The sequence below is a fragment of the Nitritalea sp. genome (assembly GCF_054166705.1).
The window spans coordinates 1-57,671 of record NZ_JBSZCV010000020.1 but is presented as its reverse complement, the minus strand read 5'-3'; the positions used below and the strand labels follow the sequence as shown (position 1 = coordinate 57,671).

General features: G+C 48.8%; 45 protein-coding genes, 2 tRNA genes and 1 pseudogene. 26 read left to right on the top strand and 22 right to left on the bottom strand.

From position 1 onward, the window contains the following. Window positions 1–342 precede the first annotated feature (342 nt). Window positions 343–2,361, bottom strand: coding sequence for an alpha-amylase family glycosyl hydrolase (locus ACXIT9_RS13750; protein WP_458056817.1), 2,019 nt, complete (start codon window positions 2,359–2,361; stop codon window positions 343–345). A gap of 433 nt (window positions 2,362–2,794) precedes the next feature. Then, window positions 2,795–3,862, bottom strand: a complete 1,068-nt coding sequence (locus ACXIT9_RS13745; RefSeq protein ID WP_458056816.1) for a LacI family DNA-binding transcriptional regulator — start codon at window positions 3,860–3,862, stop codon at window positions 2,795–2,797. 288 nt (window positions 3,863–4,150) lie between these two features. Between ACXIT9_RS13745 and ACXIT9_RS13740 the strand changes: the two genes are divergently transcribed. The 7 genes from ACXIT9_RS13740 to ACXIT9_RS13710 all read left to right on the top strand — a co-directional run bounded on the left by ACXIT9_RS13740 (window position 4,151) and on the right by ACXIT9_RS13710 (window position 11,755). After that, window positions 4,151–5,740: a sodium:solute symporter gene (locus tag ACXIT9_RS13740; protein ID WP_458056815.1), complete on the top strand. Its 1,590-nt coding sequence runs from the start codon at window positions 4,151–4,153 to the stop codon at window positions 5,738–5,740. Further along, the gene (locus ACXIT9_RS13735; protein ID WP_458056814.1) at window positions 5,725–6,894 is read left to right on the top strand and encodes an amylo-alpha-1,6-glucosidase; all 1,170 of its coding nucleotides are present in this window, start codon (window positions 5,725–5,727) and stop codon (window positions 6,892–6,894) included. Before ACXIT9_RS13740 ends, ACXIT9_RS13735 begins: the two co-directional genes overlap by 16 nt. 2 nt (window positions 6,895–6,896) lie before the next feature. After that, complete coding sequence (locus tag ACXIT9_RS13730; RefSeq protein WP_458056813.1) at window positions 6,897–7,805, top strand: carbohydrate kinase family protein; 909 nt, start codon at window positions 6,897–6,899, stop codon at window positions 7,803–7,805. Window positions 7,806–7,885: 80 nt separating this feature from the next. Continuing rightward, window positions 7,886–8,605 (top strand): LamB/YcsF family protein, encoded by a 720-nt coding sequence (locus ACXIT9_RS13725; RefSeq protein WP_458056812.1) that lies wholly within the window; start codon window positions 7,886–7,888, stop codon window positions 8,603–8,605. Continuing rightward, window positions 8,598–9,320: a 5-oxoprolinase subunit B family protein gene (locus ACXIT9_RS13720; protein WP_458056811.1), complete on the top strand. Its 723-nt coding sequence runs from the start codon at window positions 8,598–8,600 to the stop codon at window positions 9,318–9,320. Before ACXIT9_RS13725 ends, ACXIT9_RS13720 begins: the two co-directional genes overlap by 8 nt. Continuing rightward, complete coding sequence (locus ACXIT9_RS13715) at window positions 9,313–10,164, top strand: hypothetical protein (protein WP_458056810.1); 852 nt, start codon at window positions 9,313–9,315, stop codon at window positions 10,162–10,164. The genes ACXIT9_RS13720 and ACXIT9_RS13715 overlap by 8 nt, the downstream gene beginning before the upstream one ends. A 79-nt stretch (window positions 10,165–10,243) precedes the next feature. Beyond that, window positions 10,244–11,755 carry a DUF4301 family protein gene (locus tag ACXIT9_RS13710; RefSeq protein WP_458056809.1) on the top strand — a complete coding sequence of 504 codons (1,512 nt, stop codon included), beginning with the start codon at window positions 10,244–10,246 and terminating at the stop codon, window positions 11,753–11,755. Between the two features lie 58 nt (window positions 11,756–11,813). Here ACXIT9_RS13710 and ACXIT9_RS13705 read toward each other — a convergent pair whose 3' ends face one another. The 7 genes from ACXIT9_RS13705 to ACXIT9_RS13675 all read right to left on the bottom strand — a co-directional run bounded on the left by ACXIT9_RS13705 (window position 11,814) and on the right by ACXIT9_RS13675 (window position 17,823). Beyond that, the gene (locus ACXIT9_RS13705) at window positions 11,814–12,797 is read right to left on the bottom strand and encodes a helix-turn-helix transcriptional regulator (protein WP_458056808.1); all 984 of its coding nucleotides are present in this window, start codon (window positions 12,795–12,797) and stop codon (window positions 11,814–11,816) included. A gap of 12 nt (window positions 12,798–12,809) precedes the next feature. After that, a complete protein-coding gene (locus tag ACXIT9_RS13700) occupies window positions 12,810–13,439 on the bottom strand; it encodes a hypothetical protein (protein WP_458056807.1) in 630 nt (209 codons plus the stop codon). Window positions 13,440–13,494: 55 nt separating this feature from the next. Next, on the bottom strand, window positions 13,495–14,364 hold the full coding sequence (locus tag ACXIT9_RS13695; protein WP_458056806.1) for a DUF5777 family beta-barrel protein: 870 nt from the start codon (window positions 14,362–14,364) through the stop codon (window positions 13,495–13,497). Continuing rightward, window positions 14,361–14,912: a YceI family protein gene (locus ACXIT9_RS13690; RefSeq protein WP_458056805.1), complete on the bottom strand. Its 552-nt coding sequence runs from the start codon at window positions 14,910–14,912 to the stop codon at window positions 14,361–14,363. Before ACXIT9_RS13690 ends, ACXIT9_RS13695 begins: the two co-directional genes overlap by 4 nt. Further along, complete coding sequence (locus tag ACXIT9_RS13685; RefSeq protein ID WP_458056804.1) at window positions 14,909–15,409, bottom strand: QcrA and Rieske domain-containing protein; 501 nt, start codon at window positions 15,407–15,409, stop codon at window positions 14,909–14,911. Before ACXIT9_RS13685 ends, ACXIT9_RS13690 begins: the two co-directional genes overlap by 4 nt. Window positions 15,410–15,809: 400 nt before the next feature. After that, window positions 15,810–16,439, bottom strand: a complete 630-nt coding sequence (locus tag ACXIT9_RS13680) for a hypothetical protein (protein WP_458056803.1) — start codon at window positions 16,437–16,439, stop codon at window positions 15,810–15,812. Between the two features lie 190 nt (window positions 16,440–16,629). Further along, the gene (locus tag ACXIT9_RS13675; protein WP_458056802.1) at window positions 16,630–17,823 is read right to left on the bottom strand and encodes a DUF4221 family protein; all 1,194 of its coding nucleotides are present in this window, start codon (window positions 17,821–17,823) and stop codon (window positions 16,630–16,632) included. Between the two features lie 217 nt (window positions 17,824–18,040). Between ACXIT9_RS13675 and smc the strand changes: the two genes are divergently transcribed. From smc to ACXIT9_RS13655, 4 genes are all read left to right on the top strand, one after another. Continuing rightward, a complete protein-coding gene (gene smc, locus ACXIT9_RS13670; protein WP_458056801.1) occupies window positions 18,041–21,580 on the top strand; it encodes a chromosome segregation protein SMC in 3,540 nt (1,179 codons plus the stop codon). Window positions 21,581–21,583: 3 nt separating this feature from the next. Next, entirely contained in the window at window positions 21,584–22,504 is a 921-nt protein-coding gene (locus ACXIT9_RS13665) for a bile acid:sodium symporter family protein (RefSeq protein ID WP_458056800.1), read from the top strand. A gap of 2 nt (window positions 22,505–22,506) precedes the next feature. Continuing rightward, window positions 22,507–23,523, top strand: a complete 1,017-nt coding sequence (locus tag ACXIT9_RS13660; protein WP_458056799.1) for a 1-acyl-sn-glycerol-3-phosphate acyltransferase — start codon at window positions 22,507–22,509, stop codon at window positions 23,521–23,523. 141 nt (window positions 23,524–23,664) lie between these two features. Then, window positions 23,665–24,123: a hypothetical protein gene (locus tag ACXIT9_RS13655; RefSeq protein WP_009054920.1), complete on the top strand. Its 459-nt coding sequence runs from the start codon at window positions 23,665–23,667 to the stop codon at window positions 24,121–24,123. An 82-nt stretch (window positions 24,124–24,205) separates the two neighbouring features. Here the strand turns inward: ACXIT9_RS13655 and ACXIT9_RS13650 are convergent, their stop codons facing one another. After that, complete coding sequence (locus ACXIT9_RS13650) at window positions 24,206–24,934, bottom strand: SDR family oxidoreductase (protein WP_458056798.1); 729 nt, start codon at window positions 24,932–24,934, stop codon at window positions 24,206–24,208. A 171-nt stretch (window positions 24,935–25,105) separates the two neighbouring features. Here ACXIT9_RS13650 and ACXIT9_RS13645 point away from each other — a divergent pair, with 171 nt between their 5' ends. Beyond that, window positions 25,106–25,726, top strand: coding sequence for a DUF4230 domain-containing protein (locus tag ACXIT9_RS13645; RefSeq protein WP_458056797.1), 621 nt, complete (start codon window positions 25,106–25,108; stop codon window positions 25,724–25,726). A gap of 139 nt (window positions 25,727–25,865) precedes the next feature. On the opposite strand, the gene ACXIT9_RS13640 is transcribed toward ACXIT9_RS13645, so the two are convergent. Continuing rightward, window positions 25,866–25,937 (bottom strand) — tRNA-Glu (locus tag ACXIT9_RS13640). A 23-nt stretch (window positions 25,938–25,960) separates the two neighbouring features. Next, a tRNA-Glu gene (locus ACXIT9_RS13635) sits at window positions 25,961–26,032 on the bottom strand. 296 nt (window positions 26,033–26,328) lie between these two features. Here ACXIT9_RS13635 and gap point away from each other — a divergent pair. Next, window positions 26,329–27,336: a type I glyceraldehyde-3-phosphate dehydrogenase gene (gene gap, locus ACXIT9_RS13630; RefSeq protein ID WP_458056796.1), complete on the top strand. Its 1,008-nt coding sequence runs from the start codon at window positions 26,329–26,331 to the stop codon at window positions 27,334–27,336. A 22-nt stretch (window positions 27,337–27,358) separates the two neighbouring features. On the opposite strand, the gene ACXIT9_RS13625 is transcribed toward gap, so the two are convergent. Together ACXIT9_RS13625 and ACXIT9_RS13620 are read right to left on the bottom strand one after the other, a co-directional pair. Continuing rightward, on the bottom strand, window positions 27,359–27,712 hold the full coding sequence (locus ACXIT9_RS13625; protein ID WP_458056795.1) for a hypothetical protein: 354 nt from the start codon (window positions 27,710–27,712) through the stop codon (window positions 27,359–27,361). Between the two features lie 3 nt (window positions 27,713–27,715). Then, entirely contained in the window at window positions 27,716–28,957 is a 1,242-nt protein-coding gene (locus ACXIT9_RS13620) for an NAD(P)/FAD-dependent oxidoreductase (protein ID WP_458056794.1), read from the bottom strand. Between the two features lie 158 nt (window positions 28,958–29,115). Here ACXIT9_RS13620 and ACXIT9_RS13615 point away from each other — a divergent pair, with 158 nt between their 5' ends. Then, on the top strand, window positions 29,116–29,925 hold the full coding sequence (locus tag ACXIT9_RS13615) for a molecular chaperone DnaJ (protein ID WP_458056793.1): 810 nt from the start codon (window positions 29,116–29,118) through the stop codon (window positions 29,923–29,925). 250 nt (window positions 29,926–30,175) lie between these two features. Here ACXIT9_RS13615 and ACXIT9_RS13610 read toward each other — a convergent pair whose 3' ends face one another. Together ACXIT9_RS13610 and ACXIT9_RS13605 are read right to left on the bottom strand one after the other, a co-directional pair. Next, window positions 30,176–30,772, bottom strand: a complete 597-nt coding sequence (locus ACXIT9_RS13610) for a tetratricopeptide repeat protein (RefSeq protein ID WP_458056792.1) — start codon at window positions 30,770–30,772, stop codon at window positions 30,176–30,178. A 36-nt stretch (window positions 30,773–30,808) separates the two neighbouring features. Beyond that, on the bottom strand, window positions 30,809–31,624 hold the full coding sequence (locus ACXIT9_RS13605) for a 2,3,4,5-tetrahydropyridine-2,6-dicarboxylate N-succinyltransferase (protein ID WP_458056791.1): 816 nt from the start codon (window positions 31,622–31,624) through the stop codon (window positions 30,809–30,811). Between the two features lie 1,406 nt (window positions 31,625–33,030). Between ACXIT9_RS13605 and ACXIT9_RS13600 the strand changes: the two genes are divergently transcribed. From ACXIT9_RS13600 to ACXIT9_RS13565, 8 genes are all read left to right on the top strand, one after another. Beyond that, window positions 33,031–33,690, top strand: coding sequence for a metal-dependent transcriptional regulator (locus ACXIT9_RS13600; protein ID WP_458056790.1), 660 nt, complete (start codon window positions 33,031–33,033; stop codon window positions 33,688–33,690). 148 nt (window positions 33,691–33,838) lie between these two features. Continuing rightward, the gene (locus tag ACXIT9_RS13595) at window positions 33,839–34,306 is read left to right on the top strand and encodes a thioredoxin family protein (protein WP_458056789.1); all 468 of its coding nucleotides are present in this window, start codon (window positions 33,839–33,841) and stop codon (window positions 34,304–34,306) included. Beyond that, on the top strand, window positions 34,306–35,673 hold the full coding sequence (gene mnmE / locus ACXIT9_RS13590; protein WP_458056788.1) for a tRNA uridine-5-carboxymethylaminomethyl(34) synthesis GTPase MnmE: 1,368 nt from the start codon (window positions 34,306–34,308) through the stop codon (window positions 35,671–35,673). The genes ACXIT9_RS13595 and mnmE overlap by 1 nt, the downstream gene beginning before the upstream one ends. 170 nt (window positions 35,674–35,843) lie before the next feature. Then, window positions 35,844–36,236 carry a hypothetical protein gene (locus tag ACXIT9_RS13585; protein ID WP_458056787.1) on the top strand — a complete coding sequence of 131 codons (393 nt, stop codon included), beginning with the start codon at window positions 35,844–35,846 and terminating at the stop codon, window positions 36,234–36,236. 129 nt (window positions 36,237–36,365) lie between these two features. After that, window positions 36,366–37,523 carry an efflux RND transporter periplasmic adaptor subunit gene (locus ACXIT9_RS13580; protein ID WP_458056786.1) on the top strand — a complete coding sequence of 386 codons (1,158 nt, stop codon included), beginning with the start codon at window positions 36,366–36,368 and terminating at the stop codon, window positions 37,521–37,523. Between the two features lie 12 nt (window positions 37,524–37,535). Beyond that, complete coding sequence (locus tag ACXIT9_RS13575) at window positions 37,536–40,676, top strand: efflux RND transporter permease subunit (RefSeq protein ID WP_458056785.1); 3,141 nt, start codon at window positions 37,536–37,538, stop codon at window positions 40,674–40,676. Continuing rightward, window positions 40,657–42,105 (top strand): TolC family protein, encoded by a 1,449-nt coding sequence (locus ACXIT9_RS13570; protein ID WP_458056784.1) that lies wholly within the window; start codon window positions 40,657–40,659, stop codon window positions 42,103–42,105. The genes ACXIT9_RS13575 and ACXIT9_RS13570 overlap by 20 nt, the downstream gene beginning before the upstream one ends. A 12-nt stretch (window positions 42,106–42,117) precedes the next feature. After that, window positions 42,118–42,351, top strand: a complete 234-nt coding sequence (locus ACXIT9_RS13565; RefSeq protein WP_458056783.1) for an acyl carrier protein — start codon at window positions 42,118–42,120, stop codon at window positions 42,349–42,351. A 93-nt stretch (window positions 42,352–42,444) separates the two neighbouring features. Here ACXIT9_RS13565 and ACXIT9_RS13560 read toward each other — a convergent pair whose 3' ends face one another. Continuing rightward, window positions 42,445–43,095, bottom strand: coding sequence for a CPBP family glutamic-type intramembrane protease (locus ACXIT9_RS13560; RefSeq protein ID WP_458056782.1), 651 nt, complete (start codon window positions 43,093–43,095; stop codon window positions 42,445–42,447). Window positions 43,096–43,327: 232 nt separating this feature from the next. Here ACXIT9_RS13560 and ACXIT9_RS13555 point away from each other — a divergent pair, with 232 nt between their 5' ends. Beyond that, window positions 43,328–46,369, top strand: a complete 3,042-nt coding sequence (locus tag ACXIT9_RS13555) for a sensor histidine kinase (protein ID WP_458056781.1) — start codon at window positions 43,328–43,330, stop codon at window positions 46,367–46,369. Window positions 46,370–46,458: 89 nt separating this feature from the next. After that, the gene (locus ACXIT9_RS13550) at window positions 46,459–46,905 is read left to right on the top strand and encodes a hypothetical protein (RefSeq protein ID WP_458056780.1); all 447 of its coding nucleotides are present in this window, start codon (window positions 46,459–46,461) and stop codon (window positions 46,903–46,905) included. A gap of 33 nt (window positions 46,906–46,938) precedes the next feature. Here ACXIT9_RS13550 and ACXIT9_RS13545 read toward each other — a convergent pair whose 3' ends face one another. From ACXIT9_RS13545 to ACXIT9_RS13535, 3 genes are read right to left on the bottom strand one after another with little or no spacing between them, the layout of a single operon-like run. Beyond that, window positions 46,939–47,556 (bottom strand): HD domain-containing protein, encoded by a 618-nt coding sequence (locus ACXIT9_RS13545; RefSeq protein ID WP_458056779.1) that lies wholly within the window; start codon window positions 47,554–47,556, stop codon window positions 46,939–46,941. A gap of 21 nt (window positions 47,557–47,577) precedes the next feature. After that, the gene (locus ACXIT9_RS13540) at window positions 47,578–48,675 is read right to left on the bottom strand and encodes an alpha/beta fold hydrolase (protein WP_458056778.1); all 1,098 of its coding nucleotides are present in this window, start codon (window positions 48,673–48,675) and stop codon (window positions 47,578–47,580) included. Window positions 48,676–48,695: 20 nt separating this feature from the next. Beyond that, the gene (locus ACXIT9_RS13535; protein ID WP_458056777.1) at window positions 48,696–50,177 is read right to left on the bottom strand and encodes a protein adenylyltransferase SelO; all 1,482 of its coding nucleotides are present in this window, start codon (window positions 50,175–50,177) and stop codon (window positions 48,696–48,698) included. Window positions 50,178–50,407: 230 nt separating this feature from the next. Here ACXIT9_RS13535 and ACXIT9_RS13530 point away from each other — a divergent pair, with 230 nt between their 5' ends. Continuing rightward, complete coding sequence (locus ACXIT9_RS13530) at window positions 50,408–52,114, top strand: hypothetical protein (protein ID WP_458056776.1); 1,707 nt, start codon at window positions 50,408–50,410, stop codon at window positions 52,112–52,114. A 96-nt stretch (window positions 52,115–52,210) separates the two neighbouring features. Here ACXIT9_RS13530 and ACXIT9_RS13525 read toward each other — a convergent pair whose 3' ends face one another. Together ACXIT9_RS13525 and ACXIT9_RS13520 are read right to left on the bottom strand one after the other, a co-directional pair. Next, entirely contained in the window at window positions 52,211–55,072 is a 2,862-nt protein-coding gene (locus ACXIT9_RS13525; RefSeq protein WP_458056775.1) for a M16 family metallopeptidase, read from the bottom strand. A gap of 314 nt (window positions 55,073–55,386) precedes the next feature. Then, entirely contained in the window at window positions 55,387–56,646 is a 1,260-nt protein-coding gene (locus ACXIT9_RS13520; protein ID WP_458056774.1) for a S8 family peptidase, read from the bottom strand. Between the two features lie 746 nt (window positions 56,647–57,392). Here ACXIT9_RS13520 and ACXIT9_RS13515 point away from each other — a divergent pair. Beyond that, window positions 57,393–57,671: pseudogene (locus ACXIT9_RS13515) on the top strand (transposase); the annotation flags it as partial.

Below are 57,671 nucleotides of genomic sequence, written 5' to 3'. Positions count from 1 at the left end.
AAGTTAACTCAAAAATACGCTTTTTGCAACGTTGATGCGATTACAAGAATTAGGGTCCTTCGTTTCATCCACTACGTTACAAGGTCAATTTCTCATTTACACCCTAAAATAAGAACAATTCTAAGCGTTATACTGCCTAATACGTGTAACATCGTCGCTCTGCCTGCGTTAAAAGGAATAGCCAATCCTGAAAAGACCAACACTACTCATACGGAGAGTGAGCTTTTCTTGTAGTTTAGTTTAGTTGAAAATAATTATTGGCAAGGGAGGGGGTTTCGATCCCCTCCTTTTTTTATGCCCCCCATTTTTCATGTTAAGGCCTCAGCCTATCTCAAGTACCCGTCAAGACACTAAACGCTTAAATACTTGCAACTTACGCGGCGCCAGCAGGTGTGTACCTTCTTTTCCAACCGCCCAAACCTGCCCGAATAAGTCCTCATCACGGCCAAAACCTCCGAAGCGCTTTTCATCCGAACTCAGGCAGAGCTGTAGTGGCCCTTCGGGCAAAAGTGCACAAGGGATCTCCCACACTTTACTTGGATGAAGATTGACAAGCACTAGATACCCTCCTTTCTCGTAAATGAGACCCTTTTGATCTGCGTCTAGGTGATGCTGAATTATCCTTTGACCGAAGGTCAAAAAACCAGCTTCTTTCGCTAGTGCCAGCATCGCCTTATCCCAGGCAAAAAGATCTTTAAAGCGAAGGGCTTCATTATCGACCAGCGACCACTGCCGGCGGGCGTACTGATAAGACCACTGATTACCTTCTCGGGGAAAATCTACCCACTCCGGGTGGCCAAATTCATTTCCGATAAAATTCATGTACGCTTCTCCACCTAAAGATAGTGTCAGCATACGAATTAGCTTATGCAATGCTATGCCACGATCGATGACCAAACTTTCACTTCCTACGTGCATTTGATGGTACATTTCCTTATCCATGAGCCAAAAGGCAATGGATTTATCGCCTACCAAGGCTTGATCATGGCTTTCGGCATAGGCTACTGTGGCCTCATGAGTAGGACGGTCAGTAAGTGCATGCCAGAGGCCGAACATATCCCAGTGCTCATCCGGAGCATGCTTGAGTGTTTTGATCCAAAAATCCGGTATCCCCATAGCTAGTCGAAAATCAAACCCTAAGCCACCCTCTTCCAGCGCGCGCGCCAGTCCAGGCATGCCTGTAACTTCCTCTGCTATGCTTATGGCATCGGGGTGTATACGATGAATTAGATGATTGGCCAACTGGAAATACAGGACAGCATCTTGATCTACGCCTTCATCGAAATAACGAGCGGCATCGCTAAAGTCAGTATGTCCATGGTGCGTGTACAGCATAGAGGTAACGCCATCAAAGCGAAAACCGTCGAAACGGTATTCTTCCATCCAGAAGCGGAGGTTGCTGAGCAAAAACTGTAGCACTTCCCACTTACCGTACTGAAATAATTTAGAATCCCAGCCTTCATGATAGCCCCTTTCGCCGGGATGGAAATACTGATCTGGCGTGCCGTCAAATTCATTAAGACCTTCATAGACATTTTTTACCGCATGGCTATGCACGACATCCAGAATCACAGCGATACCGCGCGCATGCGCCTCATCGATCAGGGCTTTAAGCTCCTCCGGCGTGCCGAAGCGCGAGGAGGCTGCGAAGAAATTACTCACATGATAACCGAATGATCCATAGTAGGGATGCTCCATGATGGCCATGAGTTGAATGGCCGTATATCCTGCCGCATGGATGCGTGGAAGAATTTGTTGTGTAAATTCTACATAGCTCCCCACTTTTTCTTCTTCTAAAGCCATGCCCACGTGACACTCGTAAATGAATAAGCCTTCGGATTTATGGCGTGCCTGAAAAGATTCTTTTTTCCACTGGTAGCCTCGCTCCGGAAACCAGAGTTGGCCCGAGAAATTATGCGTTTCGGGATCTTGGATTACCCTGCGCATATAAGCGGGAATTCGATCAAGCTCGGTATCATTAGCGCCGATGACCACTACTTTTATCGCACTTCCATGAACGAAGGTCTCTCGATAGGACGCGAAAGGAAGAAAAATTTCCCAATCGCCTCGATGATTGCGCTTTAGTGGATGGCTACGACGATCCCACCAGTTGAAGTCCCCGGTGAGGTACAGGGCCTTTGCCGCAGGCGCCCATTCTCGATAGTACCAACCGCGGCGAATCGGGTCCCAGTGAATCCCGTATAGCTGATGGGCGGAGGCAAATTCGCGCACATCACCGTATTGGTCTTCTAAACTCTGAAGGGCAAGTAGATAGCGCTGATGGCGGTCTTGAATGAGCGAAGCATAAGGCTTCAACCAGGGCTCCTGGCATAAGGCTAAGGTGTCGGTAGATTCCTTCATAATCTCAAGCGTATAGGCTCAAGGTACGGAAACATTTTTCTATTCACAAAGCTACCTTCTGAAAAGAAAAGCGCTGAGTGCGCCTAAAACACCATTTGTTGTAGGAATAAAGCTCTTGGAAGAAAAGAAAAATCGATTGCGTGAAAGAATATACTTTTTGCTTACATGTAAAAATAAACCATGATGGCAGCGATGAAATAGCCGAGAACAAAGGAGAAAAATACCGGTCCTACAAGTGATTTCTTTGGTGTAGCATAGGGGGAAAAATAGAACCCGGGTGCGTGGCTAAATTTTTTTGCCCAAGATCTAGGGAGGAGTGCCAGGATGGCCAAACCATAGACGAGACTAAGGAAAACGAAAGCGAAAATTGTATCAAACTCCATAATATGCCGCAAAGTTACGGGAATGTTATGCGAGCACCAAGAAAAATGAATTAATTGTTACCTACTAAAGCCTTTGGTGTCTGGTGGGAAGCATATTTTTTTTGGGAAGACTCACGGATGACAAGATTGGTTTTGATCTCTGTAATTGCATCAGAGGAGATGCTGGCCCCGGCTAAGGAGTCCAATAAAATTTGGGTGGCGCGTACGCCGATTTCATATCCGTGCTGGTCCACTGTACTCAGCGATGGGGAGGAGATTTCCGCCAGCTTCCAATTGCTGAATCCCATCAGCCCCACCTCACCGGGTACTTGAATTTTATGTTCTTTCAGGTAGCGGAGCACCCCAAGGGCTACCAAGTCGGTGATACAAAAAAAAGCATCTGGGGGATTAGGGCCCTCTAATAGCTCCTTAGCAAAAAGGTAGCCCTCGGTCTCATTGATGTGAACGCAGTGTTTTACCCAGTCTTTCTCTGGGTTAATGCCGGCATCCTTTAACGCTTGCAGGTAACCGAAATAACGCTGATTGGCATTTTTCACTATAGGACGACCGCGAAAATGTGCGATTTTACGATAGCCATTTTGAATCAAGTGCTGCACCGCTTGATAGGCGCCATCGAAATCATCCACGATCACTTGAGGCGTTTTCAGATGATCCGTCACCTTATCCATCTGCACCACGGGCTTGCCTGCATGCATGAGCTCCTGGATATGTTCTCCTAATACCGTTTCGTTAGAAATACTTATGAGCAAGCCATCTACTCCGCTGTGGAGCATGGCGTTTACAGCAGCCTTCTCGTCCTGTAGCACATCGTTCGACTGGGAAACCATCACATTGTACCCCGACTGATTCGCTGTGGCGATGGCCCCGCTGATAATGTTGGAAAAAAAATGATGCACAATTTCGGGCACCACCAAGCCGATATTAAACGTCTTCTTTTTCCGAAAACTGATCGCAAGGGAGTTAGGCACATACTGATATTTTTCCGCCAGCTCCTTCACCGCGCGCACGGTTTCCTTGGCGATATCCGGGTGCGCCTTTAATGCCCGGGAGGCCGTAGACACTGAAATTCCAAGCTCTTTCGCAATGTCCTTAAGTGTCACTTTACTCTTGTCGCTCATGGTCTGTCAGTTCAGAATCAATGGATGATAAAGGTGAAATAATGAATCTTTTTCTTAAAATTAGGAAAAAATCTTGAAGCACCTAAAGCTTCCAATTAGTTTTTTTTAGCTTTATTTATTTAGAGTTTGTCTAAATAATAAAATATCAACCGATCCCGCAATCGATTGCAGTATTTTATTTCTTGCCTATCTGTAAAACTTTCCGCATTCTTGTAGGGCGCGAAAAAAAACAGTATCAAAGCCGTTTAGTTCGTAAATCCCCAAATAAACTCCTGAAATTTAACCTAAATGGATACCACTTTACTGCATCGTATCGACCTCATCATCATGTTCGTCTACCTGGTGGGCATGATTTTTTATGGGCTCTACCACTCTAAACGTAACAGTTCCGAAGATTATTTCCTGGCCGGTCGCAGCATGACCTGGCCTGTCGTCGGGATATCGCTCTTTGCGGCGAACATTTCCAGCACCACCCTCATCGGACTGGCTGGCGACGCCTACAGCACGGGAATTTCGGTCTATAACTATGAATGGATGGCTGCAGTCATCTTGGTGTTCTTCTCCATTTTCTTCTTACCCTTTTACCTGCGCTCAGGGGTATACACCATGCCCGAATTTCTGGAACGCCGTTACGATAGCCGCAGTCGCTATTATTTCTCTTTTATCACACTCATCGGGAATGTGCTCATCGAAACAGCTGCTGGACTCTACGCCGGTTCCCTAATCTTAAAACTCGTCTTTCCAGAAGTGAGCATGTCGCTCATTATCCTTTTACTGGCCTTTGCGGCAGCAGCATACACCATCCCTGGTGGACTAAATGCCGTCGTTCACACAGAGGTCATTCAAGCCATCTTACTCCTGGCAGGTTCCTTGGTGCTGACCTATATCACCTATACCGAAGTAGGCGGCTGGGAGAATGTACGCGCTGTCACCCCTCCAGACATGATTTCCCTCATCCGCCCCATCGACGATCCCTCCGTCCCCTGGACAGGCCTGCTCTTCGGGGTTCCCCTGCTTGGTTTTTATTTCTGGGCTAATAATCAATTTATGGTGCAGCGGGTCCTGACCGCAAAGGACCTGAACCATGGCCGATGGGGAGCCCTCTTCGCTGGCTTACTGAAGCTTCCCGTGCTCTTCTTTATGGTGCTTCCCGGAACCATGGCCCGCGTTCTGTTCCCAGACCTCGAAAATGCTGATACCGTATTTCCTACGCTGGTATTCAACTTGCTCCCCGCAGGACTCATCGGTCTACTCATGGCCGGACTGCTTGCCGCCATGTCCTCTAGTATCAGTGCCACGCTAAACTCCGCTTCTACGCTCATCACCATGGACTTCGTAAAAAAGGCGAAGCCAGGCCTCAGCAGCACGCAGCTAGTTCGTGTGGGACAGATTTCCACTGTGATCTTGGTGCTGTTAGCCGCGGCTTGGACGCCGCAAATCGAAAAGTTCGATTCTTTATTTAAGTATCTCCAGATCGTGGTCGGCATGATCGCGCCACCTGTTGTAGTGGTCTTCATTTGGGGCATGTTCTGGAAAAAAGGCAATGCCAATGGGGCCTTTTACAGCCTGATCTCAGGCTTTGGCATCGCCGCTACCCTAATTACCTTAAAGGTAGTGGCTCCTGAGCTGGCCATTAGTCAGTGGCATTTCCTGCACACAGCACCACTGCTTTTCGTCTGCTGCTCTATTATCTATGTCGCTGTAAGCTTGGTCTCCCCAGCGCCGCGCCCGGATCAAATCGAAGAGTATACCTGGAAAAACAGCATCTACACGGATGAAACTGCCGCCCTACGCGCACTCCCCTGGTATAAAAACTACCGTGTCTTATCTATCCTCCTCCTGATTCTAACCGCTATTATCGTATGGAACTTCCGTTAGGTTATCTCGAAGCGCTTTCCTGCATGCGGAAAGCCAGCCATCCTAATGGCTTCTTGGCCTCCGCCGCCGCTGGAGAAAACTATCCGCGTATCTGGGCCCGCGACGGGGTGATCACCGGCCTGGCAGCTTTAGCGAGCCGTGAGGAAACACTTATCGAAACATTTCGACGCACCCTGCAGCGCCTAGGAGAATTTCAAAGCCCAGAGGGCCATATTCCCTCTAACGTGGCCACCGATCGTGCAGACGTAAGCCTCGGCGGACTCGCCGGCAGGGCGGACACAGGAAGTTGGTGGATCATCGGGCTTTGCCTTTATGCCCACTGGACAGGTGACCGTGCCTTTTTGCTGGCGCAAAGGGAACGCATCGCGCGGATTTTTAACCTGTACCAAGCCTGGGAATACAATAACCGTAACCTGCTCTATGTACCACTAGCAGGAGACTGGGCCGACGAATACCTCCTGCACGGCTATACCCTCTACGACCAGGTTTTGCGCTGCGCCGCACTGAAACTGGCCGGAAAGGCGCTGCAAGACGAGGGCTACTCCGAAAAAGGATCCCGCATTCAACAGGCCATCGAGAAAAATTATTGGTTGGCCAGCAACCCCGACGCGAGCTGCATTCACCCGACTGCACGGGAGCGCCTGCTGGCTGAAAAGGGGCCCCTGCCCTACCTCTTGGCAGGCTTTCATCCTGCAGGCTATCAGCCCTATTTGGATCTGTTTGGAAATGCGCTTGCCATGCTGTTCGATATACATCCCAGTCCGGCACATACCTTGGAAGCGGTAACAAAATTGGCTCCCATGCTCCCTGTTTTTTCACCCGTAGTGGATGAAAATGCAGCAGACTTTGCGCTACTGCGCCAAAATTATCGCTACACCTTCCGAAACAAGCCCCACGAATTTCATAATGGTGGTATCTGGCCCATGGTACTTGGCTTTTATGGCCTAGCCACCCAAAAACACCTTTCCCAAGAGGCGGCCAAAGAGGTGTATGCCCGCCTCGACAGGCTAAATGCACAAGAAAACTATTCCTTTAACGAATGTTTTCACGGCTTGAGCGAACTCCCATGTGGTGTACCAGCTTGCACCTGGAGTGCGGCAGGTCAAGTTCTCCTCTATCAAGGCATTACCAATGGATTTTCTCTAAGCGCTTAATCATGAAAAAAACCTTATGGATCGCCGGTGAGCTCCTGGTCGACCTGATCGGACAAGAAATACGGGATTCGCTCTTTCGAACGCATACCTTCCGGCGGTATGCGGGTGGATCCCCCGCGAATTTAGCCGCTAACCTGAGTCGCCTCGGACATTCCGTGCAGCTGGTGGCCGCCGTGGGTCAAGATGGCCTCGGTGATTATCTCGTGCATGAAGCAGAGCGACTACGTGTGGGAACGAAGCATGTGCAGCGTATCAAACAGGCGCCGACAAGTATGGTCCTCCTTTCCCGCAGCCATGAGACTCCCGATTTTATCGCCTACCGCGGTGCCGATGCTGCACTCGAAGCGAAGGATTTTCCTTACGATGCACTACAGGGAGCTGGTCTTTTTCATACCACATGCTTTGCGCTAAGCTTAGCGCCGGCGAGAGCCACCTTAAAACGGGCTGCTGAAGTCGCGCATGCACATAAGGTGCCGATCAGTTTAGACATGAATTACGCCCCCAGCATCTGGCCGGACCGACAAGAAGCCCAGCAACTCGTGGAGCACTGGTGCCACTTAGGCGCCTGGGTGAAGGTAAGCCTAGACGACTGCCGACGTCTTTTCGGAGAGGCGATCCAAGAGGAAGAGGCGATCGCTCAACTGCTTCACTGGGGAGCAGGTCTGGTATGCTTTACCAAAGGAAGTGCTGGCAGCCGCCTTGTAAATGCGCAGGAAGATGTGCAGGTGCCCGCCGAGCCTGTCCAAATTTTAGGGGAAGCCACTGGGGCAGGCGATGCCTTCTGGTCAGGCTTCCTAAGCGCTTATCTACAAGGTGCTACAGCAGCGGAAGCCTTGCGCAGTGGCGGAAAAATGGCGGCGCTCAAGCTTTCTATTGACGGTCCTATGCCCGAAAAAGTTTCCTTAGCCTAAGCGCAGTGCGCCAAAGAAAAGTGCTTGGATCCTTTCTGCCGGGCAGGGAATTTTTTAGGCTATATTCTACTTATATAGGTATGAAGCAGGGAGCGATAAAATTGAATTGTGACATGGGGGAAGGGCTGGCAAATGATGCCCAACTGATGCCCTTCCTGGATTTTGCAAACATTTCCTGTGGGGCGCATGCAGGTGATGAGACTGCCGCCCGATTCGCGATACGTGAAGCCCTCACGCACGGGGTGAGCATCGGAGCACATCCGGGCTATCCAGACCGCGCGCATTTCGGAAGGCGCTCGCAAAGTATCGATTCTCGGGCATTAGTAGCACTTTTAGACGAGCAGATGGGGCATTTTATGACTTGGCTGGCAGCAGAAAGGGCTCCCTTACACCATATCAAGCTGCATGGTGCTCTGTATCATGACGTGGCCTTTAGCCCGCTTCTTGCCGAAACTTTTGTCCACTGGCTGCAAGAAAATCATCCTGGGATTTTAATTTTTGGGCCACCACAGGGAGACCTATTCCGCCTGGCCCAAGCGCACCATGTGGATTACCTGCGCGAAGGTTTTTTGGATCGCCACTATGCCGCAGACGGCAAGCTGTTGCCGCGTTGCCACCCGCAGGCCTTGTTACAAGATGTGCAGGGAATCGAACAACGGCTGAACGGATTGCGCTCGGGGAAAATTCGGACCCTTTCGGGAATGGTCCTGGCCGTACAGTTCGACACACTATGCCTACACGGAGACCATCCCTTGGTCTTACATTTTGCGCGAACCGCAGCCCAGTTTCGCGATGCCTAAGCCGGCCCAAAGATACTTTCGCTATCGCCCCGGCCATGTAGAGCTGCACTGGCCTGCGAAAATATGTTCCGAGCAACTAGAGACCTTACGCGGTCTGCGGCAGTACCTCCAAGTGGCCTATCCCAAGGCTATAATTCGTCATACTTATCACATTCTTAGTATTTTACACCCTCCTGACGCCGCGCTAGAGCAGGCCCTCGAAAGCGTTATGGATGCTGAATCTCCTCTATGGCAGCGTATCAATCCCCTGGCCTACAGTCAAAGGACCTGGGTGGTTCCACTTTGTTATGCGCCCACTTTCGCACCTGATTTACCTGAAGTTTGTGCTACCCTTAACTTGGAGCCAGAGGCCTTTATTACGCTACACAGCCAAACCCTCTACACTGTTTATTTTCAAGGATTTATGCCGGGTTTTTATTATTTGGGCGGGCTGGATAGCCGCTTGCATTTGCCCCGAAAAGACCGACCTACTCGGCGCCTCCCCGCTGGTACCTGTGGCATCGGCGGAGAGCAGACGGGTATTTATCCCAGCGAAAGTCCGGGAGGCTGGTGGCAAATCGCCCACTGCCCAATCGCCCTGCTGCCCCCATACGGTAAAGAACCCCTTATGCAGGCAGGTGATCACCTGCGCTTCCATCCAATCAACCAAACAGAGCATCAGAACATACAGCAAGAAAAGGCTACCTTGACCCTAATTCAAAATCGCTATGGATAGGCTAAAACTCCTTCACGCAGGCCCATTTACAAGCCTGCAGTGGCTTCCTAATTGGGAACATCTCGGTGTGGGCTGGCCCCTAGGAGGACCCATGGAGCCTAACATCGCTGCCTCGATGCGAAGGTTACTCGGACTCCCTGAGGATGCAGCTGTGCTGGAATTCTTTCTAGGCGGCTTGCAGCTGGAAGCCCCCTGCGCATTACAAGGACTACTTTGGACCCCTGATACAAACTTCCAGTTTCAAGTGGGCGAAGGAAGCGCGTCAGCAGGTCAATTTTTTTCCTTAGCAGCCGGCGAAAGACTGAAAGTCCCAACCCTCAAAGCGAGTTATTTCGGTTATTTGGTTTTTGACCGAAGTTTAAGTCCAGAAGAATCTCCCACCGCCACACGTCGTTTGGGCCAGAAGACAACATTGGCTCTCGGGCCAAAATACCAAGCTCCCTGCTTACATGCCCGGGTAAAGCTACCCTTTTTTCCTATTCGCAAAACGCCCTATGTACTTCCCGTAGTGGAGGGCCCTGATTTTCATTTATTAGACGCTGGCAGTGTGAACCGCCTTTTGGGGAAGCCTTTTCAGCTAGCTGCACAAGCCTTCCATCGGATGGGGCAAGGTTTTGTGGGCAACCTAAGGCCGCATGCACACTCCTTATTAAGCAGTCCCACAGAACCCGGTACGCTACAGTGGACGCCTTCAGGCGACTTGATTTTACTCGGACCCGATGCGCAAGTGACGGGAGGCTATCCGCGGATTTTATACGTCCCGGAACAGAGCCGGCATGCCCTCTACCGTCTAGCAGCAGCGCAAACGTTTATTTTTTCACTTAATCCAAAAAAAAGCTTTTGAGCGGCAGGAGATTTTTGTAATTTAAATTTTCATAATAGACAGCTCTTTTTTCACACCTATTCAACAAATTTCACGCATCATGACAGAGAATTTGAAGGAAAAAATCGCCGCTCAGGGGATGGATCCACAACTTGCCGAGAAACAAATACAGCATTTCGAAGAGGGCTTTCCGTTTTTACCGATCGTAAAGGCTGCCACCTTGGGTGCCGGCATCACCAAATTAGACGAAGAGCAGTTGCAAGCGACCGTGGCGTATTATGAAAAACGCGCGGCGCAGTTAGATTTAGTGAAGTTTGTGCCGGCTTCCGGTGCCGCTAGCCGGATGTTTAAGGACTTGTTTGCTTTTTTAGAGGGGGATGGTCTACTCGAAAAGGATGCTTTTACCCAAAAGTTTATCCAGCACTTGGATAAATTCGCCTTTTATGAGGCATTAAAGAAGGCTTTGGCTGCTTTAGGCAAGCCACTAGAAGAAGTTTTAGCGAAAAAGGACTATAAAACGATCGTTTCCGCCCTACTGGAAGAACATGGACTTGGTTATGGGGCTTTGCCCAAAGGGCTACTCCAGTTCCACCGCTATACAGATGAAATTCGTACGGCAGCCCAAGAGCATTTTATCGAAGGCATCCAATATGCCCGAGGTAAAGATGGACGTGTGCGGCTGCATTTTACCGTCTCTCCAGAACATCAAGAACGTTTCGAGCTCTTGACAGAACAGGTCCGACCGGCGCTCGAAGCGCACTATGGAGTAGAAATCCATGTAAGCTTCTCCACCCAGAAAAAAGCTACGGATACCATAGCGGTCACGGCCGATAATGAACCCTTCCTAGAAGAAGATGGCAGCATTTTATTTCGCCCTGCAGGACATGGAGCACTCCTGGAGAATTTGAACGATATTCAAGCAGATATTATCTTTATCAAAAATATCGATAATGTGGTACCGGACCACTTAAAGCCCACCACGAAAACGTACAAGCAAGCGCTGGCAGGAGTCTTATTACAAGCACAGGAGCAGGTTTTTGAGCTCTTGCATCAACTGGAAAAGGGCTGCGATCAAGCACTTTTGCTTCGTGCCGAAGCACTCCTAGAGGATAAGTTGGGCTGTAAGTTGAGCCCCCGCTATTACGAGTGGAGCTTCGAAGAGCGCGTGGCGTATGTGCAGCGAAAGCTCAACCGGCCACTTCGCGCCTGTGGGATGGTAAAAAATACAGGAGAGCCCGGTGGGGGCCCATTCTGGGTAGAAGATGCCGACGGCACACTGTCCCTTCAGATCGCCGAGACTGCCCAAATTGATTTAAGTGACCCCGCGCAGCAAGAGATCGTTCAGACGGCCTCCCACTTTAACCCGGTAGACTTAGTTTGCGCTACGAAAGATTATACCGGCAAGCCCTTTGATTTATTGGCTTTTCGGGATGAACAGACGGGATTCATCACAGAAAAATCTAAGTCGGGCAAAGTGCTAAAAGCTCAGGAATTGCCAGGCCTTTGGAACGGAGCGATGGCAGGCTGGAACACCCTATTCGTGGAGGTACCCATCCTTACGTTTAATCCCGTGAAGACGGTCAACGATCTGCTTCGTGAAGAGCATCAGTAGGGTGTAAGCGAAGAAACAGCAGGCTGTAGACACTTTTTAGGTGTATGCAGCCTGCTGTTTATTTTTTTGGCTTAGTAGCGCTTTTTTTCCTGCGTGCCGGCTTGTCCCCTTTTTGGCTGAGCCCATCCCCTTGCACGAAGTGCCAACTACCAACTTTTTCAGCTAAATAGGCGATCAGCTCTTCTCCACCTAGAACGGTGATTTCTCCTGGCAAGCCTAAAATAAAGCGTCCAATACCGCGGAAGTCGGGCACTTCTAGTATCAGGGTCCCCGACCCATCCTTTTGTCTGTTTAAATAAGGCCAGACGCTGGGATTTTCTTCCTGTAAGAGCTGGCATGCGCGCGCCGAAAGGCGCAAATCCACCGGAAGCGCTCCCTTGCCGATAAACCCAAAAATGCCTTCTTCTAAGCGCTCGTGTAAGGACTGGAACTCCATCTCCTCTTCAAGTACACGGACATGCGTGATTCGCTCCAACTTAAAAAGTTTCATTCGTTTATCCACCGTGTCCAAGGCATAAATCGAGTCGAAAGGCCGCGTAAAACAAACAGGCTCTACGATCCGATCGCTGAGCGAGTCACTGTTGATGGAATAATAATCTTCTAACTTAGCGCGTACCCCCCGGCGCATGCAGCTGCTGAGCAGGTCCATTTTTTTACCGTAATCTGCCTGCAGCAGCAGTTTCGCGCTTTTTACGGTGTCCAGCTCCAGCTGTAGCTTTGCTAGAAGGAGCTTACGCTGCTCAGCATCGGGCACATGCTGCTTGATCGCGGCACGTAGCAGCTCCATTTCATCCCCACTGAACTGTGTCTCGGCCCCTTTCACAAGGGCCAAAGGCTCCTCAATGCGGTATTTTCCGAACTGCTTGATAATCCGGAACCCGATCGCCTCCAGCAATTTAAGGTAGCGGTACAGGGTACGCTCCTCTACGCCGATACCTTCAGCCAACTTATGGATCGGCTTTCCCACCGGTCCCTGCAGGAGAACGATAAGCTGGAGAACACGAAGCATTTTTTGCTGCTCAACACTAGGTGTTTTAGCCATAAATCGAAAATGTTAGTAGAGTGCTGCGGTAACCTTTACGCGGGTCTGTGCTTTACCCGAGTAGGCGATGCCATCCAAATGAAAGCCGCCTAGCTGATAGGAATCTTCCACCTCTTCTGTCGCCAAGAGCTTAAACTGTAGGTTTTGAGCTTTGGCCAAACGGGCGATCTGCTCCTCCCCTTTTTGGGCTGCTTCTAAAAATAAACGTTCCTGAATCTCCTCGCGCACTTCTGCTGGCACGTAAACACCGCTGGAATTGACGTAAGTTGTTAATCCTCCGAAGTCCGTTAAGGTTTGCGTAATAGCTGCTAGCTCTGCCATCTCCTGAACTAAAAAACGATAACTAAGGCTGAGCACTAACTGTCGTGCCCCTTCTTCTCCTTCCTGGTACATGTTTTCGAAGGTGAGCAGGGGCTCAAAGCGTTTTAGTGCCTCCGATTCCAGAAGCTGCGTAAGCGCCTCACGCTGTTCCATTTTTCCATTAATATTGACGGAAACCGCTATTGGAAAACCAGAAAGGGCTTCTTCTGCTGCCGCTAGCACAGTCAGCGTGCGGGTCTTTTCTGTGGAGGAGCCACATGCTGACAGGAGGCAGAGGCTGGCAAGCAGGATGAAAAGTAAAAAAGGAGTTTTGTGCATCATGGTCTTTTTCCAAAAATACACAAAACCCCTTAATTTTTTGCGCCCTGGCGCGAGCTTACTTTTTATTTAAGCCTTTGGCAAATACCCTATTCACATTAAAGCCAATCCGAAACTGCTCGCCGGGGACTCCATTTCCACCGGCAAGGAGGTACTGCTCATTCAGCAGCTGTGAGGTGACAAAGTACATTTGAAACACATGGCCACCAGCCTCTAAATCGATTCCTACCCCAACATTATTACGTAAGTCATTATTGAGGTTTGGAATATACTGGAAGGTTAGAGAAGCTACTTTGGACAACTTATAAAGAGCAGAAACGCCCAGTGCCAGATAAAGCTCCTGATCGCCTTCGATGGCAAAGACCTGCAGCGGATCATGGAAATAGGCGAGCATAGGGCTAAGTTGGACGCTAAGCTTATCCGAAAACTTGCGTGCAACCATAACCTGCCCCGCATAGGAAGTGCGCTGCTGCAAAGAAGGAGGTCCTTCGATTAAAAACCCATAAGGAGAGGAGTTCACGCCTACATTTCCCATAAAAGATACGGAAACGGGCATGCTGTTGTCTGCTTTTTGAGTGAGTAGGTGGTAGCGGCCGTAGAGACTGTAGATGCGGTCTCGGCTTTGGCGCGCGGCGCCAATGCTAAATTTTCTGTTCCAGGCATATTCAAAGCTAAACATTATGTTGGCTCCATTATCCAAGCCAAAAAGCTCCTGAATTCCTCCGTCGATCGTCCCAAAGGTGTGCATAATCGCAAAATGCAGGGTTTTGGCCGCCAGTGGCTCCACCGTCATTAAGTTGATGTGCCGAGGCGCATGGAAGGTATTTTCCACCTCTTCGGACACAGTGGCCAGCTTGCGTTCCAGTTGGGCGGACGTCGTACCCACTATTCCCAGGGATAAGGCAAGCAAAAGGGCGAATTTTCTCATTTCTTTAGTTTGGCTTTGATTTGCACAATTTGTTCCTCGGCGAGTTCGTAGAAAACTACAGTAGGAATACTTATTTTATGATCGCTGAGGAGTACACGAAATTCGGCTTCCAGCTCCATTTCTGAGTTAGAGATGCGTTTAAGCTGCCCAGGGACCTCTATTTCACGCTCCACACCATGGATTTTAAACTTCCCCTTCGCTGTCACTTTTTTGCTTTGCCCTACGGGCAATTCCTTGATGTCCTCCTTTATTTTTCCTGTAAATTCGGCGAAAGGATATTTTTTTGTCTCCAAGTAATTATCGCGCATGTGTCGGTCCCGCAGGCTGATTCCCGTTTTCAGGGTATTTAGATCCAAGTAAAAGTCCAAGAGGTTTTTGTCCAGATCCACTAGGCCATGCAGCTGACTGCTTTTTCCTTCAAAATCTCGGAGGGAAGCTTTGGAAAGGAACACGACATCCCCTTTCTCGGTTTGGAAACCTTGGGCGATGCTCTTTTCGGATAAGCCTATTAAGAGAAGTAGGAATAGGACCCCATACCATCGCATCATGATAAGGTGATGGTTAAGATGCCTTCTGCAAAGTTGTTGGAAAAACTCCTCAGATCGGATCGAGCAGGGCCACTACGTAATGCTCCGGTAGATGAAAACTCTGAACCATGACAGGCGCAGCGGAGGGTATCATTTCCGAAGGACCATCTGTTGTTACATCCTTGGTGCGTACATACAGCCGTAACGGTAGAAAACGTGTTGTTTCCTAAATTAATAACGATAACATCGCGCTGACTGATCACCGCCCAGCCGCCAGCTGCCTGGAGCGCAGGGACGCGAGAGATGTCAATCGTGAGACCATTGGCTGTAACGGTGACCGGGCCATTACTGCCATTGTCAATAAGTGCCGGTTCTGCGTCATCACTGCTGCAAGCGGTAAAGAAGTGAGTACCAAAGAGCGCCATTACGCTGAGTGCGCCTGTTTTTTTGATAAAATTTCTACGCTGCTCGCTGAGCGTGCCAGACTTTAAAACCGTGGGGGAAGATGAATTTTTCATGGAATAGCATTAAGAGTAAACATATACGCGATTGGTCGATGAAGTAGTTTACCTTTTACCAACAGCATAAATCCCAAAATTTCTTTGCTAAAATGGACAGTATGCCATTAGATTCACAAAATTGTACATAAGTAGCTGCTACAGGTGTATATAAAGTTTTTGGGATTAAAAAAATAAGACCACGCAGCATGCTGCGTGGTCGATCTTTCCTTGCGCTACCCAAACAGCTTTCGATTCCTTTCTTTTTCTTTCGTATTCCTGTTCGTTTGCTTTCGTTTTGTTTCTTTTACTTTCTTTTTGGCTTAAAAATGGTTTCGTTTGCTTTCTTTTTCTCGAAAGCTGTAAAAACTGTAAGCGACTGGCCATCGAGACTGCTTCGTCTGCATATGGCGGGCATGTGTTAAAAATGCTTACGGTTGAGAATTTCGGCCAGTATAACGGCATCTTTCGCTGTTTTCGGATCTCGCAGCATCTTTTTATATCGATTAGTCCCTTTGGATTTTTCCTCCGTTTCGATTTGGGTAACCCCCACTCCTAGGCGCTCCACAGGCTTGTCTATATCGACTTGTTCGTCGAGCGTTTTTAGCTTTTTGCTTTCTGCGGGGCTCAGAAGGCCTTCGAAATCTCCAAACTTTTTCTGTCCTTGGCGCTGATAGGGCTCCTCCCCTGTAGACCGAAAGGCCCGGCTGCTTGGCTCCTTTTGCGCCCTGCGCGTCTCCTCCGACACTTCACGTTTAGTAGGAAGTGGTTCGTAATCGTCCTCCTCTTCCTCTTCGAAATCAGCCGCGCGGCGTCCTTGGCCACTCCTTTCCAAGTCTCGTTCCGCCCCTTGTTGTGCACGACGGATTTCGCGCAGCATATCCTCAAAAGAACCTGTTTTCTGCTTGGGCCCCTCCTGCTCTCTACCTAGTTCTTCCGCATCACGTGCTTCCTGTTCACGTTCTGCTTGCTTCTTTTTTCCAGCTGTGACGGCGGAATAGATAAAATAGATAATGATGGCGATGATGTATAAAATATTTCCTGCGTCCATGGGAGTAAAAAGGGTTTAGCATTTCTTACGGAGGCTGTCCGTAGAAGTTCTTTTCGGCTGTACTCAAGATCGAATATAGTATATTTGAAGGAAAAGGCCGCCACACGTATCCAAAAAAAGCGCCTTCCAGCTCGAAAATCAAACCGAAAAGCGCTTGTTCTCCTTTGGGCCGAGGCCCAAGGCATACCCTTTACTTTTTAGCTACGCGGATCCGTACAAAACCCAGCTCATCATCCCGGTTAATCGGCAGATGGATCGCACCCTCATAAAAGGGGCCCGTGCTGGCATAATCTTCCACCTTGCCGATCTCTACTTCTCCTAATAGGCGAAAGCTTTCCAAATCAAAAACAAGTAAGGCCATCTCCATCTCTACTTTGGAAGCATCCTCCTCTTCGAGCTGTTTGGACACACTTCGGCGGGCCAGGCGATACATTTTGTTTACTTTTGCATCAGCGATGAAGTCCCCTAAATACCAGTTTTGGGCGAGGTCTTTACTCAACTCCTGAAAGCGCTCCATACTTTCTACTTCTGTCACCGGCGGTTTTTTCTGTATGGACTGCTGGAACCTACTTTCAGGTACGGGTAGCTTATACAAGGTGTCGTTTTCAACGTCATAGCGCCACATATCAGCATCGATCGTATTCCCGATAAGCACGCCACCTGATATAGGTAAAACATGAAACCCCGGGGTGCGGGCCGTACTGGAACTCTCTGTGCTAAAGGAAAGACTATAGGCTCCATATTCCGCCAGAGCTTCGATGGGGATAGCTTTCAACTGCTCCTTTTGTACATCCATACGTGTGAGATGACTGGGCATAAAAGACCTCCTTTTTCCCGAAAAAGACCAAGCGACCTGTCCATTTTTCTCAAAGCTCACCGCGGGGTTGAAGAACAAATTTTCTTCCCAATTTTCCAGCTCGAAACTCTCCTCAAGAGAACGGATCTGCTTCTCCACCTCGCCGGTGCCCACGTTTAAAAAGCGAAAAGGCTGGTAGGTAGCAGTCGTGTAGTAAATACCCTCTGAAACCGCGCCAAGAAAGTTAACAAAACCCAAGCTGTTCGGGCCATCTCCATCTTGAGTCTTCTTGCTGACGAGGCGCATGTCTTTTAAGGAGATAACTTCCAAAGTGCGCGTTTGAAAATCATAATATACCATTTCAGCTCCATCATGAGAAAAATCGTAGCTCATGCCTAACTTTGGAGAAAGCAAAAACTCATCACCGCTGTCTACGAAAACAGTATCGATAGCAAGTGTGAAGTCATCTAAGCCATTCGCATCTGAGGAGTCGGAACCACCACATGCGTAGCCTAAAAAAGCCAAGGGAAGCATCCCGAAGATATAAGAGGCTAAAGTACTTCGCTTCTGGTACGTAGAAAATTTCATCTTGTGAATTTTAAAGGTATGTTAAAATAAGTTTTGAAAAATAAACCTTTAAAAAGATAATAACAACAGCTTTTTATAGAAAGGCTCGCTTTAACATGTGGATGTGATTCAAGTTTTCCACACAAAGCCCCTTGCAAAGTCTGGCATGAACCGCCTACAAACAGACTAAATACGAAAATTTGGTTACTTTTGCCTTTTATGCACAGAGAATGACGGCATGCTCCTAAGTAAATTAGAAATTAAAGGCTTTAAAAGTTTCGGTGACCGCATGGTCATCCATTTTGACAAAGGCATCACCGGTGTCGTGGGCCCGAACGGCTGTGGCAAATCCAACGTCGTGGATGCAATCCGCTGGGTGCTGGGAGAGCAAAAATCCCGCATGCTACGCTCGGATAAAATGGAAAATGTGATTTTTAATGGTACGAAAAACCGCAAGCCCACGAACCTGGCCGAGGTTAGCCTAACCTTCGAGAATACGCGCAATTTACTTCCTACAGAATATACACATGTCACCATCACCCGCCGCTACTACCGGTCTGGGGAATCCGAATATTTAATTAATGGCGTTACCTGCCGCCTAAAAGACATCACTAACCTGTTCATGGATACAGGCATCAACTCGAACAGCTACGCCATTATCGAGCTGAAGATGATCGATGAGCTGCTGAACGATAAAAACAATTCACGGCGTGAACTTTTCGAGGAGGCCGCGGGGATTTCTAAATTTAAAACCCGTAAGCGGGAGTCGCTAAAAAAACTCAGCGACACCGATGCAGACTTGGAACGTGTAGAAGATGTCCTCTACGAGATCGAAAAAAACTTGAAAAGCCTGGAAAAACAGGCCAAGCAAGCTGAAAAATATTTCCAGCTGAAGGATACCTATAAGGAAATCAGCATCAATTTGGCGAAGCGTTCTGTAGCGGCTTTTCGAGAGGATTTATTGGGCCTACAGGCCCAAATCACCCAGAAACAAGACGAGCAAGGGAGCATCCAAAGCCGCATCAACCTCCTGGAGGCGGGCATAGAGGAAGCCAAGGCCGGTTTGCTACAAAAGGAAAAACTCCTTTCCTCGCGCCAAAAGACGCTCAACGAGCAGGTCAATAAGATCCGACAGTTTGAAAGCGAGAAAAAAATCAAGAATGAGCGGCTGCGTTTCTTGGAGGACCGCTCCCAAAAGCTGCGCGATAGCCTCGACCAAGACCGTAAGTCGAATGATCGGGCAGGGTTTAGCATTCGCTCCCTAGAGCAGGAGCTGGAAAGCACTGAAAAACGGTTCCGCGAGCAGGAAATCGAAATGGAGGAACTGAAAGCCATTTACGAGAGCAAAAAAGAACGTGTGCGGCAATTTCAAGAAGAGCAGAAAATCAAGCAAGAGCGCTTTGCGCAAGCAAAAGAACGGGTCTATCAGCTGGCGAAAGAACAGGAAATCAAGCAGATTCAGCTCTCCACGCTGAAGCAGGAGCTAGAGAAGACGACGACGGCAGACTACCAGCAGGAGCATCACTTACAGGAGTTCGAAGATAAGGCCGCCGAGCTACTTGACAAGCTCCAGCAGCAGGAAACCGAAGTGGAGCGCCTCAGCGCTAAGCAGCTTAAACTCGAACAAGATATCGAGGAAACCGAAAAGGTCGCCCAGCTCATAAAAGACGAACTTGTGCAGCTCAATAGGAAGCTAGACGCCAAACAAAACGAGTTTAACCTTACCAAGTCACTTGTCGATAACCTAGAAGGTTTTCCCGAGGCGATCAAGTTTCTAAAAAAAAACGCCTCTTGGGGAAAGGACACCCCCCTGCTTTCCGATGTGCTGACGACAGCCGAAAATTACCGCGTAGTGATCGAAAATTATTTGGAGAGCTACATGAACTACTACGTAGTCGAAACCCGTGAGCAGGCCCTTTCAGCCGTGAATATGCTCAGTGATGCCTCCCGAGGTAAGGCCAATTTTTTTATTTTAGACGAGTTTCAGCAGTACATGCCCCGGCAGGAGCAGCTATTTCCGAATGCACGTCCTGCCGTAAGCATCGTGGACTATGACTCGAAATACCGCCGCCTGATCGCATTTTTGCTCGATAATGTGTATGTGGTAGAGGGTGACTTTCGAGATTTTCCAGAGCGTGAGGGACATGTCTTTTTAGCCGCGAGCGGCAAAATCATCCGCCGCCCTTTTAGCATTTCCGGAGGCTCCGTGGGGCTTTTTGAAGGCAAGCGCCTCGGTCGAGCGAAAAATCTCGAAAAGCTAGAAGAAACAATCAAGCAGCTACAAAAAACCATCAGCTATACGCGAAATAAATTAGAAGATAAAACCAGCGAGATCCTCAAATTACGCGCCCAACAGGTGAAGCCCGCCATCGATACGGCCCGCCAAGAAGTAGATCAAACACGCCAGGCCTATATCGCCATCCGCACGAAAAAGGAACAGCTCGCCGAGCTTCTTACTACTAATGCCAACAAACGAGAGGACATCGAGCAGCGAGTAGAAGAACTGCTGGACGCGCTCAGTGTACTTGAACCCGACCTGTTAGAAGCACGGGAAAGGCTTCTCATCCTCCAGGAAGAGGCAGAACAGGTACAAGAGGAGCTACAGGTGCTGAATGAGGCGCTGGCGCAAAGGTCTGCTGCCTATAATGAGGCCAACATCCGCTTTCATCAGGGACAAAACCGTGTGAATAGCCTAGAACAAGAGATTGATTTCAAACAAAAAGCCTTCGAAAGCAGCGCCGAACGGATTCAAGTTGCACAACAAGAACTGAGTGGTTTAGACCAGGAAATCAGAAACTTATTAGGAAATAATGAAGTGAAAGACGAGGAGCTTTTCGCCCTCTACGAGGAAAAAGAAGCCATCGAGTCCGGATTGACTGAGTCGGAACAGAGTTACTACGCCGCACGGGGTGCCATCGATGAACAAGAGAAGGAAGTGCGCTTGCTCCAGCGCCAAAAAGAACAGTTCCAAACCTTGTTGCAGGAGCTACAACAAGCGGCTACGGACCTGAACATGCGTATGCACAGTTTGCGCGAGCGCCTAAGTGTGGAATTTGAGCTGGATTTAGATGCGCTAATGGAAGAAGATCCCGAAGTAGCCGAAGCGTATAGAGAAGAGAGCCCGGAGGCGCTTCGTAGGGCCCTGCAGCAGCAAAAAGAAAAGTTGGAAAAAATGGGACCTATAAATCCCATGGCGATGGAAGCCTATGATGAAATTAAGGAACGTCATACCTTTATTTTGGAACAAAAAGCGGACCTTATAGACGCTAAAAATAGCTTGGTAAAAACGATAGGTGAAATCGATCAAGTGGTGCGGGAAACTTTCTTAGACGCTTTCGAAAAAATTAAGAGCAACTTCATCAAAGTTTTCCGCTCCCTTTTCACGGAGGAGGATGATTGTGACTTGAAGCTGGTAGATCCTACGAACCCACTGGAGAGCGCCATCGAGATCATGGCCAAGCCGAAGGGAAAGCGCCCACTGACCATCAACCAGCTTTCAGGGGGTGAAAAAACGCTTACGGCCACCTCCTTGTTATTTGCGATATACCTATTAAAGCCCGCCCCTTTCTGTATCTTCGATGAGGTAGACGCACCCCTAGATGATGCGAATATCGATAAGTTTAATCAGATCATTAAGACCTTTTCTTCGGAGTCTCAATTTATTATTGTCACCCACAACAAGCGCACCATGGCCAGCACCGATGTGATTTATGGCATCACTATGATCGAAGCCGGCGTATCCCGTGTGGTGCCGGTGGATTTACGTGCCTTAGCCTAAGCCATGGAAGCATTAGATAGCAGTACATTAAACTTCAGCCATACGGGCATATACCTGTTGCAGGTCGCCTTGGCCATCATCATGTTTGGCATCGCGCTAAACTTAAATTGGGCAGACTTTCGGGCCATTCGGCAGCAGCCCAAAGCCTTTTTTCTAGGCCTGATTTCGCAATGGATCCTACTTCCCCTGCTTACTTGGCTGTTGGTGCAGCTGCTGCAGGTTCCACCTTCTGTGGCCTTGGGGATGTTTTTGGTGGCCGCCTGCCCGGGGGGCAATGTGAGTAACTTTATGACCCACTGGGCAAAGGGAGATACAGCACTTTCCATCGCCATCACGGCTGCTAGCACGCTTATTTCCTTTGTGATGACTCCTTTGAGCTTTGCGTTCTGGGCAGGCCATTATGCTCCTGCCGCTACCTTGTTACGTAGCTTCAACATGCCACTAGGAGAGCTCTTTGTCACCATAGCGATGATTCTCCTAGTCCCCTTGCTAGCTGGAGCAGCTGTCAAGCACCGCTATCCTCGCCTTGCCCTGCAGCTTAGCCGCGTACTCCAACCCCTGTCCATCGCCCTTTTCTTACTTTTCGTGGTACTTGCCTTTTTTGGAAATTATGCCTTGTTTTTACAGTTTATTGGCGTCATATTCTTTTGGGTATTAGCTCATAATGGACTGGCTATCAGCGCAGGATTTAGCCTAGCTTCAGCTTTTGGTTTAAACAAACAGCAGCGGCGCACCCTAAGCATCGAGACGGGAATTCAGAACTCCGGCTTGGCGCTCGGCATAATTTTTACGTATTTTGGAGGATTGGGAGGCATGGCCATCATTGCGGGATGGTGGGGAGTCTGGCATCTCGTTTCCGGCCTTCTGCTTTCCAGTTTTTGGCATTTTAAAGCAACTGCCCCAGCAGAAAAACCCGTCCTATAAGCATGCAAGACCTCTTTAACGCCCTACTCCGAGCCTATGTAAAAGTCGCATTAAACGTTTATTTCAACCGTATCCGCGTACATGGCACCGCACATATCCCGAAAAATAAGGCGGTATTACTGGTTGCTAACCATCAAAATGCCCTCATCGATCCTATCTTGCTGGCCACCCATACCCGTTTGAATCCTTATTTTTTAACCCGGGCCTCGGTATTTCAAAAGTCCTTCGTAGCGAAAATACTCCACTTTATTCGCATGATCCCCGTTTATCGCGTTCGGGATGGCTTACGCAACATGGAAAAGAACCAAGAGTCCTTCGAGCAATCCGTCGACATACTGCGCAGAAACGGTTGCATGATCATTTTCGGTGAAGGAAATCATGCCAGCACGCGCTCTCTGCGGCCCTTAAAAAAAGGTTTCGTGCGCATCGCCTTTCAGGCTTTAGCAGAAGACCCAGAATTGGATCTGGTAATTTTGCCCGTAGGGATTAATTATACCAACCATCAAGCGAGCGGTAGCGAGGTAGGCATTTACTTTGGCGAAGCCCTACCTGCCCAGCCCTATTTGGGCAAGCCCCTACACCTGCTGCGCGCCGTAGAAGCTGCTTTACAGCCTTTGGTAAGCCAAATTCCAGAAGAAGAACATGCAGAACTCACCCAAGCGCTAATCAAGCGGAAGGTAAAACTAAGTGATCCAGAAGCGGTTCGAAAAGGGCTACCCCGGCTGGAGTTCGACTGCGAAGGAAGTTTGGCGACACTGCCTGGCAACTCCGGGCCTAGCCTACTGAAACGTTTAAATCGCTGGGCGCACTTTCCTGCTTACCTGTTTTGGCGCTGGGCTGCACCCAAAATTTCGGATCCCGCCTTTATCGCCACCTTTAAGTTCTGTATCGGCTTAGTACTAGTCCCCCTACAGCATGCCTTACTCTGGTATCTGGCATTTCAGGGACAGTACTGGGCGGCCAGCTATGCAGTGATCGGCACCTGCCTCTTGCTGGTACAGCGAGCCGAGCCTAAATGAGAAGTCGAATAACGGTTACGCTCATTTTTAAACGTCTTGTATACATTTTTATGTCATACAAAACCTCATACGATTACCCTATTAACCCTTGCAACATTGTTGCGTTAATGGAGTAAAAGTTAACCAACAAACCAAAACGCAATGACTAAAGAAGAAATCTTAGCAGCATTAGAGCTATGGGGAAATGCCGTAGTCGAAATCGGTAAGGCGAAAGGCAATCATGAGGAGGCTACGGCCCGTGCGAAAAATGCGCTAGACACGCTTTACGGTTACCCGGAAGGTGAGGTATTATTTAAGCCCACCAAGTGTAAAGACATTCAGTTCAGAAATACCTATGAAGGTGCATTAGCCTATTTCGTAGGTAGAAATCCTGACTTCCCGGAAGATCACGGCTTCGCAGTAAATCCTTGGTTGGCGGTACGCTTCGAAGACCTAAAGTTTTCTATCATTGGAGAGCAGGGCTTGGTTCAGGGCAACTATTTCTTCACCCCTCCCATGGGTCCTGAGGTGAAAGTTGAGTTTACCTTCGGCTTTTTCAAAAATGCTGAGGGCAAAATCAAAATTAACCTGCACCACTCTTCTGTACCTTTCCAGGGTTAAGAAGAAGAGGAAAAGCGTAAAAAAAGGGAGCTTAGGCTCCCTTTTTTTTGCCCTTAGGGGCCTACCAAGCAGGTCGTACTGCTTAAATCTGACTTTTACCGCCAGGCATACTAGGACGCACTTCGATTTTAGAAGGCAAAGTACGTGGATGCATCTGCATCAGGTCCACGACCAATTTTCCGATATCTTCAATTTGTATTTTCCAGTGATCTGCTTCACTTGGTACATGATCATTAAAATACGTGGCTACCGAGCCGGGCATAATCGTGCTTACGCGGATGCCATGCTGTCTTAAATCAAGCATAATCGCCTGGGAAAAGCCTGTGAGTCCGAATTTGCTCGCATTGTAGGCAGCGCCTCCAGCAAAAAAGTTAGTCCCCGCTAAGGAAGAAATGCTGATAAAAAACCCTTGAGCAGCCTTAAGACCTTCGAGTGCGGCTTTAATAGAATAAAAGACACCGGTTAGGTTCGTATCGATCACCTCGTGCCACTGCTCATGCGACAAGTCCTCGATCGAGGCGAAGTGTCCCAGGCCAGCATTGGCTACGAACAGGTCAAGTTGCCCCCATTTTTCTAAAACCGCTGCTACTGCATGCTCTTGTTCTTGAAAGTTACGCACGTCTGCTTGTAGGGCTAGAATTTCACCACTGCCGACATTGGAAAGGCTATCAGCGGCCATTTGTGCTGCTTCCAGAGAGCGGCTGGTAATGGCTACGCGCATGCCCTGCTCCATGAGTGAGCGGGCTACGCCCAAGCCGATCCCTTTACTTCCCCCCGTAATGAGGGCTGTTTTTTGCTTTAAATTGACCATAAAAATTCGTGTTGGTTTCGTTTTTATAGGGCCATAACTCTAAAACTTGGCTAGAAGTTCGTAATTTACTTTTTCCGCCCGAAGGGTGGCCTTTCCGCCACCGATATACCTATCGTGAGATGGGTTTTGGTTGGGTTTTTGTGCAGCATTTAAGAAAAGAAAGACATAAGCATGACGCGTTTTCTACTGGGAATCATCACCACACTCATTTTGGGCTTGGCTATCTATATGGCGTTTTTTAAATCTGCTGGAGTCCAGGAGCAAATTGAAATCCGCCATGGAGATGTCATCAAAGAGCAGGTAGAGCAGGTCGGGAAGTTGATCGTGACCGAGGGAAATTTTTCGCTGGTGACCAGTTACGAAAATTCGAAAAGGCTGTATTTTGATTTGATCAAAAGTAATAAGAAAGCCCTCGTCGTCGTACATGCCAAAGTTACTGTCGCCTATGACCTCAGCCAAATGCGCTATGAAGTTGACGAAGAAAACCACATCTTACGTATTTTATATATTCCGGATGAGGAGTTGAATATCTATCCAGATATCGAGTATTACGATATCAGCCAAGATTACTTTAACCGCTTTGAGGCGAAAGACTATAATAAGGTACGCGCGCAGGCTACTTTTCGCATCAAGCAGCAAGTGCTCGCTAGCGGCATCCAGCAGGATGGCAAAAAAAGATTGGTGGAGGAGCTAAGTAAACTGTTTTTCCTAACAGACCTGTACGGCTGGGAGCTCCAGTACCAAGAAACGACCATCGAGGACGAGGCTGCCCTGAAGAGGTTTTTGCGCTAGCCTTTCGCTGGTAGATGCCGGACATAAAAAAAACCTAGTCTAAGAAAGACTAGGTTTTCACTCACTTTAACCACTAACAACCATAAAACAAATTCATCATGCAAGTGCAATCCGAAAGATGAAAAACATCAATTTGTTGTAGTCCGTACGGGAATCGAACCCGTGTTTCATCCGTGAAAGGGATGCGTCCTAACCCCTAGACGAACGGACCGGGGATTCAGGAAGATCAGAAAGTAGTCCGTACGGGAATCGAACCCGTGTTTCATCCGTGAAAGGGATGCGTCCTAACCCCTAGACGAACGGACCATTTTGCGTTTGACTTGCTGTCTTCCTGAATGGTGATGCAAATATAGAGGGTTAAATTAACAATGCAAAATGGCGCGAAAAAAAATTAACATCGAATTCACAAGTATCTGAAATTAAGGAGAAAAAAATACAGGAAATTTTAAATCCGCACCTTTAGCCAGACATTTTCCAAACAATCCACCGAAAAATGGCTTTTAGCAAACAAAGGCGCTTTTACAATTCCCGTTCTAAACCTATGTTTCTGCTAACAATTCCGTAATTTCGCCTGCGCTTTCTCTTTTTGCGTATTTTAGCTCATGAACCAACGTACACTAAAAATCGGCGTAAACGGCTGTGGCCGCATCGGACGCTTGATCATCAAATTACTAGCCCGTGACCCGAGGGTGCAACTTGTCGCCGTGAATGACCTCACCGATGTCCATACACTCGCACATCTACTTAAATACGATTCTATACATGGTCCCTATGATGGCGCTATAGCCGTTGAGGGAGAACAGTTACTTTTAGCGGGGCGCCCCGTGCATGTTTTTACCGAAAAAGACCCGGAGCGTATCCCTTGGGGTGCGCATGAGGTAGATATCGTACTTGAATCTACTGGCAAGTTTACGCAGTATGCTTTGGCCGAAGGCCACTTAAAGGCTGGCGCCAAACGCGTCATCTTAACCGCACCACCGAAGGATGCCATGCCCATGGTAGTACTCGGCGTAAATGAGCACGTGCTAGAGGAAAACCCTAAAATTATATCGAATGCCAGTTGTACCACCAACTGCCTCGCTCCAATGGTGGCAGTGTTAGATGCTGCCTTCGGGATCGAAAAGGGCTTCGTTTCCACTGTGCATTCGTACACAAATGATCAAAACCTCCACGATGCTCCCCACCGTGACCTTAGACGCGCGCGTGCAGCGGCCTATTCCATTATCCCTACCACTACCCATGCTGCTATGGCCATGGAGCTGGTACTCCCTCACTTAAAAGGTAAAATAGAGGCCTCTGCCATGCGCGTACCCGTACCGAATGGCTCGCTGACCGACCTGATCGTGCAGGTAAAGCGCCCTACTGACACCGCAGAGGTTAATGCCTTATTCCAAGCTGCTGCCACAGGGCCCTATGCCGGTATTATTTCCTATATCACCGAACCCCTCGTTTCTATCGATATCATCGGAAATCCCCACTCCTGTCTATTCGATGCCGAACTCACTTCCGTGAAGGGTGACCTGATAAAAGTCGTAGGCTGGTACGATAATGAAGCCGGATACGCGCATCGCCTCTTGGACCTAGTCCATGCAATGGGGAAACGGATTTGACTAATGGTCAAAAAAGATAGGCTTATTCTTCTTCCTGAAAGCGCTGAATTAAGTGGAGCACCTCCTCGGTCACAGCATAACTTTCTTGGATGAGCTTTTCGGTATGCAACTGAAAGGCTGTCCCAAAACCCTCCTGCTCTTGTAAGTCTTTTCCTTCTTGTAAGAGCGTTTGTAAGGAACGAACGCCGAACATTTCAACAGTTGGCTTTAACTTGTGCCGGATAAGTCGAATCTGCTCTGAATCGTGCGCTTCGGCACCTTCGGTGTAATGCTCCCGAAGCTCTTTTAAGGCGCTCAACAAGGCCTCTAATAACTGGCCTTTAAAGCCGGCATCTCCTGCTGCTAAGGCATCTAACTGGGTTAAATCTACATGCATAGTTTAGTCATTTATAGGAATTTTAGCAGCAGCTACTGCTTGACCTGCCTCTGATCCCGCCACAAAGCCTGTACTCCAGGCGGCTTGAAAATTAAATCCTCCCGTGATGCCATCGATGTCGAGCACCTCCCCTGCAAAAAAAAGTCCCGGGTATCTCCGTGCTTCCATGCGGAGAGGATCCACCTCCGAGAGCGAGATACCGCCCGCCGTTACGAACTCTTCTTTAAAGGTAGTCTTGCCACGAAGCTGAAAGGGATAAGCGAAGCATAGAGCCGTCAATTTATTCTTTTGCTTTTTACTTACTTCCTGCCAAGGCGTCTGCAAGGCGATCTCCGCCTGCTCTAATAGAAAATGCCAGAGCCGCTGGGGCACTGGAAAGGCAGCGCTGTTTTTTACTTGCATCTTCGGGTGCAGGGCGATCTGGCTGCGCCAAAGCTCCTGTAGCTGCTCTTCCGTGAACTCGGCTACCCAGCGGATCTGCGCCACGCCCTGATACTGCATGTCTGCTAGGTGCCTGGCGGCAAAGGCCGATAACTTCAGAACCGCTGGCCCGCTCAGCCCCCAGTGCGTGAGTAAAAGAGGACCAGAATAGCTCCATTTCGTGTTTTCTAAGCGCACACTCGCCTCCGGTACGCTGATACCCGGTAGCTGACGAAGCGGTTCATCCGGCCCATTAAAGGTGAACAAAGAGGGCACAGGGTTGACGATTTCTAAATTCAGGTTCGCTAGCCAATCCAGTTGGGAACGTTTAGATGCTCCTCCTGTACAGATAATCACACATTGGGCTTGTAGCACCTTATCCGGCAACTGAAGCTCCCACCGCTCCGCTACTGGACGTAGACTTGTTACTTGACCTTCGGTCAAAAGCACCACCCCTTGCCGCGAGGCCTCTGTCCGCAAGCAATCGATAATAGATTGGGAGCTATCTGTGGTCGGAAACATACGTCCGTCCGCCTCCACTTTTAGCGCCACGCCACGTTGGCTAAACCAGTCTATGGTGTCTTGGACCTGAAAGCGGGCTACCACCTTTTTCAAGAAGCGTTCCCCACGTGGGTAATTTTTTAGCAGTTGGCCTGACTGAAAAGCCGCATGCGTGACATTACAGCGCCCTCCCCCGGATACCTTGACCTTGGCTAGCGTTTTACGTGTTTTTTCTAACAGCAGTACCTCTGCACCTGCCGCCGCGGCATGAATAGCCGCGAAATATCCGGCAGCACCTGCTCCTATGACGATTACCTCATGCATAGCAACAAAGTTACAGCATTCCTGCGTGAGAAGCTGCATGATGGCGCTCCATGGCCTATTTTTTATCAAAAATCAGAAAAATTTACTAACTTCGAATGGATAAAATGGGTTTCCTTTCTATCTAGAATGTATCTTTAGTATCCAATCCGCGTTGTTCCATGTCCCTTTCCTTGCGATTTTGCCTGCGAATTCCACTACTCCTTATACTGCTAGCCAGCGCGCTATTCCTGGTCCCGCATGCAGGTCAGGCGCAGGTGCGCCTAGGTGGCTCTTCTTCGGAGCGGCTTCTGCAACAGGCAGAATTAGCCATGAAAGCCGGGCGTTATGAGCGTGCCAATGATTTTTTTCGAGAGATTATCGACAATAATTTGAGTATCCCGCCCGAGATGCCTTACCTTTTTGCAAAAACGCTATTTGAGCTGGGCCAATACCGAAATGCCGAAAGTTTCTTAGCAAAATACAAAGAAGTAAGTGGGCGCAAGGGGCTGCATTACGAAGAAGCTTTGGCCTTAGAGCAAGCGCTCCTCCCCCCGCTGCAAGCTATCCAAGACTGTCAGTTGTGTGACTCCGAAGGCTATCGCCATGCCATTTGTGAACGCTGTGACGGTGCCGAGGAAGTGGAGCAAGACTGCGGCTGGTGCAAAGGGCGTGGTATCGTGGGATGCACCGACTGTATGGCTACGGGCATCATCGTACGAAAAAATGTCTTTAATATCGTCGAATACCACGAGTGTGGCCGCTGTGATGCTTCAGGGAGAGTTACCTGCCCGACCTGCGAAGGAAAGAAATTGGTACTTTCTACCTGCCGCGTATGTGCAGGAAAAGGGATGACGCCCACAGAGGAACTATGCAACCACCAAGACAGCCAAAATCCACGGCATGTTTCGCTCGCTTTTATGCGCTTAAAAAAGCAAGTGGAGCAGCTCCATAAGCAGCAGACGCCACAGGAATCAAGTGGCAGCTACTAATATCGCATTGCGCGGCAACCGCGCACATCCTATTCACTGTACAAGCTATGCCCCAGCGCACTTGTATCGCATAACCCTAACGTTTGCATCCTACCCGTTTTAGGCGTAGCTGCACCTTAGCATTAGCAGTGAATTAGACTTGCCCTTACTGGAATATAGGAATTCCCATTGACCATGGGTTAAAATAAAAAACCTCCCAAAAAGTACTTTTGGAAGGTTTTTAGCCTAAGGTGCAGTATTGTAAGCCCTATTAGGAACAATATTCGGTTAAGGCTTTCTGTGCACCATCAAAGTTGAGCCGAGCTGCCTGTCTAAAATCATCACAAGCGCCTTTCCGGTTTTCTGTGGCAACTTTTAACATGCCTCTATTGTAATAGGCTTGCGCGAAATCCTTATCCATTTTAATGGCAGTGCTATATTCCTTAAGTGCCTGCTCTGTATTTCCAAGCATATGTAAGGCACGACCCTTCATAAAGTAGACCATGACAGGAGCTCCAGAGACCTCAGAAGCATACTCCGCATAAAGCAAGGCATTGCTGTAATTTTTTTGCTTGTGGTACAAGTTGGACAGCGCCATCATGACTTGCACATTTTTATTATCCGCATCTAGGGCGGCCTTAAAATCGGATTCCGCTTTCGCGATGTCACCTAGCTCCTCATAGGCGCGACCCCTGTTGTAGAGGGATTTCACATGCTTCGGCTTCGTTTTCAGGTAATCTGTGTAGGCGGCGATGGCCTCATCAAATTTCCCGGAGGCGAACAAACTGTCCGCATCCGAGCTTTTGCTTTCTCCGCAGCTGCTGCTGACGAGCAGCAGAAGCAGAAAAAAGATACTCAAGTATTTCATTGTATGAGAAATTAAAGATTTGGTTTTGACCCTAGGTTAAACCGCTACATTATTTTCTCTAAGCGCATCATTTAAAGATGTTTTTAGATCTGTAGAGGCCTTTCTTTGACCGATGATCAAAGCAGCAGGCACTTGGTAGTCACCGGCAGGGAATTTTTTGGTAATAGAACCTGGGATCACCACCGAACGAGGAGGCACGTACCCTTGATACGTTTTGGGCTCCGTTCCGGTTACATCGATGATCTTCGAGCTCGCTGTTAGCGTTACGCCCGCACCGATGACCGCTTCTTTTCCGATATGTACTCCTTCTACGATGATGGCGCGAGAGCCGATGAAAGCTCCATCTTCCACGATCACAGGAGCTGCCTGTACGGGTTCTAAAACACCTCCGATGCCTACACCGCCGCTGAGGTGTACATTTTTGCCGATTTGTGCACAAGAACCTACTGTAGCCCAAGTGTCAACCATCGTGCCACTGTCCACATATGCGCCGATATTTACATAGGAGGGCATCATCACGACGCCGGAGGCCAAGTAAGCGCCATAGCGTGCCACAGCGTGTGGAACTACGCGTACACCCTGTTTCGCATAATTGGTCTTTAGCGCCATTTTATCATGAAATTCAAAAGGGCCTACTTCTATTGTATGCATTTTCTGAATTGGAAAATACAAGATGACGGCCTTCTTCACCCAGTCGTTCACTTGCCATGTACCATCCGGAAGGGGAGCGGCACAGCGCAATTTGCCCGCATCCAAGTCACTGATGACTGATTTTATGGCGATCTCCACATCTTTCTCTTGAAGAAGACTTCTATCCTCCCAAGCTTTTTCGATAATTGCTTGTAATTCCATCGTTGGGTATAGCGTTACTATTGATTTAGGTGGCCAAAAAACATTTTCAGCCTTATTTTTTACTGTAATAGGTATGATTGAAGCCGTGAAACAAATAAATGTTAGGTAAACTTCATAGTATTTTAGCTAAATAATACACAATTATTTGATGAAGCGAGCCCTGCTGAGATAAAGCCCTCGGGCTACCGCCCAAAAGCCACCGGAGCACTTATCCACATCCCCGCGCACTTTAGCATTAGCCCTGAAAGAGCTTGTTTGTGGATAAGTCAAGCCCTACTGTGGATAGGAACGGCATGAAGCGCAAGTGCCGTCTCTTCTGCATGGCCTGCAAGGAGGGAGTTTCGCTCCAATTACGCCTTTTTACTCCTACTTTTTTTGCCCCCTCCCTGTCCGCCGTTTGGGGCACGCAACGTCTAGCAGGCAGCGTCCTTCCTTTCGGTAGTACAAGAAGTTTGCCATGCTCCTGAACAGAATTCGGGAAACGATGACTTTGTCAAGGAAATCAACAAGCCGCCAGAGGTCGTCATTTACAACCGCGCGACAAAAAAAACTGAGCTCTGCAACTGCAGTAAATTATTTGGTTATTCGGGAGCCGTCTCTGAACTAGAAAGCCTTTTCCTATTTAATTACTATAAATCAATGACTTAAAGAATATCTTTTCGCACATTTCCTCCGCCTGAAAGCTAAGTATAAAGCCCTAAAAGGAGGCATAGGAGCAAGTAGAAGCTCAAGCCTGACACAAGTAGACCAACACATTTCGTCCTTTACGCATAAAGAGGGGCAGCCCGGGCATGGAAACGACCGTAAGGGCAAGCGGCCACTCGTTTAAAGGAAACATCTTACTGATACTATTTTTGCAAAGCACTTAGATTGTCATATCTCTTTTTCTTGATGAACAAGCTGGCTTATGATACTATTTTTGCACAGCTTCTGATTAAGCTCTAACGCTCCACTGAATCAGGTAATACTATTTTTGCATTCGCGTCTAAATAGCTTGTGGGTGGCTTATCCACTTGTACACAGGCTTTTCCACAGTTGCTTCTGCAAAGGGGCGCGAGCAGGGGACTTATCCACTTCGCGCAGCATAAAACCTAGCTGTAGGAAACGAAATTTCCCCTTTTGGAAACTCCTAACCTCCCCCCTCGCTCCCTAAACCGGCCCTTTTAGCAACACAGCCCATACAAGTAGAAATCTATACAAATACCTTATAAACAATACTTTAAGCTAGATGAAAACATATAATTTCTATTTTTAAGTTATCACTTAATTAATATTTAGGATAAGCTAAACAACCCTCAATGCTACCCACAGGCTTATCCACAGCTGTTTTAGAAATTACGTAATTAAATTTTAGCCTAAACTAATTATCTATATCTTTGTGTTTCGTCTTTATACAAGTTGTAGCCATGGAATTAACAGCAGCAGAAGAAAACTACCTCAAGGTGATCTATAAGTTGAGCGACGGAGGTAAGACCTCCGTCAGCACCAATGACTTGGCCGCGGCTATGAGCATGAAACCGGCCTCTGCCTCGGACATGATCAAGCGTCTAGCAGAAAAAAAACTCTTGGACTATCGCAAGTATTACGGTGCAGAGTTAAATGAGCTAGGGAAAAAGCTGGCCATCGACGTGATTCGAAGAAATAAATTGTGGATGGTTTTCTTAGCAGACCGCCTAAAATTTTCCTGGGATGAAATCGATCAGGTGGCTGATGAGCTGGAGCATACCCGCTCGGGTCTTTTGCTGAGTCGCCTCGAGGAATTTTTAGGCTATCCCAAGGTAGACCCCCACGGGGAGCCCATCCCGGATGTGAGCGGTGCTATCCAAGCACGGCCACGGATTCCCCTGTTGGCATTGCCCATCGGGCAAAGTGCCCAGATCGTTTCCGTAAAAGACAGCAGCCCAGCCTTTCTCAAGTACCTAGATAAAATCGGGGCCTATATCGGCGCACAAGTGCAGCTACTGGACAAGGTGGAGTTTGATGGCAGTATCGAGCTGCTGGTGGATCAAAAGCGCTCCGTCTTCATGTCTTCCTCGATAGCGGCTAACTTGCTGGTGATGCCATGAGTAAGCACTCCCCTACCCTCTCTTTCAGGAACCACAAGCCCAGCTCCTACGTTATGCCGTTCAAATGCGTGCTTTAAATTCCTTATCTTTGATATCCTATTTAATATATATGTATCCCTTTCGCTTGCCCTATTTAAAACTTGTTGCGATGCGCTTTTTGATTCCGCTTGCCCTTCTTTGGATGCTTCCCCTAGCCACTTCCGCACAGGGACAGGCTCAAGAGCAAATTCATTGGATGCAATTTGAGGAGGCTGTGCAGGCTTCCGCCGCCGTCCCCAAAATGGTGCTGGTAGATGTCTATACCGACTGGTGCGGCTGGTGTAAAAAAATGGATAAAGAAACCTTTACCGACCAAGAGGTCATCGCCTACATAAATGCCCACTTTTATCCTGTGAAGTTAAATGCGGAACGTACAGACCGCTCTTTTGAATTTCGGGGCAAGTCGTATACCGAGGCGAGCATCGCTAAGGCCATGCGGGTACGGAGTTATCCCAACTTTATTCTAATGGACGCGAGCATGGAAAATATCACTCAGCTGCCGGGATATCGCAAGCCCAAGGATTTCTTAGAAAGCTTGGAGCGCCTGAGAGAAAACTTTATACAAGGAGAAGACTAATGCAGTTAAAAGATACCATTATCGCACTGGCTACCCCACAGGGTGTAGGCGCCATTGCCGTTATTCGCCTTTCGGGTCCTGATGCGATCCGCATGTGTAATGGCGTTTTTCGGGGCAAAGACTTGGAGCAACAAGCCTCCCATACCATCCACTTTGGAACCTTGCGCGATGGGGACCGCATCATCGATGAGGTGCTCGTCTCCTTATTTATCGCACCCCGCTCGTTTACGAAAGAAAACGTGGTGGAAATCTCCACGCATGGCTCTTCTTACATCATCCAACAGGTCATCAAGCTTTTTTTACGTCAGGGTGCACGTTTGGCCAAGCCGGGTGAGTTCACCCAAAGGGCCTTTCTAAATGGGCAGTTCGATTTGGCGCAGGCGGAAGCCGTAGCCGACCTGATCCATGCAGATTCCGAGGCCTCCCATCGTGCGGCACTCCATCAGATGCGCGGCGGCTTCAGCCATGAAATCAAAAGCCTGCGGGAGGAATTGATTCACTTCGCTTCTATGATCGAGCTGGAACTCGATTTCACAGAAGAAGATGTGGAATTTGCGAGCCGAGACGATTTACGTGTCCTCATCGAACGCCTGCTGCGCGCCGTGGAGCACCTGATAGGCAGTTTTGACCTCGGTCAGGTCATAAAGAATGGAGTACCGACGGTGATTGCGGGCAAGCCCAATGCAGGAAAAAGCACCTTGTTAAATGCCCTACTCAATGAAGAAAAGGCCATTGTCTCCGATATCGCTGGCACCACGCGTGATTTCATCGAAGATGAGCTTAACATCGGCGGTGTCATCTTTCGCTTCATCGACACCGCGGGCCTTCGGGAGACAACGGACACGATCGAGGCCATTGGCGTAAGCCGCACCCAAGAAAAAATGAAAAGTGCCTCCCTGATTATCTACCTCTTTGATCTGGGTGACACGGATATGGTGGAAATCAACAGGGATGTCAATAAGCTCGAAAACTTAGGCGTGCCCTTCGTCAAGGTGGCTAATAAATTGGACAAGGCAGACCCAGACTTCCTGGCACAGCTGCAGGCCGCCCATCCGGATGTGCTATGCATTGCGGCGGGCCGCAAAGAAAACCTCGAAGCACTTCGAGAGCGCTTGTTGGAGCTCGTCAATGTGGACACGTTTAAGACCGGGAACACGGTGGTCACCAACATACGGCATTACGATTCCTTAATCAACACCCGCAGTTCGCTTTTAGATGTGCTGAGCGGACTGGATCAGGAAGTAACCAATGACTTCTTGGCCATGGACATTCGGCGTTCGCTGCATTACCTGGGTGAGATTACCGGAGAGATCACCACAGATGATTTGTTGGCCAATATCTTCAGTAAGTTTTGTATCGGGAAGTAATCAGCACGTAACCCGAAGGGACGATGAGGGAAGGCTTCGTTTTGTGACACGTAAAAGGTTGCGCCCACCTCTCCTACTACCCAAATCAAAAAAGCAAGCATCTATGCCTGTAAGCAATAATCCTTGGCACTGCTTTTGACGATGTGTAAATCTTTCCCTATTTTTGCAGCATGAAGCAGATCGCTCAGGAATCGTATAAAGGCCCTTCTGAAAAATGGAGTGTGGTGATTGTCCTTTGGGCAATCTTCCTGACACTGCTTTCCTGTGCCGATCATGAAGAAGCACGCTCCAAAAGCATTTCTTCCGACAACACCGCCTGGGAAGCCCTGGACTTCGATGAAGTAGACTTCCCCACCACCACCTTACGGAAAACAACAAGCTTTTCGCTGCTTAGCCCCGAGCGTGTGCTCTCGGATTTTGTTGTTGGGGTTTCCAGCTCTAAAGCTTTCCGACAAGCCCTCCTTCTCCCTATTTCCGAGGCATTCGCGCTTCGAGGAGATCGGTTATATCCTACTTTTTTTCAACGAATCTTTCTAAGTAGTTTCCAAACGCAGGCCCCCTAATTATTTTTTTCCTGGTAAAAAAACCTATGACTTTCTCTGAAGAAGCATCATAGGCCTCACTACCGTGGTATTTTCGCATGCGAAAATGCCTGTTTTTCTATTTTCCTACCTTTTTCTTAGTTCAAAATCATGGATCACACGATCGCATGCAGCCAAGTGCGCCAAGCCCTATCGTTTATGGCAGCGCAAACACTTCTGGCTGCCCTCTCCCTTTTACTCCTACTGGGCTGCTCTGACGGGCGCTCCGCCGTAGAAGAAACGGCCATCCCAGTAGAACTGTATCGCTTAGATACTGATACTGTCCTGCTACCGGAATACCATGTGGCCAGCATTCAGGCCCAACAATTTATAGAAGTCCGCTCGCGTATCCATGGGTTTATTGCCTCCATCGCAGTAGACGAGGGCACTACAGTGCAGGCGGGCCAACTTTTGTTCACCATCAGTTCGCGAGAGCTGTCCGAAGAGCTCAATAGTGCACGGGCACGACTGGCTCAGGTACAAGCTGATGCAGCAGCGGCTGAAATCGAAATGAAACGCCTGGCACCGCTAGTGGAACAGAAGATCATCGCTCCTTCTGCCTATACCCTGGCAAAAGCACGCTACGATGCAGCCCTATCTTCCATACAGGAAGCGGAAGCATTAGTCAACCATGCGGAGGTTTCCCTCAGCTACACACAGGTGCGAGCGCCCTTCGCAGGCCTGGTGGATCGCATCCCGCTGAAACGTGGCGCCATGGTCAGCCAGGGAGATCTCTTGACGCACCTCACTGACATCGAAGAGGTGTTTGCCTATTATAAGCTAAATGAAAAAGCCTATCTCGATTTTATGCAGTCCGGAGGAGGAATGGAAGGAAAAACATCCGGGGAGCAGCTTATTTCCTTGCGACTGGCAGATGGCAGCCTCTACCCCCACAGCGGCACGGTAGAAATCATGGAAGCCGATTTCGACCCTTTGACCGGCTCCATTGCGATTCGTGCGCGCTTCCCCAACCCCGATCGTCTGCTCAAACATGGCAGCAGTGGTACCATCGTCACAGAAAAAGCCATCACCGATGTCTTCCTCATCCCACAGGAGGCGACCTTTGACATTCAGGACTTCAGCTATGTGTACCTGCTGCAGCCTGATAATCGGGTCATTGCGCGCAGTTTCCAACCGCTAGCGCGACTAGAAAATCACTATGTCGTTCGCGGATTTCAGCCGGGAGATCAAATCGTCTATGCAGGCCTTCAATTCCTCAAGGATGGCATGCGCATACAAGAGAAAAGGAAAGTATCCAGCACAGATTAATTAGAAACCCAGATGTTTACTTTCTTTATCAAACGCCCCGTCATGGCGACAGTGATCGCCCTGCTGCTCGTGCTTATCGGACTGTTTTCCCTCGTCAAGCTGCCGATCACCCAGTACCCGGACATCATTCCCCCTTCTGTCGTAGTTACAGCAAAGTACACCGGTGCCAATGCGCAAGTGCTCGAAAAGGCGGTAGCCACTCCCCTAGAGCGCGCCATCAACGGTGTGCCCGGAATGGCCTATATGTCTTCCGTACAAACCAATGACGGGGTCTGCCTGATCAATGTCGTCTTCCAGGTAGGCACTGATCCGGACATCGCAGCTGTCAATGTACAAAACCGTATCACCACTGTACTCGATGAACTCCCCGAGGAAGTGATCAAAGCCGGCGTGCAAGCAGAAAAAGAGGTCAATGCCATGCTCATGTACCTCAACCTTTACACCCTGGACACCGCCCAGGATGAAAAATTCGTTTACAACTATGCCGATATCAACATTCTAACAGCCTTAAAACGTATCGATGGGGTAGGCTTTGCTGAAATCATGGGCATGCGTGACTATGCCATGCGCGTCTGGCTAGACCCTGAAAGAATGGCCGCCTACCAGTTGAGCCCGAAGGAAGTGGTGGACGCTATCCGCTCTCAAAACGTAGAGGCTGCCCCAGGAAAAACGGGAATCAGCTCCGACCAGTCGCCTAACATGCTGCAGTATGTACTCAAGTACACAGGCAAATTTGTGGAGGAGGAAGAGTATGCCCAAATCCGGCTAAAAGCACTTCCCGATGGCAGCATGCTCCGCTTGGGAGATGTGGCAACAATCACCTTTGGCTCCTTAGACTATAATATGGTCTCGATGACAGACGGGAAACCCGCTGCCTCCATCATGATCAAGCAGCGTCCAGGCTCGAATGCACGTGAGGTGATCCAAAATATCAAAGCGGAAATGGAAAAAATCGAGGCTGAAAGTTTTCCTCCTGGCATGCGCTACTCCATCGGCTATGATGTGTCCCGCTTCCTGGATGCCTCCATGAAAGAGGTCATCAAGACCCTAGTGGAAGCCTTTCTTCTGGTTTCCATCGTGGTCTTCCTCTTTCTGCAAGACTGGCGGTCCACCTTAATCCCTGCTCTGGCAGTGCCTGTGTCGCTGATCGGCACCTTCTTCTTCATGCAGCTTTTCGGATTCTCCCTGAACCTGCTCACCTTATTTGCCCTGGTGCTGGCGATCGGCATCGTCGTGGATGATGCCATTGTCGTGGTGGAAGCCGTCCATGCCCACCTGCAAAGGGGAAATTGCACCCCGCGGCAGGCGACGGAGCGTGCCATGGAAGAAATCGGAGGCGCCATCATCGGCATCACCCTAGTCATGACGGCCGTTTTCGTGCCTGTTAGCTTCCTAGACGGCCCGGCAGGCATCTTCTACCGGCAGTTTGCCCTTACCCTGGCCATCGCCATTGCCCTCTCCGGGGTCATGGCCCTCACCCTGGCGCCCGCACTTTGCAGCCTGCTGCTCCTCCCCCACGCGGAGGAATCACAGCACAGCAAGCCCAGCTTCTTCGCGCGTTTCTTCCATAGGTTTAACACGCTTTTCGACCGGCTGACGCATGGATATGGGCGGCTTCTGGCGCAGATCGCTCCGCGTAAAGTGCTTATCCTCGGCAGCCTCTTCCTCTTTAGCCTGAGCACAGGGGGTATTTTGCAGCTGCTCCCTACAGGATTTATTCCAACGGAGGATCAGGGTATGATCTATGTACAAGTCAACACCCCCCCAGGAGCTACTGTGGAGCGTACGGCGCGTATCATGGATGAAGTGCAAGCGAGCCTCTTGCCCCTAGAAGAGATCGAATCCGTTTCCACGCTCGCCGGCTACAGCCTAGTGACAGAAACCGCCGGCGCCTCCTACGGCATGGGAATGATCAACTTAAAACCTTGGAAAGAGCGGGACCAGACCGTGCCGGAACTCATCGCCCGCTATACCGATCGCGTCGCCCACCTAAAAGGAGCCGACATCCGTTTCTATGCCCCTCCTCCCGTGCCAGGTTTTGGAAATGCCGATGGCTTCGAGCTTCGCCTTCAAAATAAGGCCGCCGCCAGCCTAGAAGAAACTACTGAAGTACTCGATACCTTTATGGAGGCACTACAAGGCCGACCGGAGATCGCTAACTTGAGCACCACCTTTGATCCCAATTTCCCACAGTACCTCCTGCATGTGGACCATGATCAGGCCGCGCGCCTTGGCATCCATGTGGAAGAAGCCCTGGATGGTCTACAGCTGCTTATCGGTAGTTTTTACACCAGTAATTTCATCCGCTACGGGCAGATGTACAAGGTCATGCTCCAGGCGTCGCCTGAATTTCGAGCCGAACCGGAATCCCTGCTGCGCTTTCATGCGAAGAGTAAGGAAGGAGAACTGGTTCCCTATCATAACTTTATCCGTATGGAAAGGGTCTATGGACCCGAACAGCTTACGCGCTACAACTTATTCCCTGCTGTCATGCTAAATGGACAGGCGAGTCCAGGCTTCAGTAGCGGCGATGCGATCGCAGCCGTGGAGCAAGTAGCTCGGCAGACCCTTCCCCGCGGATTCAGTATCGATTGGGCAGGCATCACGCGAGAAGAAATTAAAGCCGGCAACCAGACTCTTTTGGTTTTTGGAATTTCACTGCTTTTCGTCTACCTCGTGCTGGCCGCCCAGTATGAATCTTACCTGCTCCCCCTCACCGTGATCTTATCCCTTCCCACGGGTGTTTTCGGCTCTTACAGCGCCCTGCTGCTCATGGGATTAGAAAATAACATCTATGCCCAGATCGCCAGCATCATGCTCATCGGTCTGCTGGGGAAAAACGCGATTTTGATCGTAGAAATCGCCGAACAGCGCGCAGCAGAAGGGATGTCTGCGCTGGCTGCAGCGGTGGCTGGCGCCAAAGCCCGTCTCCGCCCTATCCTGATGACCTCCCTGGCCTTCGTAGCCGGCCTTATTCCTTTGATTTTAGCTAGCGGCGCCGGCGAAATCGGGAACAAAACGATCGGGTCCGCCGCTGCGGGTGGCATGCTGTTGGGCACCTGCTTCGGCCTGCTGCTCATTCCCGGCCTTTACGTTTTCTTAAAACAGTTTCAACCGACTAAAAACGCTCACCATGCAGCTCCTTCGCACTAGCCAATTCCTTCTGATGGCGCTCCTGCTGCTAGGGCTGGCCTCCTGCAAAATCCAGGAAATCTCCCCCCTTCAGCCTAATCTGGACCGACTAGGTCTTGAGCAGCCACGGCCTGAGGTGCTGGGCTTGGAGAAAAAATCCCTTGAGCCCGGCGATTTCTTTGCCGATACCCTGCTCCTTCGGCTCATAGAGGTGGCCCTTGGCCAAAATCAACAACTTGCTAGGGCGGCATTGGAAAGGGACATGCTTGGCCTGCAGTTTCGACAGCAAAAACGCAACAACCGCCCCCTTCTCAGCGCACAAGCTGGAGCAGGACTCACCCGTTTTGGACGCTTTACCATGGATGGCGTAGGCAATAAAGACACCAACTTGAGTGATGCCTTGCCCCCCGCCTTCCAAATCCCCGACCCGGTCTATCGGGACTTCCAGGTCCTGCCCACCTTTTCTTGGGAAATAGACCTCTGGGGAAAGTATCGCAACCTACGCAAGCGTGCTGAGGCGGACTTCCTGCGCCAAAGTTATACGCAGCAGTTTCTTCGCAATCAGCTGACGAGCACTGTCGCGATGCTGTATTACAGCGTGGCTGCCCAAAACGAAAAAGTTAGCTTACTCCGGCAGACGATTGGCAAGCAAGAAGAGGCCCTCAAGTATGTGCGCCAGCTGAAAGACGCTGGACAGCATAATGAGCTGGCTGTCAAACAATTTGAAGCCATCGTGTTCAACGTCAAAACACGTCTAATCGAAGAAGAAAGAGTCCGACAAGACCTGCTGCTTGCATTAAATCAAGTCCTAGGCAGTACGCGATTATCCTACACACCAGCGACATTTAAGGGGGACTTTTCCCTGGAAAACCTTCCCCTTAGCTACTCCGAAAGCCTCCAGGCGCTCTATCAGCGCCCCGACGTGTTGGCCGCTGAGCAGGAGCTACAGTTGGAACAGCATCAGCTTGCTGTCTTGCGTGCGGCATTTTATCCGACGCTGCAGCTGCGCGGCTTTCTGGGGCTACAGTCCTTCGATCCGGCGCGGCTCTTCCAGCTTCCTGCAGGTCTAGCGGCCCAAGCGATCGGCATGCTCCACCTGCCCATTTTCCAACAGGGACAGCTAAAGGCACAGTTCGAAATCGGTAAGCTGAAGCGACAGCAGGCACTGCTCGCCTATGAAGATCGTCTGCTACAGGCACATACCGAGCTCCTGCAGACATGGAATAGCTTCTTTGCTTACCAGGGGGCCTTGCAGGCCAAAGGGCAAGAGGTAGAAGTGCTGCGCCAGGCCACACACTATTCGCGAGAACTCTTCGCTGTAGGCTATGCCAGCTATGTAGAGGTCATCCTGGCGAATCTATCCGCCCTAGATGCTGAAATAGAAGCCATCGAACTAAAAAAAATCCGCAATCATCAATACGTTAGCTTATTTCGAGCTACCGGCACCTAAACGTCTACTAATATGCATGTTATCACGCAACTTCGTCAAGCAATTCGTGTTTTCAGCCAGTACGGAATTCCCCTAAATGGGGAAAAAAAATACCTGAACCTCTACCACGATCTCCGCATGGATGACATTTATGTAAATGGCCTCATTTATGAATTGGAGCTAAAGCTCCAAAAAGAGCTGCCCGATGAGCAAGTAGCCGAACTGGACTCGCCCATAAAAATCGTGAGATATTTGCTCTCGGCTTGAGTTGAACGAGAGTCAAATTAACTTATCCCACTTGATCTCAGCCCCTTTCCCTGCACCTAGCCCACAAACCTATGCGCAGGGGAAGGGCAGGGTTCATTCCATTCCTTGAAATAAAAGAGCGGGGATGACCAGGCAGGCATTGTAGGTGCCATGAAACAGCATGGCCCATAGCATCCCATTCTGTAGCCGGATATAGCTCAGCACCAGGCCCATAAGAAACTGGGCACCCACCAAAATAGGAATCAGATAAAACTGTTGGGACCAATCGATCCCTTCGAAATTTCCAATATGCACCAGCGCAAAAAGCACCGAAGAAATCCAGACCACCCCTTTTAAGCCCGGTGGATTCCCAGTCTTGATACGGTAGAACAGGTAAACGAGGTGGCACCAGAAAAGCAGCAGAACCCATAGGCCACTCCCGATAAAAAGAAAAGAAAGTCCAAAGGCAACCAGTAGGCTGCGAATGCGAAAATCTTGGTACAAACGAAATGTAGGCTCCTCCAAAAGTGGGGCTGCTACGACAGCCAAAAGGAGCACCAGCCAGGGCGACTCTCTCATTAATTCCTCTATGGCGAAGGTAAGGTCTTCCAGGTCGAAAAGCTCCAAGATCGCCGCGTAGGGAATAACCACCAAAAAGGTAAGCAGTAACAAAGAAAAGAAAGCACGGAAGGTAGGCGGACGCATCACATCCGCCTGGTAGGGCGCCTGTAAAAAGTGATAAAGTTCAAGAAATCGCTGCTTCATGGAAAGAGAATAGTTCAACTAATTTTCTTCAAAAGAAAGCAAACGAAAGCGAAAAAGAAAGAAAACGAACATTTTTTCTTTAAAAAGAAAGAAAACGAAAGCAAAAGAAAGTAAAAAGAAAGCAAACGAACATATATCCCCTACAAGAACAGGCACGCAAACAATTCTTCCCCAAACCCTTTCGTCTAGGCCGTAAGAATGCTTATCTTTGCGCGTAACTTATTTTTTATCCGTGTTCAAACTCCTTTTTCCCACTTGCCTGAGGCTCTTTTCCATCGTCCTTGTGATCGGACTGCTTTCCTCCTCTTTGACCGAAGGTCAAAACATTCCCTATGAACGTGTCAGTACGCGGGGTGGTTTAGGAAGTGACATCATCCGCAAGGTCTTTTTGGACAGCCGCGGCATTCTCTGGATCGGGTCGGAATTTGGGGTGTCGCGCTACACCTACGGAAATAGCATCAACTACCAGCCTAAGGCGGGTCAACAAGCCTTTACGAACTGTTGGGCTATCGTGGAGGCTCCAGATGGTGCCATGTGGATGGGGAGTTATGGACAGGGCCTGATGCGAATTCAGGATGAGGAACAATCGTTTTTCCGCACAGCAGAGGGGCTTGTAGATGATTTTGTGACGGAGCTTGCGATTTGGGAGGATAAATTACTGGTCGGTACCCAGAACGGCGTTTCTATTTTATCCTGGCAGCAGGAAAACCCTCGCGTGCTACAGGTACAGGGCAGTGTTATTCACCGCGATGGAGCGAATGTAAGCGGCTTTTTGCTGCATGAGGGACAGGCCTATTTCAGCACCTATGCACGAGGTCTATTTCGCATCGATAAAACAGAGGGGGGCTATCGCGCCGTACCCGTGCATAACGGGAATCGCATCTACAGTCTTTTTGCCCATCAGGAAAAAGTGTATGTGGCTACGAAAGAAGGTGTTTTGGTTTACGAGGCTGCTCGCTTTTTTCAAGAGGGGGCCAAGCCAATGGTTCACCTGCCAGCGCCGATAGTTTGGGATTTTTTTGCTGATCATAGCGGTCAGTTGTACGGAGCCAGCTGGGGCATCCATCAAAATAACGGGGGCCTGATACGCATCCATGCAGACACTGTAGAGCGCGTAGACAGATACGCCTGGCCCAGCCGTAATTTTAAAACAGGTCTTTTCGACCCACGCCACCGACGCTTTATTATGGGTTCCCTAACAGACGGTTTATATATCGCTCCCGAAAAAAGCTTTCTCTTCACCTTTTCGCTGCAGGAAGGGGGCAGGCGTGTGAAGGGGATGACCGAGTTAGGGGGTACTCTTTTCGTTTTACAAGATCAGGGACTACAGTGGTCCGATGGATTTATAGACGCCCGAGCGTTTAAGGACTTTCAGCGTCTTGCCTATGGCCCCAGCCTACAGCAAGAGCTCGCGCGTACCCCTTCCTTGTTTGCTTTGGATAACCAAACCCCTGCCGAAGACCTAGTCTTTTACCGAATTGAAAGTGACGCAGACCGTCTGTTGATCGCCACAAACATCGGAATGTTTCAGCTGGATGGGAACGGTCAATTTCGGGATTACTTGCCGCTGCATACCTATCATTTCACCTCGGTTCCGGAGGGAGGGCTGCTGGAGGCGAATCCTTATGGAGGGATTCGCTATCTTCCGGATTTTCAACTTTCCAATTCGCAGTATTATCCGGAAGAGGCGCCGAAAACCCCCACTTTCATTACCGATCTCAGCCAGCGGGGCGCGCATACCTATTTTGCCTCCATATTTACAGGTGTCTATCGGTTTAGCCTGGAAACAGGCCCAAGCCCACTTCGGAGCGATTTACCCGAGGTAGCCTCCCGGCTAAAACGCATACGTGCTTTGCCTGAAGGACAGCTTCTGCTGGGGACTGAATCTGGCGAAGTATTTTGGGTCAAGGAACAGGGGTCCGACAGCTTGCGGCTTGTGCATCACTTCCCCGCTTCGCAACTCCAAGGGAATGGTATTTACTATGTGGATGCATTTGAAGACCTTATCCTTATCGGTACCGAGAAAGGTCTCCACCTGATTGCAGAAGATCAGCAGCGCTTTATCAGTGGGACGTCGGATAAAACGGAAAGCTTTCATCCCTATTACCGCCACAAGCAACACGTCTACATGGGGGGAGATGGCTTCTATTTTGAACTTGATTTAAATACATTTAAAAATCAGAAAAACAGCCCTTTACGTATATCCATCACTTCTTTTACACACGAAGACGAGGAACTATTTCCGAATGCCTACAGCTGGTTTACATTAGCCGATCAGGAGTATGCATTGGCCTCCGGCCAAAACAACCTGAGTATTTCCTTCACGGCTATCGATCATCCACATCCTCAGTATTTACGTTACAGCTACCGCTTAGATGGGACAGAGGCCTGGAAGGCATTAGGAGAGCGGCAGACGATCAACTTATCTAATGTCCAAAGTGGGCAGTATAATTTGGAGCTTTTAACGGTGGATCTGTTATCGGGCACAGAGGAAACCTTATCGATTTTACGCTTTTCCATCGCTCCCCCCTTCTACCAGCGTTGGTGGTTTTTAGTAAGCTTGGTACTAACTTTCGTTGGGATTACGGCTATGATCTACCAAAAGCGCGCAGAAATATTAAAAAACAAAACGAAGTTAGAGCGAGAGGTCTTAATACACCGTCTGGATGCCTTAAAAAATCAAATGAATCCGCACTTCACCTTTAATGTTTTGAATACCCTCCTTTACTTTATAATCGGAGGTAAAAAGCAGGAAGCCGCGGATATGTTGGGGAACTTCGCTACCCTACTGCGCACCACCTTAGAACACTCGGCCCAAGAGGAGGTTTCGCTGAAGGACATGATGGAGCTGCTTAAGCGGTATGCTGCCGTCGAAAACCAGCGGTATCAAGATGCAGTCCGTGTACAGATACACCATGCCCCAGGCTTAGATCCTGCTACCATAAAAGTTCCCCCTCTGTTGATCCAGCCCTTTGTGGAAAATACCTTTAAGCATGCTTTTGGTGGAGATTACACCAAGGGTGCGGAGGTGGAAGTTTATTTTCAGGAACAGGGCAATCGGCACCTACTGGTTACCATCAGGGATAATGGAAGAGGTTTTCGTGTGGCAGAGACCAAAAGTACTTCGATGGGTATGCGCATCGTGACACAACGACTATCGCTTTTTCCAGAATTTGAGCCCCATCATCTACAGGTGGAAAGTATTCCAGGGAAAGGTACCTTGATATCTGTATTGATTCCACGCTTGGATCAAATTGCGCTGGCGCAAAAATAAGCTACACTTATGCTAGAAAAAGCTACGACTGCACATGCTAATAGTCTCATAAAAAGAAAAAGTGTTTCTTTGAGGAGATTTAGTTACATGTGGACCACGTACATACAGATAGTATAAAACAAGCATCCCCCTTCCATTTTTTGTATGAGAAGGCGATCCAAAAGCACTGGGAAAAAGCCTGGGCTAATGGGCAGCTCGTGCCCCTTTTTCGAGACGCATGGACTGGTAAGCTGCTGCTTCCGGATGATGCCTTTTGTTTTATGCATATCTTTTCAGAGCGGGAGCTGTTGGAAGCGTTTCGAAGGGAGCTGGACATGGCAACTATCATGCAAATGCTGCATGCGACTGAAAATCTTATTCCGACGACAAAGCCCATTTTCGAGGCCAAGGGCAGCATGAACCCCAAGCTCTGGCTGGCAAATGATACCCATATCCAGCGCTTTGGCATCCAGCCGGATTTAGCGATCGAAAGTATCCAGACGGCTGAAGCACACATCACGACGATGTACCTGCAGTACCGCAGTCAGCGTTCTTAAACACTTTTTCTTCTCACTGCCCACCTGCTAGCCTCAGCGCTCCTGTTGAGCTACCTCGGGCGTTTGCAGCTGCCAGTCGATTATAAACTGGATCAACTCCTCCAAATTTATGGATAAGCGCCCTACAGCATCCTGAATATCAGCACGGCTCACTTGTGCGGCAAAGGTTTTATCCTTTAGCCGTTTTTTTACGCCTTTCACTTCCATTCCCGTGTAACCCTCGGGTCGCATAAGGGAATAGGCATGAATTAGCCCGGAAAGCTCGTCGAAGGCATAGAGCATTTTATCCAGTTCACTTTGGGGTTCCACCCCAAAATACCGAGGCCCATGGCTTGCTATGGCTCGCATCAAGGCGGGATCCTGCTCTCTTCTTTCCAGTTCAGCAATTATTTTCGCGCAGTGCTGCTCCGGATACTGATCCCAGTCTGCGTCATGGAGCAGCCCCGCCAGGTGCCAGAGATGAATGGCTTCCTCGCTGTAGCCGCGCTCCGAGGCCCAGCATTTCATCAAGTGCCCGACCTGCTCCATATGAAAAAGTAAACGCGGGTTGAGCACCCATTCGCGTAAGAGTTGATGCGCCTCCGCTAAATCCATCAGCTGGCCTGCATGTCGTGTATCTCCAAACGTATCTCTTCCTAACCGTAAATCCATGGATCTCTTTTTGAGGACAAGTTACTCAATAGTGCGAAGAAAATCTAGGTAGTGCGCAGCGGAAATTTCCGGGATCTCTTCCATGGCTACATGCCCCACATCAGGAAAAACCGTAAAGGAGGCCTGTGGCAAGGTTTCGCTAAGCCATTTTCCACGGCTTACAGGAATCCAGCGGTCCTTCTCTCCCCACATGATACAAACAGGGAGGACGCTGAGGGCGCTGTAGTCGATCATAGGACTTCCACCGCTACGAAAACGTGCCAGCGTGGCGGCGCGGTTTCCTTCGCGCAACAGCATATCGTAATAGCGCGTGACCAGTTCATCCGTGATACGTTCGGGCTGTGCAAAGACCTGTCGCAAGTTCATACGAAATAAAAACATAGGAGTCGCTTTGCTGAGCAGGCCGCTCCAGGTAGGGTTTTCGAGTAGACGAAAAATTAGGGGCCGGCTGCCCGCACCTCCGGAGGAGAGCGATGGGGCGGCGGGCGTTCTGCTATTGGCTTGGGAGCTGGCTACTTCCTTTTCCCGCGCTGAAGGCAAAGCACCTGCTTCGGCTTCAGTACGCTGTGGCAAGTCGCGCAGAAGAGGTCGTGGCGTGGCGCTGCTGATCAATCCTAGGCTTAAGATGCGCTCTGGTGCCTGTTCGGCCATGACCAAGGCCACGCCACCGCCCATACTCTTGCCGACCACATGTACTTTTTCTATGTGTAATTGGTCCAACATCTCCCAAAGCAAGGCAGCATAACAGCTGGAATTGTAGCAGTTTTGGGCCGAAGGCCCTGTGAGGCCATGCCCTGGCAAATCTACGCTCAGCGTCCGAAAAGTCCTTGCCAATTGCGCTTCCCAGCCTGCCCAAGTATGTAAGGAGCTGAAACTGCCATGGAGTAACAGGACATGCTCCGTGCCGGCGCCCTGCATCCGCACATGAAGGCGCTCCTCTCCTACAGCTAAAAAAGCATGGCTTGCTGGGTCAAAATAGACCGGCATTAATTTTTCCAAGGGCTTTTCCGCACGATAAAAAAGGCCATAAAGCAAGAGCGGTAAAGCCAGTATACCGAGCAACAGCAGACCCAGCACCTTTACTAGACGGCGCATGCGGCTGTTAGGAACATTCCCCATGGCAGATCGCTTACCCCTTTTCATGTACCACAAAAGGTCTGATAGTTTAGGTCCGCATCTTCCGGTACAAACTGATAAAACGTATCTTCATCATGGGCCATGTAAGGCTTCAAGTATCGCTTTAACACCGCTTCAAATAAGGTGAAATCATCCTCTTGGTCGGCCTCATATAAGGCCCTTTCTACTATATAGTTACGTGGTATCACTTGAGGGTTTACTTGACCCATCAGTTCGAGTGCCTTCGCGATGCTGCTCTGCTGCAGGAGCTGGCTTTTATAGGTCTGAAGGAACTCCTCTAGGGCTGTCGGAAAGGCGTGCGGCTGATCTTGAAGTGCCTTTCCCAGGTCGAGAAAGGCTTGTGTATAATCCAGGCGATACTGTTTCAGCAGGGCCAAGAAATCCTGCAGGAGCCCTTCACCGGCTGCTTGGCGACCGGAAAAGCCCATCTTCTGCGCATACATGTCCCACTGCGCTGCTGTAAAACGGCGCGGAAAGTCATTCAGCAAGGTCGTGCAACGTTCTGTTGCCTGTTTTTCATCCGCATCTATCAGCGGTAGAAGTGCACCTGCTAAAGCGGCAAGGTTCCACTGAGCGATGCCGGGCTGATTGCCGAAGGCATACCGTCCCTGCGTATCAATGCTGCTAAACACAGTTGCTGGATCATAAGCATTTAGGAAAGCGCAGGGACCGTAGTCAAAGGTCTCTCCACAGATGCTCATGTTGTCGGTATTCATAACTCCGTGGATAAAGCCTACCCGCAACCAGTGAACAACCAGCGCTATTTGGCGCTCCATAACGGCTTCCAGTAGGGCAAGGGCTGGGTTCGAGGCCTCTCGCAGCTCAGGGTAATGCCGCTCGATGGTATAGGCCAGCAAAGCTTGGAGAGCTTTTTTATCTAAAAAGTGGCGTGCATACTGAAAAGTGCCGACGCGCAAGTGGCTGCTCATCACCCGTGTCAACACGGCCCCAGCTTCCTTTTCCTGTCGCCAGACCTTTTCGCCTGTTTCGACTACCGCGAGACTGCGGGAGCTAGGCACCCCGAGTGCATGCATGGCTTCCGAAATGAGGTATTCGCGCAGCATGGCCTTCCGTGTAGCCCGTCCATCGCCACCTCGTGAATAAGGGGTGATGCCGGCGCCCTTCAGCTGCACATCCACACGCTGCCCCGAAGCGCTTAGATGCTCTCCCAGTAAAAGGGCGCGACCGTCGCCCAACTTAGTGAAGTTTCCGAACTGGTGTCCGGCATAGGCTTGCGCCAAAGGTCGAGCGCCCAGCGGAACTTGGTTGCCGGAGAAAATGGCTGCCAATTGCTCCACTTCCTCCTGACGCTGAAAGTCTATCGCTTCGAAATCCAGCGACCGTGCCAGAGCACTGTTCCATAGGCGCAGTTTCGGCGCATGTACCGGGCTGGGGTCTTGTCGACTATACAGCCCCGAGGGAAGTTGCTCAAAACTCGTGTCCCAGTGGAAACCAGGAAAAGGACGCTCTTCTACTGTAGGCATAGGCTTATAAAATGCATGTTGTGTACGCTCCACAAACAGGTCTGAAATTGAAATAATTCCTTATCCTTATTGCTGGGGTCAATTTAAACGATTTAGACAAATCTTTCGCAAACTTTCAGCACATAGCCAAGATAAATCGGTATTTTAGTCAACTCTTCTGGTGTACTCCTTTAAAGCACAACTCTGACCAGTGGTCAATTTAAGTATAATCAACTCTTTTTCAAGTCATTATGCAGCGTATTTCTATACATACTTTTGGCATCCGACCCATTGATGCTCAAGTCCAGGGCTATCGTTTTGTGGATACTTTTCATAGCGAGCTAGAGATACAGCCTCAATCCACCAAAAGCTATTACCTGCTTTGGGCAGAAAAGACGGGAGATGTGAGCTATCCTACCATTTTGACCAAAGGTCAACCCACTCAATTTCGGTTTACCCGTACAGGTCCGCATCTGCTAAAAGATGATGGAGGAAGTTTTCGTGTAGAACCAGTAGCCTCCTATGTGTCGGAAGAGATGTTTAAGGGTTTTGACTTTCGGGGCAAGGAGGTCTTTTTTCCCAAAGGCACCTACGTTCATGTGCAGACAGGTGGAGTAAACACGCTCTTTTATTTTGAGAAAAATCAACCCGCGCTCATAAAAGGTGCTGGAGAGTCGGAAACGATACTTCTCGGCATGACCCAGGCCCCCTCGCGAGACCTTCCGGCCATTCACTGTCGCCTAGAGGATCTTTCCTGTCACAATATTGTTCCCTTAGCGGGTTCACTCCGTCGCTTCGAAAGCGTGTTCATCAATCGCGTAAGCTTGCATTACCACCGCATGACACAAAGCTCCAGCTATTTACTCTTCATCATGGATGAAGCGGCAGATGTGTACATAGAAAAGCTGACACTACGATGCATGGCGATTTATGCTGGTATTTGGATAGAGCGCGCTAACCAGGTGCATATCGCCCACTCTACCTTCGAGATAGGTAGCTCTTCTCATCCGATACGTATCAACAGTTTCCGGGGCAGCTGTCGCATAGACAATAATACTGTGCGAGGCGCCAACATCACCGGTATTTTAATTGCGACGCAGCGCCGTGCCCTGATCAGAGGTGCAGAAATTACGCACAATATCGTCACGGGATGCGCTGAAGAGTCTATAAGTATCGACAGTTTTGGGAATAATGTTGGGCTCGTGCCGGTTATTTGTAAATCCTACGTGAAGAAAGTGGAACCTTGGCTAGTGGACGGCAAGCCTCAGGGAACTTGTGTGTTTTGTGAGGACCTCGTTTTCGTGGAGCCTAAAAAACAAGGAGGAGGTTACCAGCACCGCATCGTCGATAGCGAATTTATCGGAGACATTCGCGGCCTTCTTTTCGTCATCGAAAGTGGAAATTTAGCCTATCAGTATACGGAAATTATGGATTTTGCCCCAGAGGGGCAAAGCATTTGTCTCTTCTTGACCGAAACCTATACGGCCGAAGACCTCCTCGGCGCTGAAATCGGTGTGCACACGGGGGCCATTGACTGTATCATCGCAGGAAATGAAGTCCGTGATACGCAGCCGAATGCAAATCAGCCCGGACATGCCATTTCTTTATGGGGAGCCAGCTATGGAAATGCTGTCTTGAATAATCGCGTCGACAATTGCCGCCAAGGCATCCATGTTGCTGCATTTGGCAGTTTTGGGCTCCAGCGGCCTGATTTTTTCAACCATGCGATTCAAAACACGGTCGAGGGCAATGTGGTCACCAACTGCAAAGAGAGTTTTGCCATTCGCACCTTTTATGGCGCTAAAAAAGGGAGTGGAAATCGTTTTAACAATAACTTGATACGAGGTGGCACTTTTGAAATCAAGCACCAGCAGGAGTTCGAAATGCTGGGCAATGTACTGGAAGACACGCGGGGTACAGCACTCTTTATTCAGGGTGTGGTACAAGCACTGAGGTAAATTTTTTCATGCTTGCTGGCACTTGTACAGCGCACACAAGCGTTCAGAAAAACGAAGGCGCTATCCTTTTGGATGGCGCCCTCTTTTCAGTTCTCTTTATTTTTTGCGAATTTGTTTTAGACTCATTTCAACTACCTCACCAAAAGCTTCGTAGGCGCTCAGGTCCATGGCTTTTTTATTGCCTGCGATGCTGAAGCTGAGTGGATTACCCGCTATGTAAGTAGCATGGGCATTTTCTATAGCTTCAAATGAGAGGTTTTGATACTGCTCGTAAAAGGACTGATTCGGATCACCGTCAAAACCCAACTGTTGCCAGCTGTAGATCGTCTGCGGCATGCTGCGAAAATAAGGTTTGGAAAAGGCCGCCGTCTGTATCAGGGATTTTTGAATTTCGGGCAGTCTTTCTTCTTTCTTGGGAAGCTCTTTCAGCAGCTCCTTGAAAACCTGCATGGCTTCCACGCTTTTATCCGCTTGACAGCCTACAAATCCGATCGTGAAGGCATTTCCTCCTCTGATGGAGCCGTTATTCAGCCGCGCATAGGTAGCGTAGGCTAGTGAGCGGAATTCGCGGATTTCCTGAAACACTAAGCCCGACATGCTATTGCCAAAGTACTCATTAAAGGCATTAATGGCATACTGGTCTTCGGGAGTTCGCTTCCGCTTACTTTCGCTTAAAAAATAAATCTGTGTTTGGATGGCCTTTTTAACATGGACGAAAAACACGGTAGGCTTTTCCGGTGTCGCTAAACTGCGTTCTTCCATGACCTTAGGCTCGGTTCCAGACAGCAGCGATGCTAGAGAGCGCTGCAGCATGGCTTCTAGCTCCTTGTTCGGTGTATTGCCGACGTAAGTCAACACGGTTTCGGTGGCCAGTAATTGGGTCAAACTTTCCTGTAGTGCCTCAAAGGGAAGTGCTTTGATTTCTTTAAGAGACAAACGGGTAAGGTAAGGTGAATTTTCTCCATAAATGAGGTAATCGCTGATCATATCGGCCTTAGTATCCAAGTCCTTACCTTCTATTTTACGCTCAAAACGCACTCCAGAAAGGTATTTCTTTTTTCCCACTTCAGAAAAAACAGGCTGTTCCAAAAGCTCTTGCAGCAAATAGAGGCTAGCTTCTAGGTTTTCCTCCAGACCCTGCATGGCTATCGTAAACTGCGTATCGGAGCTATAGATGGACAAACTACTACCCAAGCGCGCCAGGGCTGCCTTAAACTCATCTCTGCTTTTTGTTTTTGTGCCAGCTGAATTCAACATGGAAGCGAGATAATCTAATTTAGGATCAAGAAGATCTCCCCTTTGGATGTTAACAGCAAAACTAAAGATACTGTTCACTGGATTTGTTGCCTGATAGAGCTGAACCAAGTCTTTCAACTCCGTGATTTGAACGGCTTGGGATACATCTAGGAAGCTAGGGCTTAGAGGCGATTCTGGAATTTCTTTAAATGCTTTCGCATAAGCGGACTCGGTGCCTTTCGGACTTACAGGGGTGTAAGGAGGCTTGGGGAGTTTGTTCTTTTTAGGGAAACCCGTGCGTGAGTAGAGCACTAGGCGGTTTTCCCCAAAGTATTTGTTTGCACAGGCGATGATCTCCTCCTTGGTCATGTTTTGAATTTGTTCATTAAGCCGCAACACCTCTTCATAAGGACGTTCACTGATAAAGGCATTGGCCAACAGGTACGTCTTCTGAAAATTAGACTCAAGGTTGAGTTGTTGCCGCTTGGTGTAGTTCAGCTTGATATCTTCTACCAGCTGCTCATCAAAACTTCCGGACTTCAGCTTTTCCAATTCGGCGAGCATCAAATTTTCAGCCTTTTTCAAAGACTGACCGATGATTTTGGGCACAAAAATGAGGAGCGTGCGCCCATGTTCCACTTGAATGTCGGCTTCCATCTCCGCGGCCAGCAGCTTATTGTCGAGCGTAAGCTTGTCCCATAATCCCGTTTGGCTGGAGTTACTCAAAAGCTCGTTTAGCACCGTTAGCGCTGCTTCATCCGGATGTCCCACAGGTACGGTTCTGTAGCCTGCGACGCCTACTTTTATGGGTAGGTACCTTCCTTTCATCACTTCCTTGCCCTTGAAATCAGCTTCCGCTATAAATTCTCGTTTTGGCTTTTCCCCTTCCTTCCACTGCCCAAATTTTTCAGCTATGATGGGTTTAATTTGCTCGATATCAATGTCCCCACTGATGATCAAGGCCATATTCGCCGGTACATAGTAGGTCTGGTAATACTCATACATACGTTTTAGAGATGGATTTTTCAGGTCTTCTACCTCTCCTAATATGTCTCTTTGTCCATAAGGATGCTTTTTATAAAAGGCTCGATTATAGGTTTCGAAAAACTTAAAAGTGGGATCATCCATGTCCATGTTCTTTTCCTCGTAAACGGTTTCTAATTCCGACTGGAAGAGGCGAAAAATGGGATTGCTAAATCGATGGGCATAAATCTCTGACCATTTTTCAAACTGGTGTGGGGGAAAAGTATTGTAATACATGACCATGTCATGCGAGGTGAAGGCATTCAAGCCTCTTCCACCTATACTGCTGATCAGCCGGTCGAATTCATTAGCCACAGCAAATTCGGCAGCAGCCAAATTCTCCTCATTAATTTGAAGTTGAATCGCCTTACGCTGCTCTTCGATTTTTGTCTTTCCGAGCTCTTCGTAGAGCGAATCGATTTTAGCGAGGTGAATCGATTCTTTCTCAAAATCCACGGTCCCCATTTGGCTCGTGCCTTTGAACAGCATGTGTTCTAGGTAATGCGCCATCCCTGTGGCGTCTGCCGGATCCCATATCGTGCCGCCATTTACCACTACCGCACCCAACACCTCAGGCCTGGTTTTATCCTCATGTAAATAAATGCTTAGACCATTCGGTAGTCGATACGTCTCTACCTGCATCTGCTGCGCATAAGCCCCAAAAGGCAAGAGAATAAGGAATAAAATCAATTTTTTCATGTCATGCATTTAAAATTCAAAATGAGTAAACCATAGAAAACAAAAGGAAATAAATTCCACATATCATAGAATGCCATCCAAAAATAATTCTTTTTGATGATAAACAAAATAAGAAAAAAGACTACTAATAAAGCGTGAGAAAAAAAAATTTACCACAGTAGTCACTGTGTCATCGGTTCACTTACCTCAGCTAGCAGTGTATGTCGCAAAACAAACATGTCACAAAAAAAGGAGTGCCAAGCGACTCCGCTGACACTCCTTAAAAGAAATAAACTATACCAAATTAAATTAGAAAGCTAAAGGCAGGGTACGCATTATCTTCTTGCCATACGATCCGGATTTCCGTCCGGATCGTTATTGACAAACCCTGACCAACGTAAGGTACCATTATTCGCTAGCAAAATACCGGCTACGTGAGGCGTTGCCATAGAGGTACCATTGATAGCGCGGTAGCCACTGTTGATCCAGGTGGAGTTGATCTGTACTCCAGGAGCCGAGATGATAATCGGCGGATTTCCGAAGTTAGAAAAAGAAGCGAAGTTATTGTTGATGTCGAAGGCAGAAACCGTATACAAACGTGTTCCTGTGGCGCGTGCCGGAGAAACATTATTGGCATTTTGAGCCTCATTACCTGCAGCGATTGCTACGAAAACACCTTGATTCGCCAAGTTACGAACTGCATTATCAGTGGCTAAAGAAGCAGGCCCACCTAAACTTAAGTTGGCGACATCGTTTGCCAAAGCATTCTGAGCTGTATAATCGATTCCCGCGATGATCACAGAATTTGCTGATCCTCCGGTGGCTCCAAAAACACGAATGGGAACGACTGTTGCGCCAGCTGCCACACCAATGACCCCAAAGTTGTTATTGATGGCGGCAATTGTACCCGCCACGTGCGTTCCATGACCGTTTTGATCTGTAGCAGAAGAAAGGCCTGGGACAAAAGAGCGTGCAAACTGCGTATTCACATTTAAGTCAGGGTGGTTCAACTGGATTCCCGAGTCGATTACCCAGGCCCAACGGTTTAATCCAGCAGCATTTACAGCACCTCCAATACGGGTAATGCCCCACGGAGTGACTTGACCTGTTTGCATCGGTGCAGCGATATCAAAATAACTTGGCATTCCAAGGGAGTAAGACAACTCAATTTCAAAATCCTCTTCGATAAAGTCTACGCGCTCATCGGTACGTAATTCGGCCAATTGGGCTTCATCCAATTGTGCAGAAAAGCCGACAAGTGCCGCACCATAGACATCAAGCACTTGCTCCTCACGTAAGCGGAAGGCTTGTTGCACTTCTTCTTTCATGTCCTTGCGGAAACTTTCATAGAGCGCTTCCCTCCCATCGCGAACGTCAGGATTTACACGCGCTTGATACATCTCAACGGTCTGCATGGTATTGGACTTGAGCACCACGACAAACTGATTAGGGATAATTTTCTTATTTGGATCTTCTTCTACCAGTGCCGTTTCAGTTAAAGAATCCTCCGGGTAAAGAGATTCCGTACAGCTAAAACCAATAAAAGCTAAAAAGGCCAAGCCGATGGCTGGTTTAGATAAATGTTTAAAACACATTCGTTAGATGATTTAAGTTGAAATAAAATTTTGTACATGGGCTTTTTGCAAAAAGGTTCTACAAGTAATAAAAAAATACAGCCGATTCCAAACGCCTTATTCACTTAAAAATGAAATTAAACCCTTAATTAAGGACTAAAAACAGAATAATGCAGACGAAAAGCATTTATAAGCTTGCAAAACGCAAAATATTTTTTCGCTTTTTTTTCCTTCTACGCGCTCAAAGCCAGAAATTTTGCTGGGAAAACACCAGTCATTCCCTGTAAAATCCTTAAAAATCATACTCTTAGTTAATCAACCAAAGTTTATTTTGAATTTAATAGATAGATTATTTTTAAATATTTAACGCAAGCCAATTTTTATTTGGAAAGCCAACAGTGTATGGGAAGCGTTTTGCTTGCTTCTTGTTTACGCTTTGCGGGAACCGCGCACCCTGACAATCACCACGTATAAGGCAGGAACGAAAATCAGGGGCAACAAGGTCGCGGCCAGCATGCCTCTAAAAACGGTTCATACTTTGGCATCCCTGGATACGACTCCGGAAGCCTTCACTTTTTTTGAAATATGATTTGGAGTTTTTAGAATAGAATTTTTTGCTGACGCAATGCGTTTGTCGGTTATTCATTTGGAACCATCCCATCTGGATCGATACACCTGATCTAGAGTGTTCAAGACAAAATTGTAGGGTGAGTGTCTCCGCATCTGCTCAGAAACAGGATCTATGTGTAATACTCCCCAATCTTCGAACTGAGGGTTTTATGTACCTAGTGGCAATCATTGATGTATACAGCAGGAAAATTGTCGGTTGGTCGATAGCTAACAGCATGGATGCTGTATGGTGCAAAGAAGTGCTCGAAGAGGCAATAAGTCAATAGGGTTGTCCAGAGATCATCAATACCGATCAGGGAAGCCAGTTTACTTCCGAAGCCTTTTCCAAAGCAGTATGCTCTCATAATATTCGTCTGAGTATGGATGGAAAAGGGAGAGCAATAGACAATGTATTCATAGAACGGTTCTGGAGAACG

What these genes read in the sequence shown, in the direction of transcription:
- ACXIT9_RS13735 (WP_458056814.1), top strand. Translation starts at nt 5,725, where the DNA reads ATGGAACTTCCGTTAGGTTATCTCGAAGCGCTTTCCTGCATGCGGAAA.
- ACXIT9_RS13520 (WP_458056774.1), bottom strand. Translation starts at nt 56,646, where the DNA reads ATGTGTTTTAAACATTTATCTAAACCAGCCATCGGCTTGGCCTTTTTA.
- ACXIT9_RS13535 (WP_458056777.1), bottom strand. Translation starts at nt 50,177, where the DNA reads ATGCCTACAGTAGAAGAGCGTCCTTTTCCTGGTTTCCACTGGGACACG.
- ACXIT9_RS13525 (WP_458056775.1), bottom strand. Translation starts at nt 55,072, where the DNA reads ATGAAAAAATTGATTTTATTCCTTATTCTCTTGCCTTTTGGGGCTTAT.
- ACXIT9_RS13605 (WP_458056791.1), bottom strand. Translation starts at nt 31,624, where the DNA reads ATGGAATTACAAGCAATTATCGAAAAAGCTTGGGAGGATAGAAGTCTT.
- gap (WP_458056796.1), top strand. Translation starts at nt 26,329, where the DNA reads ATGAACCAACGTACACTAAAAATCGGCGTAAACGGCTGTGGCCGCATC.
- ACXIT9_RS13705 (WP_458056808.1), bottom strand. Translation starts at nt 12,797, where the DNA reads ATGGCTAAAACACCTAGTGTTGAGCAGCAAAAAATGCTTCGTGTTCTC.
- ACXIT9_RS13740 (WP_458056815.1), top strand. Translation starts at nt 4,151, where the DNA reads ATGGATACCACTTTACTGCATCGTATCGACCTCATCATCATGTTCGTC.
- ACXIT9_RS13570 (WP_458056784.1), top strand. Translation starts at nt 40,657, where the DNA reads ATGCAGCTCCTTCGCACTAGCCAATTCCTTCTGATGGCGCTCCTGCTG.
- ACXIT9_RS13695 (WP_458056806.1), bottom strand. Translation starts at nt 14,364, where the DNA reads ATGAGAAAATTCGCCCTTTTGCTTGCCTTATCCCTGGGAATAGTGGGT.
- smc (WP_458056801.1), top strand. Translation starts at nt 18,041, where the DNA reads ATGCTCCTAAGTAAATTAGAAATTAAAGGCTTTAAAAGTTTCGGTGAC.
- ACXIT9_RS13720 (WP_458056811.1), top strand. Translation starts at nt 8,598, where the DNA reads ATGCCTAAGCCGGCCCAAAGATACTTTCGCTATCGCCCCGGCCATGTA.
- ACXIT9_RS13560 (WP_458056782.1), bottom strand. Translation starts at nt 43,095, where the DNA reads ATGAAGCAGCGATTTCTTGAACTTTATCACTTTTTACAGGCGCCCTAC.
- ACXIT9_RS13645 (WP_458056797.1), top strand. Translation starts at nt 25,106, where the DNA reads ATGACGCGTTTTCTACTGGGAATCATCACCACACTCATTTTGGGCTTG.
- mnmE (WP_458056788.1), top strand. Translation starts at nt 34,306, where the DNA reads ATGCAGTTAAAAGATACCATTATCGCACTGGCTACCCCACAGGGTGTA.
- ACXIT9_RS13545 (WP_458056779.1), bottom strand. Translation starts at nt 47,556, where the DNA reads ATGGATTTACGGTTAGGAAGAGATACGTTTGGAGATACACGACATGCA.
- ACXIT9_RS13675 (WP_458056802.1), bottom strand. Translation starts at nt 17,823, where the DNA reads ATGAAATTTTCTACGTACCAGAAGCGAAGTACTTTAGCCTCTTATATC.
- ACXIT9_RS13715 (WP_458056810.1), top strand. Translation starts at nt 9,313, where the DNA reads ATGGATAGGCTAAAACTCCTTCACGCAGGCCCATTTACAAGCCTGCAG.
- ACXIT9_RS13580 (WP_458056786.1), top strand. Translation starts at nt 36,366, where the DNA reads ATGGATCACACGATCGCATGCAGCCAAGTGCGCCAAGCCCTATCGTTT.
- ACXIT9_RS13565 (WP_458056783.1), top strand. Translation starts at nt 42,118, where the DNA reads ATGCATGTTATCACGCAACTTCGTCAAGCAATTCGTGTTTTCAGCCAG.
- ACXIT9_RS13685 (WP_458056804.1), bottom strand. Translation starts at nt 15,409, where the DNA reads ATGAAAAATTCATCTTCCCCCACGGTTTTAAAGTCTGGCACGCTCAGC.
- ACXIT9_RS13655 (WP_009054920.1), top strand. Translation starts at nt 23,665, where the DNA reads ATGACTAAAGAAGAAATCTTAGCAGCATTAGAGCTATGGGGAAATGCC.
- ACXIT9_RS13725 (WP_458056812.1), top strand. Translation starts at nt 7,886, where the DNA reads ATGAAGCAGGGAGCGATAAAATTGAATTGTGACATGGGGGAAGGGCTG.
- ACXIT9_RS13700 (WP_458056807.1), bottom strand. Translation starts at nt 13,439, where the DNA reads ATGATGCACAAAACTCCTTTTTTACTTTTCATCCTGCTTGCCAGCCTC.
- ACXIT9_RS13710 (WP_458056809.1), top strand. Translation starts at nt 10,244, where the DNA reads ATGACAGAGAATTTGAAGGAAAAAATCGCCGCTCAGGGGATGGATCCA.
- ACXIT9_RS13750 (WP_458056817.1), bottom strand. Translation starts at nt 2,361, where the DNA reads ATGAAGGAATCTACCGACACCTTAGCCTTATGCCAGGAGCCCTGGTTG.
- ACXIT9_RS13660 (WP_458056799.1), top strand. Translation starts at nt 22,507, where the DNA reads ATGCAAGACCTCTTTAACGCCCTACTCCGAGCCTATGTAAAAGTCGCA.
- ACXIT9_RS13595 (WP_458056789.1), top strand. Translation starts at nt 33,839, where the DNA reads ATGCGCTTTTTGATTCCGCTTGCCCTTCTTTGGATGCTTCCCCTAGCC.
- ACXIT9_RS13690 (WP_458056805.1), bottom strand. Translation starts at nt 14,912, where the DNA reads ATGATGCGATGGTATGGGGTCCTATTCCTACTTCTCTTAATAGGCTTA.
- ACXIT9_RS13620 (WP_458056794.1), bottom strand. Translation starts at nt 28,957, where the DNA reads ATGCATGAGGTAATCGTCATAGGAGCAGGTGCTGCCGGATATTTCGCG.
- ACXIT9_RS13600 (WP_458056790.1), top strand. Translation starts at nt 33,031, where the DNA reads ATGGAATTAACAGCAGCAGAAGAAAACTACCTCAAGGTGATCTATAAG.
- ACXIT9_RS13610 (WP_458056792.1), bottom strand. Translation starts at nt 30,772, where the DNA reads ATGAAATACTTGAGTATCTTTTTTCTGCTTCTGCTGCTCGTCAGCAGC.
- ACXIT9_RS13615 (WP_458056793.1), top strand. Translation starts at nt 29,116, where the DNA reads ATGTCCCTTTCCTTGCGATTTTGCCTGCGAATTCCACTACTCCTTATA.
- ACXIT9_RS13585 (WP_458056787.1), top strand. Translation starts at nt 35,844, where the DNA reads ATGAAGCAGATCGCTCAGGAATCGTATAAAGGCCCTTCTGAAAAATGG.
- ACXIT9_RS13625 (WP_458056795.1), bottom strand. Translation starts at nt 27,712, where the DNA reads ATGCATGTAGATTTAACCCAGTTAGATGCCTTAGCAGCAGGAGATGCC.
- ACXIT9_RS13680 (WP_458056803.1), bottom strand. Translation starts at nt 16,439, where the DNA reads ATGGACGCAGGAAATATTTTATACATCATCGCCATCATTATCTATTTT.
- ACXIT9_RS13650 (WP_458056798.1), bottom strand. Translation starts at nt 24,934, where the DNA reads ATGGTCAATTTAAAGCAAAAAACAGCCCTCATTACGGGGGGAAGTAAA.
- ACXIT9_RS13745 (WP_458056816.1), bottom strand. Translation starts at nt 3,862, where the DNA reads ATGAGCGACAAGAGTAAAGTGACACTTAAGGACATTGCGAAAGAGCTT.
- ACXIT9_RS13575 (WP_458056785.1), top strand. Translation starts at nt 37,536, where the DNA reads ATGTTTACTTTCTTTATCAAACGCCCCGTCATGGCGACAGTGATCGCC.
- ACXIT9_RS13665 (WP_458056800.1), top strand. Translation starts at nt 21,584, where the DNA reads ATGGAAGCATTAGATAGCAGTACATTAAACTTCAGCCATACGGGCATA.
- ACXIT9_RS13530 (WP_458056776.1), top strand. Translation starts at nt 50,408, where the DNA reads ATGCAGCGTATTTCTATACATACTTTTGGCATCCGACCCATTGATGCT.
- ACXIT9_RS13730 (WP_458056813.1), top strand. Translation starts at nt 6,897, where the DNA reads ATGAAAAAAACCTTATGGATCGCCGGTGAGCTCCTGGTCGACCTGATC.
- ACXIT9_RS13540 (WP_458056778.1), bottom strand. Translation starts at nt 48,675, where the DNA reads ATGGGGAATGTTCCTAACAGCCGCATGCGCCGTCTAGTAAAGGTGCTG.